General features: G+C 54.1%; 33 protein-coding genes. 12 read left to right on the plus strand and 21 right to left on the minus strand.

Features of this window, described 5'->3' with window-relative positions; genetic code table 11:
• The 11 genes from NSQ73_RS34730 to NSQ73_RS34780 all read right to left on the minus strand — a co-directional run.
• Positions 1-190, minus strand: a 190-nt coding sequence (locus NSQ73_RS34730; protein ID WP_340990736.1) for a hypothetical protein, incomplete at its 3' end; no start/stop codon positions are given.
• Positions 191-323: 133 nt separating this feature from the next.
• Entirely contained in the window at positions 324-2,045 is a 1,722-nt protein-coding gene (locus tag NSQ73_RS34735) for an adenine deaminase (RefSeq protein WP_340990737.1), read from the minus strand.
• A 22-nt stretch (positions 2,046-2,067) separates the two neighbouring features.
• Positions 2,068-3,138 (minus strand): ABC transporter ATP-binding protein, encoded by a 1,071-nt coding sequence (locus NSQ73_RS34740; protein WP_340990738.1) that lies wholly within the window; start codon positions 3,136-3,138, stop codon positions 2,068-2,070.
• 30 nt (positions 3,139-3,168) lie between these two features.
• Positions 3,169-3,957, minus strand: a complete 789-nt coding sequence (locus NSQ73_RS34745) for an ABC transporter permease (protein WP_039310212.1) — start codon at positions 3,955-3,957, stop codon at positions 3,169-3,171.
• Between the two features lie 4 nt (positions 3,958-3,961).
• A complete protein-coding gene (locus NSQ73_RS34750) occupies positions 3,962-4,780 on the minus strand; it encodes an ABC transporter permease (protein WP_340990739.1) in 819 nt (272 codons plus the stop codon).
• Positions 4,773-5,753 carry a nucleoside hydrolase gene (locus NSQ73_RS34755; RefSeq protein ID WP_340990740.1) on the minus strand — a complete coding sequence of 327 codons (981 nt, stop codon included), beginning with the start codon at positions 5,751-5,753 and terminating at the stop codon, positions 4,773-4,775. The genes NSQ73_RS34750 and NSQ73_RS34755 overlap by 8 nt, the downstream gene beginning before the upstream one ends.
• 2 nt (positions 5,754-5,755) lie before the next feature.
• Positions 5,756-6,847: an ABC transporter substrate-binding protein gene (locus NSQ73_RS34760; protein ID WP_171720647.1), complete on the minus strand. Its 1,092-nt coding sequence runs from the start codon at positions 6,845-6,847 to the stop codon at positions 5,756-5,758.
• Between the two features lie 315 nt (positions 6,848-7,162).
• Positions 7,163-7,507, minus strand: coding sequence for a hypothetical protein (locus NSQ73_RS34765; protein WP_039310202.1), 345 nt, complete (start codon positions 7,505-7,507; stop codon positions 7,163-7,165).
• Positions 7,508-8,727: 1,220 nt separating this feature from the next.
• Positions 8,728-10,881 (minus strand): alpha-galactosidase, encoded by a 2,154-nt coding sequence (locus NSQ73_RS34770; RefSeq protein WP_340990741.1) that lies wholly within the window; start codon positions 10,879-10,881, stop codon positions 8,728-8,730.
• 197 nt (positions 10,882-11,078) lie between these two features.
• Positions 11,079-11,348, minus strand: coding sequence for a hypothetical protein (locus tag NSQ73_RS34775; protein WP_340990742.1), 270 nt, complete (start codon positions 11,346-11,348; stop codon positions 11,079-11,081).
• A gap of 239 nt (positions 11,349-11,587) precedes the next feature.
• A complete protein-coding gene (locus NSQ73_RS34780) occupies positions 11,588-14,125 on the minus strand; it encodes a beta-mannosidase (RefSeq protein WP_340990743.1) in 2,538 nt (845 codons plus the stop codon).
• Positions 14,126-14,417: 292 nt separating this feature from the next.
• Between NSQ73_RS34780 and NSQ73_RS34785 the strand changes: the two genes are divergently transcribed.
• The 6 genes from NSQ73_RS34785 (at position 14,418) to NSQ73_RS34810 (ending at position 21,892) form a co-directional block, all read left to right on the plus strand.
• Positions 14,418-15,770, plus strand: coding sequence for an ABC transporter substrate-binding protein (locus tag NSQ73_RS34785; protein WP_340990744.1), 1,353 nt, complete (start codon positions 14,418-14,420; stop codon positions 15,768-15,770).
• 250 nt (positions 15,771-16,020) lie between these two features.
• Positions 16,021-16,914: a carbohydrate ABC transporter permease gene (locus tag NSQ73_RS34790; protein ID WP_042133723.1), complete on the plus strand. Its 894-nt coding sequence runs from the start codon at positions 16,021-16,023 to the stop codon at positions 16,912-16,914.
• Positions 16,915-16,916: 2 nt separating this feature from the next.
• Positions 16,917-17,750 (plus strand): carbohydrate ABC transporter permease, encoded by an 834-nt coding sequence (locus NSQ73_RS34795; RefSeq protein ID WP_042133722.1) that lies wholly within the window; start codon positions 16,917-16,919, stop codon positions 17,748-17,750.
• 25 nt (positions 17,751-17,775) lie between these two features.
• On the plus strand, positions 17,776-19,587 hold the full coding sequence (locus tag NSQ73_RS34800) for a sensor histidine kinase (protein ID WP_340990745.1): 1,812 nt from the start codon (positions 17,776-17,778) through the stop codon (positions 19,585-19,587).
• Positions 19,588-19,638: 51 nt separating this feature from the next.
• Positions 19,639-21,135, plus strand: coding sequence for a response regulator (locus NSQ73_RS34805; protein WP_340990746.1), 1,497 nt, complete (start codon positions 19,639-19,641; stop codon positions 21,133-21,135).
• Entirely contained in the window at positions 21,107-21,892 is a 786-nt protein-coding gene (locus NSQ73_RS34810; RefSeq protein WP_144026178.1) for a spermidine synthase, read from the plus strand. Before NSQ73_RS34805 ends, NSQ73_RS34810 begins: the two co-directional genes overlap by 29 nt.
• Before the next feature lie 366 nt (positions 21,893-22,258).
• Here the strand turns inward: NSQ73_RS34810 and NSQ73_RS34815 are convergent, their stop codons facing one another.
• The 6 genes from NSQ73_RS34815 to NSQ73_RS34840 all read right to left on the minus strand — a co-directional run bounded on the left by NSQ73_RS34815 (position 22,259) and on the right by NSQ73_RS34840 (position 33,315).
• The gene (locus NSQ73_RS34815; protein ID WP_340990747.1) at positions 22,259-22,456 is read right to left on the minus strand and encodes a DUF4177 domain-containing protein; all 198 of its coding nucleotides are present in this window, start codon (positions 22,454-22,456) and stop codon (positions 22,259-22,261) included.
• A 37-nt stretch (positions 22,457-22,493) separates the two neighbouring features.
• Positions 22,494-22,853, minus strand: coding sequence for a nuclear transport factor 2 family protein (locus tag NSQ73_RS34820; protein ID WP_076247264.1), 360 nt, complete (start codon positions 22,851-22,853; stop codon positions 22,494-22,496).
• 130 nt (positions 22,854-22,983) lie between these two features.
• Positions 22,984-25,374 carry an AraC family transcriptional regulator gene (locus tag NSQ73_RS34825; RefSeq protein ID WP_340990748.1) on the minus strand — a complete coding sequence of 797 codons (2,391 nt, stop codon included), beginning with the start codon at positions 25,372-25,374 and terminating at the stop codon, positions 22,984-22,986.
• 122 nt (positions 25,375-25,496) lie between these two features.
• Positions 25,497-27,788: a hypothetical protein gene (locus NSQ73_RS34830; RefSeq protein ID WP_340990749.1), complete on the minus strand. Its 2,292-nt coding sequence runs from the start codon at positions 27,786-27,788 to the stop codon at positions 25,497-25,499.
• Entirely contained in the window at positions 27,772-29,946 is a 2,175-nt protein-coding gene (locus NSQ73_RS34835; RefSeq protein ID WP_340990750.1) for a right-handed parallel beta-helix repeat-containing protein, read from the minus strand. The genes NSQ73_RS34830 and NSQ73_RS34835 overlap by 17 nt, the downstream gene beginning before the upstream one ends.
• Before the next feature lie 252 nt (positions 29,947-30,198).
• The gene (locus NSQ73_RS34840; RefSeq protein WP_340990751.1) at positions 30,199-33,315 is read right to left on the minus strand and encodes a fibronectin type III domain-containing protein; all 3,117 of its coding nucleotides are present in this window, start codon (positions 33,313-33,315) and stop codon (positions 30,199-30,201) included.
• Positions 33,316-33,629: 314 nt separating this feature from the next.
• Between NSQ73_RS34840 and NSQ73_RS34845 the strand changes: the two genes are divergently transcribed.
• The 4 genes from NSQ73_RS34845 (at position 33,630) to NSQ73_RS34860 (ending at position 39,593) form a co-directional block, all read left to right on the plus strand.
• Positions 33,630-35,954: a helix-turn-helix domain-containing protein gene (locus NSQ73_RS34845; RefSeq protein ID WP_340990752.1), complete on the plus strand. Its 2,325-nt coding sequence runs from the start codon at positions 33,630-33,632 to the stop codon at positions 35,952-35,954.
• A gap of 138 nt (positions 35,955-36,092) precedes the next feature.
• On the plus strand, positions 36,093-37,082 hold the full coding sequence (locus tag NSQ73_RS34850; protein WP_340990753.1) for an ABC transporter permease subunit: 990 nt from the start codon (positions 36,093-36,095) through the stop codon (positions 37,080-37,082).
• A 17-nt stretch (positions 37,083-37,099) separates the two neighbouring features.
• Entirely contained in the window at positions 37,100-37,993 is an 894-nt protein-coding gene (locus NSQ73_RS34855) for a carbohydrate ABC transporter permease (protein WP_246354609.1), read from the plus strand.
• Positions 37,994-38,024: 31 nt separating this feature from the next.
• Positions 38,025-39,593, plus strand: a complete 1,569-nt coding sequence (locus tag NSQ73_RS34860; RefSeq protein ID WP_340990754.1) for an ABC transporter substrate-binding protein — start codon at positions 38,025-38,027, stop codon at positions 39,591-39,593.
• A 546-nt stretch (positions 39,594-40,139) separates the two neighbouring features.
• On the opposite strand, the gene NSQ73_RS34865 is transcribed toward NSQ73_RS34860, so the two are convergent.
• The 3 genes from NSQ73_RS34865 to NSQ73_RS34875 all read right to left on the minus strand — a co-directional run bounded on the left by NSQ73_RS34865 (position 40,140) and on the right by NSQ73_RS34875 (position 46,378).
• The gene (locus NSQ73_RS34865) at positions 40,140-45,122 is read right to left on the minus strand and encodes a DUF4132 domain-containing protein (protein ID WP_340990755.1); all 4,983 of its coding nucleotides are present in this window, start codon (positions 45,120-45,122) and stop codon (positions 40,140-40,142) included.
• A 28-nt stretch (positions 45,123-45,150) separates the two neighbouring features.
• The gene (locus tag NSQ73_RS34870) at positions 45,151-45,570 is read right to left on the minus strand and encodes a hypothetical protein (protein WP_340990756.1); all 420 of its coding nucleotides are present in this window, start codon (positions 45,568-45,570) and stop codon (positions 45,151-45,153) included.
• 157 nt (positions 45,571-45,727) lie between these two features.
• Positions 45,728-46,378, minus strand: a complete 651-nt coding sequence (locus NSQ73_RS34875) for a hypothetical protein (protein ID WP_340990757.1) — start codon at positions 46,376-46,378, stop codon at positions 45,728-45,730.
• A gap of 189 nt (positions 46,379-46,567) precedes the next feature.
• Between NSQ73_RS34875 and NSQ73_RS34880 the strand changes: the two genes are divergently transcribed.
• Together NSQ73_RS34880 and NSQ73_RS34885 are read left to right on the plus strand one after the other, a co-directional pair.
• Positions 46,568-47,320: a 3'-5' exonuclease gene (locus tag NSQ73_RS34880; RefSeq protein WP_340990758.1), complete on the plus strand. Its 753-nt coding sequence runs from the start codon at positions 46,568-46,570 to the stop codon at positions 47,318-47,320.
• A 323-nt stretch (positions 47,321-47,643) separates the two neighbouring features.
• Positions 47,644-48,408, plus strand: coding sequence for a MerR family transcriptional regulator (locus tag NSQ73_RS34885; protein WP_340990759.1), 765 nt, complete (start codon positions 47,644-47,646; stop codon positions 48,406-48,408).
• A 160-nt stretch (positions 48,409-48,568) separates the two neighbouring features.
• Here the strand turns inward: NSQ73_RS34885 and NSQ73_RS34890 are convergent, their stop codons facing one another.
• Positions 48,569-50,020 (minus strand): IS1182 family transposase, encoded by a 1,452-nt coding sequence (locus tag NSQ73_RS34890; protein WP_206101644.1) that lies wholly within the window; start codon positions 50,018-50,020, stop codon positions 48,569-48,571.
• Positions 50,021-50,136: the final 116 nt, after the last annotated feature.

The raw sequence follows: 50,136 nt of genomic DNA on the forward strand, positions 1-50,136 counted from the left end.
ATTTAGTGGGATTTATCCCTTTCATTCCTCCATACAGCCCACTTCTAGCGGATTTAGTGGGATTTATCCCTTTCATTCCTCCATACAGCCCGCTTCTAACGGATCCAGAGGGATTTATCCCTTTCATTCCTCCATCCAGCCTACTTCCGGCGGTGAATTCAGAGGTACTGCTAATAACAAAAAAGGGCATCCCACCGGGACCCCCTTCTCTGCCAGCCTTCTACTAACTCTTCTACCAGCTTTACTTCCAGCTCTTTTACTAGCTCTCTGCTAGCTCCTCTGCCAACTCTTCCGCCTAATCCCGCTGCAATCCCCAGCTCCCCTTACTCGTCCCCAAGCGGGAACAGCAGCGGTACTACCTTACCGGCACCGACATCAATCAGGCCGTGGTCCGTTATCTTCAGCGCCGGGCTGACCGGCAGCGAGTGGGTGCTGATGGACATAATCGGGTTGTAGTGATTGTAGCCCAGCGATTCCATCGCCGTGCGCAGCGCCAGCACCTGCTCCGCAGTCTCGGCCAGCGGCGCTTCGGTCAGGATGCCGCCGACCGGCAGCGCCAGCAGCGCGAGCACCTCGCCGCCGCAGGCGACGCAGAAGCCGCCCTGCTCCGCAATCACTGTATTGGCGGCCAGTACCATGTCCGCCGCATTATGTCCGACAACCAGCAGATTGTGGTTGTCGTGCGAATACGTAGTCGCGATCGCGCCGCGCTTAATCGTGTCTCCGCCGATCAGGCCATAGGCACGGTTGCCGTTCTTGCCGTACCGCTCAAAGGTCGCGATGAGACCGCAGCCGGTCTCCTCCCACTGCAGCAGGCCGTCCTTCACTCCGGCCTCCACATGCTTCTCCTCGGTAAACGTGGACACGTTGTTGACCATCATCACGCGGGCGCCGTAGCGGCCGTCCGGTAGCGCAGCAGGCACCGTGAAGTCAGCCTCCGCCAGCGGCTCCAGCTGCACACTCTTATAGAAGTGAGCCGGGAACTGCGGCTCACTCACGACCTGTGCCTGCGGGCGCATGCGGTCATAGACCTGCAAGCCCCGCTTGTACACCGCCTCAATGGCGAAGCTGTCGAGGTCGGACAGCAGCAGGTAATCGGCGGTTTTGTTCGGTGCAACCACGCCGCGGTCATCCAGCTTCATCCGCCGCGCCGGGGTGAACGTAGCCGCATAGACTGCGTCCTCCGGCGTCATGCCCATGGCGATGGCTTTGCGGACCAGGTGATCCAGATGGCCGGTCTGCACCAGCGAATCGGTCATGACATCATCCGTCACGAAGCAGAAATGCTCACTGACCGGATGACCGATCAGATACTCCACGACTTCAGGTGTCATCGATTTCTCCTGGATCTCGATGAACATTCCGGCTGCGATCCGTGCGGTCAGCCCCTCAATACTCTGGTGGGTATGATCGGAATCAATCCCCGCATAGATCAGGCGGTGCAGATCGAGGTCCAGCAGCTTCGGCGTATGCCCTTCAATGACCAGGCCCGGATAGCGGCTGCGGACATGCTGGAGGATGCGGTTGCTTTTCCCCTCAGGATCACGGATCACATCCACAAAGTTCATGACCTCGCCCAGGCAGATCATCCGCTGCGTCTCCATCAGCTCGTCGATATCAGAGATCTCAATGGAGCCTCCCGTAGTCTCCAGCGGAGTTGCCGGCACCGAGCTCGGAATCGCATAGAACATGTCCACCTGGCAATCCCGGCTGGCCCGGATCATCTCATGGACGCCCTCTACCCCGAACACATTGGCCATCTCATGCGGCTCGGGAACAATCGTGGTTACCCCGTGCTGCAGAATACCGTAGGAGAACGTCTCCGGTGTGATCATCGTGCTCTCAATATGCAGATGGATATCGATGAGGCCGGGCACCAGATACTGCCCCTTAGCATCAATGATCTCAGCGGCCACAAACGTCTCAGCACCAAGAGGACCTACGTAGAGAAAGCGTCCTTCCTTAACGGCCACATTCGCCGTCTCGAATCTTTTATAGTAACTGTTGTAGACCTTAGCGTTCAGTATAAGTTGATCTGTATTCATCGTGTATGCTCCTTATGACGCGCTACTGCACCAGCACCAGCTTCTCTTTTGGAAAATAAACCGTGACCTGCTGTCCCTGAATGAACGGCTGCTCCATCTCCTGATTGACCGTGAATACCCCAAGCTCCGTCTCTACCTGATACTGGTAGCTGCGGCCGAGATACGTGCTGACCTGCACTTTACCGGTCAAAGCATTCCCCTCCATGCCTGTGCCCGTATCCGCCACGCCGCCAAGCAGCTGCAGATCGTCGGGACGAATCGCTCCGAGCAGTCCGGTATTCCCCTCGCCGCCCGGCCGCTTAGCCGCCTGGAATTTCAGCTCACCACGGCTCAGCTCAATATCCGAACCTTCATCATTCCGTCCGTCAAAAGCAATAAAGTTCCCGAACCCGATAAACCGGGCCACAAATTCACTGGCCGGATATTTGAAGATGTTCGCCGGATGATCCAGCTGCTCGATCTTGCCGTTATTCATAACGGCAACCTGATCGGAGATTGAGAAGCATTCCTCCTGGTCATGGGAGACGTAGACGGTGGTGATGCCCAGCTCCTGCTGGATGCGGCGGATCTCTACCCGCATGTTGACCCGCAGGTTGGCATCGAGATTGCTCAGCGGCTCATCGAACAGCAGCAGATCCGGCTCGATGACGAGCGCACGGGCAATCGCTACCCGCTGGCGCTGTCCGCCGGACAGGGCACCCGGCAGTCTGGATTCAAAACCGCCGAGACTGACCGTCTCCAGCATCCGGTTTACCCGCTTCTTAACCTCCGCTTCCTTCAGCTTGCGCAGCCGCAGGCCGAACGCCACATTGTCAAACACCGACAGATGCGGGAACAGCGCATAGCTCTGGAACACGAAGCCGAAATTCCTTTTCTCCACAGGAACCTTGGTATAATCCTTGCCGGAGAACATGAAATTCCCTGCCTGGGCATTCAGGAAGCCGGCGATCAGCCGCAGGGTGGTTGTTTTGCCGCAGCCGCTGGGTCCGAGCAGGGAGAGCAGCTGGCCTTTTTGCAGCGACAGGTTGAAATCCTCTAAGATCAAACGGTTGTCATAAGCAACCGATACATGTTCAAGACTGAGTAGTGACATTGCTCTAGGCCCCCATTATCTTTGAATAGGTTATCGTTTGGTGAAATAGGCGAAGCCCATCAGCCGCTCGATGATGAACATCAGCGCTGCCGTGAGCACCATCAGAATGACCGAAATCGCGGCAATCGTGGGATCGAAGTAATTTTGCACATAGGTCAGCATTTGAATCGGCAGGGTACTGATCCCTGGCCCCGTCATGAACACGGAGATATCCACATTGTTGAACGACTCCAGGAAAGCGATCAGAATGGCCGCCAATATTCCTGAGCGGATGTTGGGCAGCACGACTTTGAAGAAAGTGTATACTCGGGTCGCCCCCAGGCTCTGCGCCGCCTCTTCCACCGCGAAATCGAAATTCTCCAGACTCGAAGCAATCACCCGGATAATAAAAGGCAGCATAATCACCGTATGTCCGATCAGCAGCCCCGCCACAATCGGCAGATTGTACACCACAATCAGATAACGCAGCAGTGTGAAGCCCAGCACAATCCCGGGAATCAGCACCGGCGACAGGAATACCGCATTCAGCGTGTCCCGCCCGCGGAACCGGTAACGGCTCAGCGCGTAAGCCGCAGGCACACCCAGCAGGAGCGCCAGCAGATTGCCGAGCAGCGAGATGACAATGGAAGTCCTGAAGGTCTCCATGAAGGCGCTGACCTCAAAGATGTTCTTATACCACTTCAGCGAAAAGCCCTCCGGGGGGAATTTCAGGACCGTGCCCGGCTCAAAGGAAGTAATGGAGATGATCACGAGCGGACCCAGCAGAAAAATAAAGACCAGCAGCGTGTACAGGGACAGCATGCGGTTACCTTCCTTCATATTCTCACCCCTTCGGATTCAAGCGGTTGGCCCAGGCATTCATCAGCCCAACCACCACAAATGTAATAACGATCATAATTACCGCGATCACCGAAGCCGCCTGCCAGTCATTCAGCGTCATGGCATTCTGATACAGGAAGGTGGAGACCACCCGTTCCTTACCGCCGAGCAGCGCCGGCGTGGTATACGCCGTGAGACTGCCGACGAAGACCAGAATTCCGCCAATAATCAGCCCCGGCACGGTCAGCGGGAAGGTGATTTTGCGGAACGCCGCAAACGGGGAAGCGCCCAGACTGCGCGCCGCCCGGACCAGCTCATGGTCCAGATTCTCCATCACTCCGAGCAGTGTAATAATGATCAGCGGCAGGAACAGATGCACCAGCCCGATCATCATCGCAGTCGGCGTATACAGAATGTCGAGCGGCTTCGCAATCAATCCGGTGTTCACCAGGAACGAGTTGATCAGCCCTTTTTTGCCTAGAATAATCATCCAGCTGAATGAACGCACAACGGGACTGGTCAGCAGCGGAAAAATCGACAGCGCAAGCAGAAGGCTCTTCTTACGCGCGCTGGCCCGCGAGATATAATAAGCCGCCGGATACCCGAGCACCATGCAGACCAGCGTAGTCACCACACTTACCCGGAGCGTAGTCAGCAGGATGCGGTTAAAGTACCCGTCGCGGAAAAAATACAAATACCCTTCCAGCGTCAGCTTTCCGTCCTGCACAAACGTGGAGGCAATGGTCAGCGTGATCGGGACCAGCATGAAGGCCGCCAGGAAAAAGAGGCCCGGCAGCAGGAGAAGCAGCACTCTTTTATTCATTCTCATGACTCCCGTCCTTCTTCGGTTCTTGATTCAAGCTATTCAGGCTATTAATGAAGCACTCCAGAAAAGCCGGCGCGTCCACCTCCAGACAGACACCGGCATTGGCCGGCTTGTTCAGCCTGTTCTGGAAATCGCAGACGGTCTGCCCGTCGCATAGCTCGCTGCGGGTTTCCACGTCCACATAATACTTCTGCACGCTAACAAATTCCCGGTTCAGCGCCACACCTACCGCCAGCGGATCATGCAGCGCACAGGCCTGCACACCGTTACGTTCAAAATAGCGCGTACGGTAGTCCGCCGTACTCTGCTCCACATATTCGCGAACCGCCGGAATACGCAGCTTCGCGATATCCTCCGCGCTAAGCAGCGCCCGGCGGGTTACATCCAGCCCGACCAGCGTCAGCTGCGGGAAGCCCGCAGCCAGCACCAGCTTGGCCGCCTCCGGATCGACATACATGTTGTATTCCGCGGTCGGCGTAATGTTGCCGAAGCCCTGCACCACACCACCCATCACAATCACTTCGGCGGCATGCTGCGTAAGCTCCGGACATTTGTGCAGCGCGCGCGCCAGATTGGTCAGCGGCGCGGTCATAATCAGCGTGACCTCGCCGGAATGCGCCAGCACCTGGCGGATGATGAAGTCCTCCGCCCGCTCTGCTTCCGCCCGCTTGGTTACCGTCATGTCGCGCAGTGCACCGCCGATGCCGTCCGAGCCGTGAACACGGTGCTCGAACACGGTATCGCGGACAAGCGGTTTGTCCGCTCCACGATAGACCGGAATCTGCCCGGATACGCCGAGCAGCTCCAGAATTTTGCAGGTATTCAGGGTCGCCTGATCCAGCGAGACGTTGCCGCTGACTGTGGTGATCCCCAGAATATCGAGCTGTCCGCTCGTGACGGCCAGCATAATTGCCAGCGCGTCATCCACCCCTGTATCTACATCGAGAATGACTTTTTTACGCCCTGTCATCCTTAGCCGCCAATCTCACGGTTGAAGCGGTCTGTCCACACGGAGATATGCTCGTTCACGAAGGACATGTCCAGCTTGCGCAGCTTGCTGATTACCTCTGCACCGTATGTTACGCCTACTGCTTCTTCATCCGTCAGCACAACTTCTGTATTCACCGGGGAATCGACTTTGGCTTTGGCCGATTTCTCCTGCACTTCCTGGCTCAGCTGCCAGTTGATGAACTCTTCGGCAAGCTCTTTATTGTCACTGCCTTTGACCACGTTGACCGTATTCATTACAGCATAAGCACCTTCAGACGGTGCTACGAACTTGGCATCCGGCACGGCTGCCTGGAGATCCTTGAAGTACATTTCCATAATCGGACCGCCGGCAATTTCCTCCTGGCCGAACATATTTACATACTCCGAAGTCTGGGAGTAATATTTGACCACATTGCTGTCCAGCTCCTTCAGCTTCGTGAAGGCTCCGTCTTCATTGAACTCTGTACCGCCCGATACGAGCGATGCCGCATCCACAATCATTGGACCCGCTGTGGCAGTAATCGCCGGCAGCGCCAGGTTCTTGTCGAACTTACTCCACATATCTGCCCATGAACCCACTTCTCCATCAACAAGTGCCGGGTTATAGGCAATTCCCAGACGGCCAACGGTGTACGCCGGACCATATTCTTCGCCAAGCGGTGCTTTGGCAATATCATAGATTTTGTCGATGTTCGGAATATTGCTGCGGTCGATCGTTTCGAACAGTCCTTCATTGATAGCCTGCTGCGCATAATAGTCAGACAGATAGACTACATCTACATCGGAGCTGCCCTGGCGGATTTTGTTCAGGCGCTCGGCGTTGTTGCCGATCTCGACGACGATTTTGACATTATGCTCTTTCTCAAAAGGAGCGTAGACAGCTTCCTTGAAGAAATCCTCCGAGAATCCCCAGGTTGAGACCACTAATTCCGTTGGCGCACCCGCAGATGTTGCTTCCGGTGTAGCTGCATTGTCCGTACCGGCGCCGTTTGTCGCAGCGGTATTGTTGTTGCCGCAAGCGGCAAGCAGAGAAGTCAAAGCAAGAGCAAGGCCTGTAGTCATTAATTTATTCATTAGTAAATAACCTCCCAAATGTAATTAAATATGCGGTACAATTCCAGCGGTCATCCTATACATACGGCATGTTCTGTCAGTCTTCCATTAAGCAATCGGCAGCAGACAACGGAACAGCAGCACCCCCTGTTGGTAATAAAAACTTGGTTTGCCTTATTTTTTCACAAAAAAAAGAAAAGCATTCTTGTAGGAACAAGAACACTTTTCTTTGTATAAACAAAGGAAAGAGCTACCCCGTTATAGAAGGACGGTCTTCGCTTAAGATAGATCAAAAGCAAAAATCCGTGATATTCAAAATTCATTGACTGAAATGCTTCATTCCCCGGCCAATATCATATTGGTAAAAGCCCATCCGGTTGGTGCATCATAATCCCTCAGCAGAACCTCAATCGTTAAGCCCATCTCTGCTTCAAGCCGTTCTTTGAATCTCTTCTTAAACAGCAGCGACATCCGGAAGTCCACTTCCTGCTTAAGCTCCGGCGCCTCCCCTTCAAGGGCAGTCGACCGTGGAGACCTGCGGTGCTTGGCGTGAAAGGTAATGACCCGCTGATCGACAGTAACGCGGAGCAGGGTCGTCCCGAAACCAAACAATTCCTTGGATATCTCATTGTAGATCTGGCACATCTTCTTCTTCTGCTCGCTGTTTTCCAGTTCTGCCATGAAACCACCTTCGAAAACAGAATATCGTACATTCACATCGATAATAATTGCTATTATACATAATTCTAGCTTTTCCGGCAAGAAAAAAGCTGAATATAACATGAAAGTAACGCCAAACCCGAACGATGCCTGGTTAACAGTTATGTGGAATGAACTGAATTCCTCCGGATCGACACCGCATTACCACCGGACTCACACCGGACTCACACTAAATGCTTTACTGGAATTGGATTGCAGCAGTTCGCTGCTAGACCAGCGTTCCAGCTCGACTCCAGCTCTGTTCTAACTGTATTTCGTACAACTAAAACGATCATTTATCGCGCTGCGGGCGTTTTAATTACAGTTTGTACAGTTAAAAACCCCCATATTCCGCAAAAGAAGTGCTGCCGCTATTTTTAAGTGTACAGAATACAGTTAACCCGGGAATCCGGTCCAATTTCCGCTCTTTAGTTGCAGAAAATACAATTAACCGCTTACGCTGCATATGGGTTACTCTCCAAATGGACTGACAAGTGCTGGCTTCCACAGATAGGTACATGTTCAAGTTCAATTCCAATCTATCGGAGGATGATTAGCCCGACTCAGCCGCGGTTCTCGGGAAATAAAGTTAAGCCTATTTACAGTTAACCTGCTTAATTCTGGATATGAACCGAAGCTTACAAAAACAATCAACGGCAAAGGGAGTATTGCTGCTACTGCTGCTAATAGTACTTCGTCTGGCTACGACTGCAATGCTGCTACATCCGGCTACGTCTGCTATTGCTGCTTCATCTGCTTCATCTGCTTCATCTGCTTCATCTGCTTCATCTGGCTACTGCTGTTACGTCTGCTTCATCTACTACTGCTGCTATATTTGCTGCTACTGCTACGTCTGCTTCATCTGCTAATGCTGCTACGTCTGCTACTACGTCTTCTTCATCTGCTGCTACTGCTGCTACTGCTGCTTCTACATTTGCTACTTCTGGCTACGACTGCTAATGCTGCTACGTCTGCTACGTCTGCTACGTCTGCTACGACTGCTACATTTGCTACTTCTGGCTACGACTGCTAATGCTGCTACTACTGCTATTTCTGCTAATTTCTGCTACGTCTTCTACATCTGCTACTGCTGCTCCCCCTTTGCCGCATCCCTAATTATTCACATGCTACAGCTTTCTATACAGAATAGGGGAAGCCAAGGTTTCCCCGGCTTCCCCTATTCCCTATGATCTGCCTGTTGTTTATCCTTCAGCCTTCAGGTGGTAGCAGCCGCTCACGAAGTCCCGCTGGACCTCCGGCAGCAGCAGACCGGCCTGCATCAGACAGTCACCGCCGTAGACTTCGCCGCTGCCTTCAATACGGTAGTCGAGGTCCGGGTTCAGGCCCCCGAGCAGGAGCATCCGGCGCGGCGGGTGCGGCATGGCCAGTACCCGGAAGTAATAGACCAGCGCCTCGCGCTGATCATCCGAGACGAACATCCAGGCTGTATCATTGCCCTCGAACGGGCTCTCCAGCCGGTACAGATTGCCCTGCTGCACCAGGCTGCGGATTTCCTTATAATTCGCCACCTGAGCCTTTGCCAGCTCCTTCTCCTCCGAAGTGAACTTCGTCAGATCGAGCTCATAACCGAAGTTGCCGGACATGGCGACATCCCCCCGGAAGGACAACGGCGTGAACCGGCCCACCTGATGATTCGGCACCGCAGAGACATGTGCTCCCATGGAGCTGGCCGGATAGACTAGGCTGGTGCCATACTGAATCTTCAGGCGTTCTACCGCATCGGTGTCATCGCTGGTCCAGGTCTGCGGCATATAGTAGAGCATGCCGGGATCGAAACGGCCGCCCCCGCTGCAGCAGCTCTCGAACAGTATATGCGGAAATGCCGACGTCAGCCGTTCAAGCAATTCGTACAGCCCGAGTACATAACGGTGCGCAGTTTCTTCCTGCCGGTCTGCCGGAAGCTGCGCCGAGCCGATCTCGGTCAGACAGCGGTTCATATCCCATTTAATGTAGGTTACCGGAACTGAAGAGAAGATACGGCTAAGCGACTCGAAAATATACTGCCGTACCTCAGCCCTGGTATAATCCAGTACCAGCTGCCAGCGGGCTTCACTGCGGCGGCGGCCCGGCACATGCAGACACCAGTCCGGGTGGCTGCGGTACAGATCGCTATCAGGCGAGATCATCTCCGGCTCAACCCACAGGCCGAATTTGAGTCCATGGCCGTTCACCCGCTGCGCCAGGTCAGCCAACCCACCCGGCAGCTTGCGCAGATCCTCTACCCAGTCACCCAGCGAGGAATTATCCGCATCCCGTTTGCCGAACCAGCCGTCGTCCAGCACGAATAGCTCAATGCCGAGCTTCGCCCCTTCGGCGGCAATCGCCTCCAGCTTGTCGGTGTTGAAGTCGAAATAAGTGGCTTCCCAGTTATTGACCAAAATCGGACGCTCTTTGTCCCTATACTGCCCTCTGCAGAGACGGGTCCGGTATAGACGGTGATACGTTCTAGACATCTCTCCGATCCCCTGTCCCGAGTAGACCATAACCGCTTCCGGAGTCTGGAAATATCCGCCCGGCTCCAGCTTCCAGGAGAAATCGAAGGAATTCAGACCGATGGTAAACCGGGTGGTTCCGAAGGGATCTACCTCTGTCTCAGCTTCAAAATTGCCGCTGTATACCAGGGAGAAGCCGAACACCTCGCCTTGGTTCTCATCAGCTCCGGCCTTGGCCAATGCAGCAAACGGATTATGCTGATGGCTGCTCATTCCCCGGCGGCTCTGGATCGCAGAGTTGCCCTGCTCCAGGCGTCTGCGGGTAATCTGGGCCTCCCGCGACCAGGCACCGGACAGGTAGATCATATCCATGTCAGCCGCCGGGAAATCCACAGAGGCACTAAGGGCGCGCTGCAGCTGCAGCGTATCCGGGCCGTCATTGGAGAACTCCACGGAACGCGCTATGACATTCCGTTCCTTATATACCGTATATCGCAGCTTCACGGTCAGCTTGGCGTAATCATCCTTCAGAATAAGCTCAAGCGTATCTGCTTCCTCCGGCGATTCTACATACACGGAAGGCAATCCGGCAAGCTCCGGTTTACCTTCCGTCACGCGGTACCCGCTGTAGCGCAGCTCAGTGACCCGTGTTCCATCCTCAAGTTTGGCCTGATAGGCAGGAACGCGGAAATCCCCGGTTCCATATTGCGGATATTCCTGCGGCAGCCGGTCCAGCGAGCCATGGGCCACCGGCAGGAGCAAACCGTCCAGATTGCTGCCCTCACGCAGCCGCCCTCCCCAATAGAGATGCGCCGGATAACCATTCACCAGCCCGATCACATAACTCATCCCTGTGCTCTGCAGGTGGAAAATCCCCTTGTCTTCCTGAACCCAAATCGCCATGGCCCTGATTCCTTCTCTCCTAAGGATTAATTATCTGCAACCTGCAATTTACAGCTACAACCTGCAGCTTAATATCTAATATCTAATATCTAATATCTAATATCTAATATCTAATATCTTCCACTTACTATTTGCTTCGGCCTACAACACGCGCGAACCTCCGCCTCTCACCTAACGATAAGCCGAACTCCGCCCAGTCACCCAACGGTAACCCGAAGTTCCTGTGGTCTTGTCGGTCTTCGGCGGTCATCTACTTCTACTACCGCTCCTACTTCTACTGCTGCCACTCTTACTTCTGCTACTTCTGCTACTTCTGCTATTTCTGCTACTTCTGCTACTTCTGCTACTTCCACTTCCACGTTCTTCCACATACTTTGTTCTTCACAAGCCCCGCCTGCTTCTACGAGACAAGTCCATGCGGACTGGAGAGCGGTTATTTCGCTGAAAATGCCACTTTTTCCTTCCAAGCGGACTCAGAAGCCCCTATTGCACCGCTTCAGCGTCCAAACGGCCTTCTGAGCGGGAATTAAGGTCTTCTGAGTCCGCAAGACTGGAAATAATGCTATATTTCAAACAATAAGGTCTTGTCAGTCCGCAAGCCTGCCTGCTTCCCTCAAGTAGAAACGGCCATCCCGTCCATCAAGGGACGGAATCCGTTTCAGCGGTTAATAGAAGAATGCAGTATAGCGTAGCACCCGCTTTATATTTAGATATAATCCGCCATCGAGCGGACCACCAGCCCCGTCGGAGCCGCCGGCGTGAAGTCCGCCTCACCGCTTCCGCTGAGCGCAAACTCTATCGTCTTCGGCTCGCCCGGAAGCAGATCGAAGAAGTTGTCGGAGAAGATGCCCTCTTCTTCTACGGTCAGATGCACACCTCTAGCCAGCACATCGCTGCTGAGCGTGAAGCTCTTCCCGGCGCTGCCCGGCACTTCCGTCACTGTAATTACCGGCTTGCTCAGCGGAATAGCCTTGGCCGCCGCGAAGTAATGCTCCTTGTGCTCCAGCACCTGTCCGCCTTCCACCAGGGAAGCCACCAGCAGCACTTGAGCCGGCTCGCGGCCTTCCAGCAGCTCAGCAACCGGCAGCGTGAATACCACCTCTGCCGAATCCGCAGCCACAGTTACCGGCTGCGACCATTCCCGCAGCAGGGCGCCGCTGAAGTCATGGAGCCGAATCACCAGCTCACCGTCCAGCGCCTGACGGCGGTCGGAGACAGCGTGAACCTTGAGCGTATCCCCGTCTGTACCGTCAATGGACAGCAGCACATCCTTGAAGGACTTGCGCACGGTATATTGCAGCGCCTTCCAGCGCCCGTAATAATCCATACCCGCCCATGAAGCTACCGGCCAGCAGTCATTCATCTGCCAGTACAGCGTGCCCATGCAGTAAGGCTTGTTCCGGCGGTGGCTCTCAATCGCGATGCGGATCGCTTCTGCCTGCAGCACCTGGCTCATGTACAGGAAACCTCTGAAGTCCTTAGGCTGCGGCAGGTACATATCCATGTACTCTTTGATCAGCTGATTACCCCGTCCGTTCTTCTGATGGGCCAGCATTACCTTGGACTCCAGCTCCATATCCGCTTCTTCTGCATAGCTGAGCACCGACTTCAGCTCCGGGAAGGATTGGAAGCCATATTCACTCATGAAGCGGCCAACCTTAAGGTTATAGTTCTCAAATGGCTCGATTCCGTGCCATACTCCCCAGTAGTGAATATCGCCTTCGCCCATAATCCGCGTAGCATGCTGATCCTGACCGCGGGTAAGCTCACGCAGCGGTGAGGAAGGCCAATAATCCACACCCGGATGATTCGCGGCAACAGCCTCAGGCAGAATCTTGTGGAAGATTTCTTCATACGCGGCCCATAAGGTCTCACGGATATCAGCACTCAGCTTCTCCTTCCAGCCCCAGCCCATATTCTCCTCGAATTGCGACCAGGCCGAATCAATCTCATTGTTCCCGCACCATACAGCAATAGACGGATGATTCCGCAATCTGCGGACATTATATACCGCTTCCTCACGGATATTGTTCAGGAACGACTCGTCCCCCGGGTACATGCTGCATGCGAACATGAAGTCCTGCCAGACCAGCAGGCCGTACTCATCACACAGCCGGTAGAAAGCTTCCTCTTCATAGAATCCTCCGCCCCACACACGCAGCATATTCATATTGGATTCCACCGCCGTAGCAATCTCATGGCGGTAACGATCCTCCGTAACCTCAGTTATGAAGCTATCATTGGGAATATGATTCGATCCTTTAGCGAAGACCGGCACACCATTCAGCTCAAAATGGAACGAAGCCCCGCGCTCATCGGGCTTACGGACCAGCTTAATTTCCCGCAGTCCGGTCGTAACCTCCGACACGGCCACAGCTTCTTCTCCTTCCAGCAGCTCTGCACGGAAATTGTACAGCTCAGGTAGACCCAGCCCGTTACACCACCACAGGCGCGGCGTATCGATGACCAGCTCCAGCTCCACCACCTGATTGCCCGGAACCAGCGAAGCTGCCTTCATCCATTCCTGCCCTTCAGCAGTCACCCGCAGCATGCCGCTCCAAGCTTCCGGAGCATCCACTTCAACTACAGCCGTCAGCCGCGCTTCCTTCGGACTCACCGCATTCTGGCGGATGTACAGATCCTTAATGACCGCAATGTCCCGGCCCTCCAGCACGGCTTCACGCCAGATGCCGCTGGTCAGGAATCTCGGGCCCCAGTCCCATCCATAGTGGTACGGCGCTTTGCGGGCAAACACACTGATCCGCTGCTCCTGAAGCCCGCCGAGCTCGGACTGGTCATTTGGTGCAGGCAGATCATAGCCCAGCTGGGCCAGCTTCGGCAGATCCTCGGTCACCACCGAGCGGAATACGATGCGGATCTCATTCTCCCCAGCCTGCAGAAGGCCCTTCACATTCACGGTCCAGGAGCGGAACATATTATCTGCGGACAGAGCATGCACATTGTTCACATATACATCTGCATACGTGTCCAGTCCGGCGAATACCAGCTCCGTAACCGCCAGTGTCTGCCATTTCTCTTCTAATGTAAGTACGGTTCTATATTCCCAGTTCTTCTTGTCGATCCATTGCAGGTCATGTTCATTGGTTCCATAAAAGGGCTGATCTATAACTCCATTCCGGAGCAGATCCGTATGTACCGTTCCCGGTACGGCCGCCGGAAGCCAGGCTTCATCTCCACAGGCTCTAAATTCCCAGTTCGTCAGGTTGATGTGCAGTTGTTTCATAAGTCCTCCTAAAAGTTTTGTGAGCGTACACTTCCCTGAGATTGCTTCGTACAGAACCCGCATCGGAAGTATACGCTTTAAGTTTTAATAGCATAAGCTTTAAGTTGAATAGCCTACGTTTTAATTACCCTCATTGTATTTTGTTATTTTATTGTTAGCAATAACTTAATTATAATCTTATAAACAGAACAAATAAAGACAATAAATAATAAATGAATACATTTCTCATTGGATACTTTAGCGCTATAATAATCATGTAAACGCTAACAATAAACGAAAAGGGGACTACACAATGAGAAATAAGTTATTTTCGTTATGTTTTGTTATCATCATGATCTTCTCTTTATCCCTGACAGGCTGCGGTTCTAACAACAATAACAACGCAGCGACGGCTACAGATGAGCCGGCAGCAACCACCGCTCCTGAGACTGCCGCCGGAGAGGCAACAGCTGCACCTGCTACTGAACCTGCAGCGGCAGGCGGCGCTGACATCAGCGGCAAAATCATTTTCCTGACCAACAGAACCGACATGATCGGCAAAGAGTATGACGAATATGTTAAGCGCTTTAATGAGAAATATCCGAACATCAAGGTAGAATTCGAAGCTTCCCAAACCGACTACAACCAGCAGGCAAAAGTTAGAATGGCCAGCGGCGAGCTGCCTGACGTGATGTTCGTCCCTAACATTCCGAACTCCGATCTGCCTAAATATTTCGCCTCACTCGATGATCTCGGGCTGAACGACCAGCTCACCTTCAAAGATTTCAAATCCTTTGACGGCCAGCTGTACGGGATCACTACCGGTAACTCCACTTCGGGGATTGTTTATAACAAAAAAGCCTTCGCCGATGCCGGAATCACCGAAGTTCCGAAGACCTGGGATGAATTCCTCGCGGCCTGCGAGAAGCTCAAAGCTAAAGGTGTCGTTCCGCTCGCTTCCAACTTCAAAGACAAATGGCCGCTTAATGACTGGGTATATGCTGTTCCCCGCGTGATTGCCGGCAACCCTGACTTCCCGAATGAGAAGCTGACACAGGATGCTCCGTTCACCATGGACAACGGATACGGCAAAGCGCTTGGTCTGCTCAGAGAGCTGAATGAAAAAGGCTACCTGGAAAAAGACATCAACTCCACCAACTGGGAGCAATCCAAGAAAGACATCGCATCGGGTAAATTCGCCATGTACTTCCTGGGCAACTGGGTCATCAATCAGGTGATTGGTGCGGGTACCACTTCCGATAACGTAGGCTTCTTCCCGCTTCCTTATGACAACTCGGGCACTTTGAAGGCTCCGCTCAGCCCGGACTTCTTCTATGCCGTGGCTAAGAACAGCAAGAATGTCGATGCTGCCAAGGCCTTCGTGAAATGGATGATCGAAGAATCCGGATACGAGGACTTCGCCGGCTTCATCTCCCCGCTCAAAGGCAAAGAATCCAAGCTGACTCAGCTTAAGGAATTCCAGTCGACGGGTGTAGTCCTGCAGGAAGGTACCGTAGATGACGCCAAGGTTACCGAAATCACCAACAAAGCACAGCTCGACCTGCCTGCTATGGTCCAAGAGTTCGTGCTTGCCAAAGATCCGCAAACCGTCTTCGACAAATGGAACAAAGCCTGGGCCAAAGCCAAGAAAGACCTCGGCTATTAAAAACAGCCCCACAAAGTTGAGCTTGGCTTCGGGTGATGACTCAGGTACTTTGCGGGGACCCCGAAACATATAAATTCTTTTAAAACAGCCCCACGAAGTGGAGCTTTAGCTTCAAGGTATAAAATGATTTACCCTGCTGCAATAAGCAGCCAGATGCACTAAACTTCCGGCGCAAAAGGGATTATCGCCTTCATGGATAATCCCTTTTGTCGTCAATCCCACTTAAGCTTTCACGAAAGAAGGGTATGCGATGTTCGGAACACTGTCTTATAACAAGCAGAAAACTATTATCATAGTCTCCTTTCTGCTGATCCCGCTGATCCTCCTCGCCACGTTCACTTATTATCCGGCACTGAAGCTGGTCTATTACAGCTTCACCAACTGGGACGGCTACAGCCCCGAGAAGCCTTGGGTCGGCCTCGATAATTACCGCGAGGTGTTTAACACTCCCGATATTTTCAAAGTATTCACCCATAACTTCGCCTACTTCGTCATGGGCCTCGTTCAGAATATAGTGGCGATCTACTTCGCCGTTGTGCTGAACAGCAAGCTGCGGGGCCGGAATGCTTTTCGCATCATGCTCTTCCTGCCTTACATTATGAATGGTGTCGCCGTTGCCTTCATGTTCGGTTATGTCTTCGACACTACCAACGGTTCACTGAATCTGTTCCTGAACAGCATCGGCCTGACCGGCCTTGGACAGACCAGCTGGCTCGGCACCGAAGGACTGGTGAACTACGCGCTCGCTTCCACCGGCTTCTGGCGGTTCATGGGCTACAATATGGTGATTTATATTGCTTCCCTGCAGGCCATTCCGCGTGATATTTATGAAGCTGCGAAGATTGACGGTGCAAACTCGATGCAGACCCTCTGGAGAATTACGCTGCCGAATATGAAGGCCGTCATTCAGCTCAATCTGTTCCTGACCGTGACCGGCGCACTCGAAGTCTTCGACCTTCCGTTCGTACTCACCAAAGGCGGCCCAGCGGGCGCCAGCCAGACGTATGTCCAGCGCGTGGTGGATACGGCATTTGCCTTCAACAATTACGGCCTGGCCTCGGCCATGAGCGTTATCCTGCTCTTCTTTGTAGTCATTGTACTGCTGATTCAACAGCTGGTTCTTAGCCGGGGAGGAGATAAGTAGCCATGGAACATTCCAAATTGCGCTTCAAAGACCTGTTCAAATATTTCACGCTGCTCATCGGCGTATTCGTAGTGCTGTTCCCGCCGTATGTCGTGATCGTCAATGCGTTCAAATCCACAGATGAGTTCAACAGCAGCAGCTCTATGGCTCTGCCGCACAGCTTCCTTAACTTCGACAACTTCATCGCTGTCTTCCAGCGCGGCGGGCTGCTCAGCGGCTTCGGCAATGTACTCGTCATTATTATAATTACATTGACCCTGAACATTCTGTTTGGCACAATGGTGGCATATGTACTGGGCCGCTTCTCTTTTAAGCTGAAGCCGGTTGTGTTCGGTGCATATCTCGTGGCCACCATCATTCCGAGCATCACCACCCAGGTGGCAACCTTCGGCATCATCAAAAATATGGGGCTCTACAACACGCTTGGCGCTCCCATTGTGCTCTATATCGGGGCCGATGTGATCCAGATCATTCTCTATTTACAGTTCATCCGCAATATTCCGTTTGATCTCGACGAGAATGCCATGGTTGAAGGCGCTTCCCTGTTCAAAATCTACCGCTCGATCATCTTCCCGCTGCTTACACCGGCGACGGCCACCCTGGTCATCCTGAAGACGATCAGCATTTACAATGACATGTACATCCCTTACCTCTATATGCCCAAGCAGAGCCTGGGTGTTGTAACGACGATCCTCATGCGTTTCCAGGGGGTCAATTCAGGCGAGTGGAACCTGATCTGTGCGGCGATCCTGCTGATCCTGCTGCCGACAGTCATCCTCTACTTCTTCCTGCAGCGTTATATCTTTGAAGGCGTAACGAACGGCGCGGTGAAATAGGGGATGTACGGAAAGGAACAACACAGTGGTATCCTATATCCGGAGATTTCCGCGTACCCTTTGGCTGTTCCTGGCCAATCTGCCTATGGAGCGCAAGCTGATTGTCGTGTTTATTTTTCTGATATCTATGCCGATCACTTATGTCAGTTATCTATCGTCCCGTTCCACCTTCAATTCCGTCCTGGTTAATGCAACAGCAAGCGCCGGACAGATGGCAGACAGCGCCTCGGATACCATCGACCGTTATGTAGCCGACCTGAAGAGGTACACTGCGCTCCCGCTCTACAATACCGATGTCCAGTTCTATCTGGAGCAGGAGCAGACCGATTGGGAAAAAAATACGGGCATGTCCATGTTCCTAAGCTATTTGAACCATACGAAAGAAGAGATTGTTGCTGTATACCTGGTGGATAAATACGGCTCCGTCTATTATGACAAAAGCTCGGGCATCAGCGAGCTGTTCCCGGAAGAACGTCTGGCGCAGTGGCAGAGTCTCACCGAGTCCGGCGTAGCTTCCATAGTTCAGGGCAGGCATATGATCCGTGTAAATGCGGGGGATCACCGGGAGGTATTCAGCATTCTGCGTACCGTCAGTTCGGTCAGCTCGCTGCAGAAGATCGGCATTATTGTGTTCGATATCAATATCAGCCTGTTCAAGGGCATCGTGGACCCGGTCAATGCAGTCACCCAGGGGAGTACCCTGATTGTTGATGACAAGGGGGAAATGATGTACGCCAGCCCGGATGATTCAGGCGGTGGGTCCGGCATGCTGGAGAAGTATACGGACAAGTTCCTGCAGCAGGTGAACGGACCCGATGGCCATTTCCAGATCACTCTGGACGGCAAGGAATATCTCGCGGTATATACTGTATCGGCCAAGACCGGCTGGACTACAATGGTCTCTATCCCGCTGGAGCGGATACTGTCACCAGTGGAGAAAACCCGTAACGCGCAGGTGCTGACCACGCTGGCGATAATCGCCTTCGCCCTGATTGTAGCCACCTTCATCTCCCATGCCCTGACGAAGCCGCTGAAATCCATGGTCCGCCTGATGAAGCAGGTGCAGCATGGCAATCTGGAGGTATGGCTGCATCCCCGGTACAATGATGAGATCGGAATGCTGGGCAGCCACTTCAACCGGATGATCATCCGCGTGAAGGACCTGCTGCAGGAAGTGAAGCTGACGGAGAAACGCAAGCAAAAAGCCGATATGCGGGCCTTGCAGAACCAGATCAATCCGCATTTCATCTACAACACGCTTGAATCCATCCGCATGCTGGCTGAAGGCAGTGATGATCCCCGGGTCGCGAAGCTGACGTACCTGCTGGGGATGCAGATGCGTTACGGGATTGTCCGCAGCGAGGAGATGGTGACCATCGGGCAGGAGCTTGATCACACCCGTAATTATCTGGATATGCTGCAAATCCGTTTCCCGGACAAGTTCAGCTTGAAGATTGACGTGCCGGATGCTCTGCTGAGCTTCCCGGTCATTAAGCTGGTCTTCCAGCCGATCGTCGAGAACGCCGTCTTTCATGGCCTGGAGCCCAAGGAAGGCCCGGGCACCATCAGCATCACCGGCTGGGCAGAGGGGAGCAAAGCTGTATTTTGCGTGGAGGATGATGGTGTCGGCATGGATGAAGATACGCTGCGCGCGCTGAACCATACCCTGACGGGGGGAGCTGACGGCGAGAAATTCGGTATCGGCCTGCGCAATGTGAACGAACGGCTCCGCCTGGACTACGGCAGCCCGTATGGACTGCGTGTAGAGAGCGAATCCGGCCAAGGCACCCGTGTCATTCTAAGAATCGAGAATCTCTCCCACCGTATTGAAGATTAACCGGAAACAGGGCAACCTGCACATTATGTCTTTTGAAAGGGGATATCCGGATTGCTGCGTATTGTGATCGTAGATGATGAAGTCCTGATCCGCGAAGGTCTGGCCCGGATGATCAGCAAGGAGAGCAGCGATTTCGCCGTCATCCGCACTTATCCTGACGGCAAACAGCTGCTGGATGAGCTGCCTGCCCTCCAGTTCGATGTCCTGATTACCGATATCCGTATGCCGCAGATTGGCGGCCTTGAGCTGATCCGTCTGCTCAAAGCCAGTCATCCCCATATCCGTTCCCTGCTGATGAGCGGATTCGTTGAATTTGATTATGCCCGGGAAGCCATCCGCAGCTCGGCGGTGGATTATCTGCTGAAGCCGATCAATAAAGAGCAGCTGTTCGACGTGCTCTACAGCCTGGATAAGGAACGCACGCTGCTGCGTGAGAAGGAAGAACGGCACCGCTCCGGGATGCTGCTCTCCATGCTGCATATTGAAGAGCCCTCCGCTGTGCTGATCGGCGGCCTTATTTTGCCCCAGCCTTATTTCTCGGTGTTTGTCCTCAAAGGAGACTCGCCTGAAACCGTCTGCTCCTGTACAGACAGTCTGCGGCAAGAGAAGGATAACGGATTCGATGTGCTGGAACTCCGCCAGGGACTGCAGGTCTGGATCTGGTATTCTGCGCAGCCGCTTGAATCTGCTGAATTAAGCGAGATCCGCAGATATCTGCAGGCTGCCAGTGCAGGGCATACTCTGCATGTGGGCATAAGCCGCTCCTACGCGGATGCAGCCAAGCTCAGAACGGCTTATCTGGAAGCCAAACATGCCTGTGACTGCGGAATATACCAATCCCGGCCGCTGCATTATGTTACTATTGAAGAGCTCATCCTGCCGGATAAGGCAGGGTCTGAGCTTTTTGCGCCTTATCGTGAACCGCTGGTCCATGATTTACAGATCCTCAATGTCGAGGGTGTACTTGCAGGAATTCATAAGCTATTCTCGGAGCTTGCATCGCAGTGTGCTTATCCTGAGCAGATTCTCCGCATGTGCCGGGAGATGGAAGAGCTTGCCCGTAAGGAAGTGCAGGAATTCGAAGCGGTCTACCGTAACGGATTAACTATGACGCTGGAGGAACAGCTGGAGAGCTGTTTGGCTTTTGCAGATATGGAAAAGCTGTTCGCTTCCTCCTTGTCGTCTGCCCTAAGCAGTATCCGTGCCCACCGGCTGGAGTTGTCCGGTACCGCCGTCGAGACCATCAAGCGCTGGATCTCAGCCAACTATAACCAGCACGCAGATCTGAACACCCTTGCGGGGATGGTGTATCTTACGCCAAGTTATTTGAGCAAGCTGTTCAAGCAGGAGACCGGTCTTACGCTGACTGATTATATAATTGAAATCCGCATCCGCAAGGCCAAGCAGCTGCTGAAGAATGCCCCGGACCTCAAAATCCATGAAATCGGCACCGAAGTCGGCTATCCCGACCCCGCCTATTTCAATAAACTGTTCAAAAAGGTTGTCGGTGTCACGCCGAATGAATATAAACGAATCTCATCTGTGTAAGGAGTCTGATCACTTGCATCCGCTGTCCCGAACTACACATGACTCTCAGGAAATTGAGGTATATGATACAACCGAGCTGTATGGCGAGACCGGACGGTTCCGTGTGCTGCAGTTCTCGGGTGAAGCGATTCAAGGCGCGCTGGATCTGGAGCATCCCCGCCGGGTCGTCTTTGAATATCCGCGGGCGATGATCCATCTGATGGAGGCGGGCGATCCTTATTTCGAGGATGTGTTCCTGATCGGGCACGGGATTGGAACGATTGCCGGGTATTTTGCGGAGAAGCGCTTTAAGGTCGCTGAGGTCAATGAGCAGGTTGTGGAATACAGCCGAACCCGCTTTGGTTACAATCAGGACAATGTCCTGATCGGTGACGGCCGCAGCCTGCTGGAGAATGAAGCAGACCGGAGCTATGATTACATTCTGCTGGATGCCTTCACCGCTGCCGGAACGCCGGCGCATTTCACCTCGCTGGAGTTCTTCGGGCTTACCCGGGATAAGCTGCACGGACACGGCGCGATTATCATGAACCTGATGGGCCGCAGCGATAATGACCGGCTGATTAGTGCGATCCACACAACGCTTAGCGAGGTGTATCCCCACACTAAGACCTTCGCCCTCCCGGCAGAAGGCAACGCCGATCTCCGCAACATTATTATGGTTGGCAGCAGCCGGCCAGTCACCTATCAGTCCCGCCACATGGCCGGATTCAGCGAAATTACGCCGGAGCTTGGACATGTGATCCGGGACCGCCGGTAGTTGGCCTATGACCGGAGTTGCGCCGCCCTAGCTTTAACTGTATTTTGTACAACTAAAACGAGCGATTATTGCGCTGCGAAGGTTTTAGTTGTATTTTCTACAATTAAAAACCCTCATATTCCGCAAAAGAGGGCTTCCCCCTCTTTTTAATTGTACAGAATACAGTTAACCCGGCAAATCCGGGTTTTCGCCGTCTTTTAACTGCAGGAAATACAACTAAATGCTAGGCACTCCGCATTAGGTACTCGCAGGCAGGCGCTGACGGGGGAGAAATGTCCGCCCATTTAACAGATACGCTTGTGGCCAAACTCCACCTTGGGTCCGTTCGGCTCCGCTGCGCACCACTCGACCAGCCGCTGAATAGACCTACTCCGCTTTCTTTTCAAAAATCAGCTCATAATATTCCGGAAACCCCACAGCCTGGGCGCTGGGCATGATAACGAACTGAACGAACCGCCAGCCCTCTGCTGCATGCGTATGTATAATCTCCTGATAATTCTCCGTTGGCAATTGGAGAAATCCAGTATTCTTCTTTTTCATTTGTACAAATTTGTATTCAAACATTGATCTTCCTCCTGTTGTAATTTTCTACTTAAGCATGTTAATCCTTCACAGGCGTCCCCTGATGAAAAAACATCTGCCAGCGTCCCTCAAGCAACCTCCAGACCGAGCTGCGCAGGCAGTGAATGCCGGAATCTTCATTGAAGGTCCGGTAGGTCGCAAGGACAGCCTCCTCAGACAACGTATGGAGTTCGAAGTTACTCAAGGTCATCCGTACCTCACCTGCTCCCCCTTCGCCAACCTGATCGTGCTTCCGCCATACCCTGCCTGAACTTCCGAATTCAGTGTAATCATCTGCGATCAGCAGCGCCACCGCTTCAGGATTCGTACGCACTTCATTGCTCAGCAGCTGCTCCTCGAGATCGCAGATATGGTCTGCCAGCAATTCTTTAGCTGTCACATCAATCCCCTCCTTTTTACATTTACTATTCTGGATGGGCACCGGAATATCCTCTCCAGACAGCAAAAAGCCCGGTCCGTTCTGCAGGAGGCACAGCGCTAACCGGGATTCCGCAAGGGAAATATGAAGCCTATTCCAGCGACCGCTTCAGGCGGTATTCCTTGGGGGTAACGCCGAAGGCTTTTTTGAACAATTTGAAAAATGTGCTCTCATTGACGTATCCGACGAGCTCCATAATCTGCTTGATGCTGATATTCTTCGTCTCCAGGTAAGTCTGGGCATGCTGAAGGCGGATATCGTTAAGATACTCGCTCACCGATACCTCTTCGCTCTGCTTGAACATTCTGCCGACATAGGCCGGTGTCATATGCAGCATAGCGGCGATTCCCTGCAGGCTGAGGTTCGGCTCTTTATAATTCATCTCAATGATTTCCTTAATCGCGTCCATCAGAGCCGCATTCTTGCCGCTGCCCGTCCGGTCCAGCTGATCATGGATATCCCGGCATACCCTGCCGAATAATTCAGCGGTCTCCTGCAGCGTCTCCTGCTCCAGCACCTGGCGGCTGAGCGTGCTCAGCTCCACATTCAGCGGAACAACACGGTTATGGTTAATCTCCTTAACGGAGGTTTTGATAATGCCCGTGATATGCAGGAGGCTGTGAACAATGGCATCATAATGGCAATGCCCCAGCGGAGCCAGCATATGCCCGATGGCCTGCTCCATGGCAGGCAGATGACCGGTGCGGATACTCTCACCCAGCCTCTTCTCCAGCTCTGCCGGGAAGCTATACTCCTGCTGCCGGAGATTGCCGTCCACTCGCCCCTTCGTAATGATGCTTTGCCGGCCGTATACCAGCTTATACATCGAATATTGAACAGCCGCCGCATAACGGTCCGGAATCTGTTCATGGCTGCCGCAGGGTTCACTGGCCGTCAGGGTCAGTGACAGCTGGTAATAGCTGCTGACCACCTGCTGGATGTTACGGAACAGCTCATGCAGCGCTTCCTCATCTTCGGTTTCACTATTGCTGCCTTCCGCCCGGCTGATCAGCAGGGCCAGATGACTGCTGCGCATATCTGCCAGCTCACAGAGATATCGTCCGGGACGCAGGATCTCTTCTGCAATATTGCGGATAGCAAAATAATACAGGCTGCGTTCATTATGGCTGGTCCTGCTGATGAACCCGGAATATCCGTCCACCTGAATCAGGACTACCCGGTAAGGGCCGCTGCGGCTGATTTGCAGGCCGTTCTGCCTGATATTATCCTCGAATTCCTTCGCGGACAACGCCTTGCCACCGGAGAGAAGGGTTCGGAGGTAATAGCTTGTAATAATATGCCGCTGTTTGCCCTGCTCGTCTGAGACGCTTCGCAGCTGCTGGGCCATCGTGCTGAAGAGGCTGGCCACGGCCGATAATTCATCCTTATCTTTATCTTTCTCCTTACCCTTCTCCATATTCTGCCCCGTGGCCTTACCAGCCGCCGCTTTCCCTCCCGGCTGCATCCCCAGCTGGCCTATCAGACGTCCAATAGGCTTATAGAGCTTGTGTGCTACAAGGGTAGCCAGAACCACAGCCAGCAGCAGAACGGCAATAATGACGGACAGAAAGGTGCCGCGCAGCTCCCGTATAGGCTGAAGGATAATTTCATACGGCTGCACACTGACGACCTTCCAGTTCGTCCCCTGCATATTCAGATAGTTGACCAGCAGTCTGGTGCTGCCGCCGAACCTGCCGGACAAGGTGCCGAATGCTTCGGCATCCCCCGGCGTATGCCCGCCCAGCGCCCGGATAAGCTCCCCCTGACTAGGCAGCAGTTCAGGGTTACCTGAGAGCAGCAGCTTGCCTGTCTCATCCAGCAGATAGACACCCGATTGCTCGGGAATAGCGAAGTCATTGAACGAGCGCAGATTCTCATAGAGCCATTCGGGCTTGATATTGACGACAAGTGCACTCTCCTGACTGGTGCCGGTGTCCGTGAAATTCTGATACATCACCAGCGAAAAGAAATCAACGGGCTGGTCTGCACCGCTGAAATTCATCGGAATCAGCTTCATCCGCGGAAGCTTCTGCTTATTCTTCACCAGCAGGGAAATCTCCCCGCTCATCGGGGCATCCGGTTTGTTCAGACTGAGCTCCCCTACGGTATAGGTCCGGTCGTCATACCCGTTATAGACAAGGATCGAATGCAGGAACGAAGAGGAGAGGTAGGCCTGCTTCAGCGAATTCATCGAACGGATTACCAGCATTTCATCAGGATCGCGCAAATTCAGCAGCGGTACAATATTAGGGTCCATGTACAGGGAGACAGCCAGATTATTCATTACCCCTGACATATAGGACAGGTTGATTTGAATCTGCTTCATAGCCTTGCGGCTGACCTCCTGCTGCATCCGGATTGCGCTGCGTTCCGCATTATACTGCAGGAGCAGCGAAGAACCGGCGAGAACAGCCACCATCAGCAGTGTTACAGAGCCTATAATGCGCAGCAGGTACTTCTTGGACCTGTAAGCTTGCCACATCGGCAGTCCCCCCCTCTACTAAGATGCATTATGCCGCCTGTAACCAGCATGACATATAGCGGATGGGGCAATCTACTGTACAATGTGCGAATTGCTCTCCGATCTCAGACTGCGATTTGGTTTCAGTGAAAAGCCAGCGGAACCCTGCGCACAGCGCCGGGCTCTACGCTGATGCGCGGCCAATCGGCTGAAGCGCATTGCCCGAGCGGAACTCCCGCTGCGGTCGACAGCTCGGCGAATATGGACACCTCAGCCGGATAATTAGTGGTGTTGGCAACAATGAGAACCAGCCTCCCCTCCTCCTGCTCCAGTGAACATTCCACATGATCGAATACCCACAGCAGCCCTGTGTCGGGCTGTACATAAATTCCCGGAACCTCGGCATAGGTCAGCATATTCGAGACCTCACACCAGCAGGAGAGCGGCAGCACTTCCCCGATCAGCTCCGTGCCCTCCCAGTCGCTCATATTCACCCTTTCGCTCATATAACCAGGCAGCAGCTCCTTGCCGTCCCAGCCCATGACAGGTCTGTCCTGGCGGGAGAGATATTGCGGAAGCTGATGGGCAGTATCCCTGAGCTGTTCCATATAAAGTGGATTACCGGTGGCCCGGAACAGCTTCAGCAGCGAATCGCCAGACAGGGTGCAGATGCCCGGAGCGCTGTGCTTATTCTGCACATTGGCAATGACCGAGCCTGCCGTTTCAATCCCCAGCCGCCCGAAGGTCGATTCTTGCGGAAAAACAAAATTATACGACACACACCACGAGATTGCCTGCCGGGCCGCTTCCTCTGCCCGCTGCAGCCACTTCTCCTCCCCTGTCGTTTCGTGGAGGACGATGAACGCTTCCAGCAGGGCGAAGGCCGACTCGCTGTCCGGACACTGCAGAATCTCTCCGGGCCCGCCCGTGGTTACACCCTCCCGGGTATACTGGCGGTAATAATAATCCCCGGCTGCCCGCGCCGCCGCCAGATACACCTCTTCATTCAGGTGTTGGCCGAACAGCGCCAGTCCGGCAACCGCCATCGCACCTCCGGCAGAGCCGCCGACCAGCAGCTCTCCGGTCTCCGCCAGCACCCATTGGCCGAACTGGCCATAGCGGCCCCATAAGCGGAGGAAGCCATCGGCAAGCCGCCGCGTGCCCTCAAGCCAGCGCTCCGGCTGAAGCTCATTCGGGTGCAGCGTGTTCATCGCCATGAGATGCTTCACCAGAAAGTACAGCGCATCTGCGCTCTTGCGCACAATATGCCATTGCTCCGGATGATCGCGCTGCGGATCTTCATTGAACTCATCGCCGTAGTAGCGGCCGTTATAGAATACGCCAGGGAAGAATCCCGCCTCCGTCTGTCCGCTGAAGATGAAATCAAGGGTCCGGCGGGCTCTGTGAACCGATGCCTCTCCGCCCGCAAGCAGCAGCGCATAGCTGGACATCCCGCCGCCGACCCAGCCCAGCTGCCAGTCCTGATGCTTCATATCCACGGTGCCTACGGCATAATAGCCGTACGGCTCCTTCCAATTCAGTTCGTTATATTTCTGCTCCTGAATGGCCCATGCCGCCGAGAACGGCAGGCTGGAGGACAGCTCCGGAGTTCCCGCCAGCGACTTGCGCACCCCGGCGAATCTGGCGAACAATCCGTCTACACTGCCGCAAGGGAAGCTGTATACCTCAAAGCTCAGGCTGAGCTTATCGCCTTCCCCGAAGTCCGCCCCTCTATCAGGGGAAGGGGCTCCGGTGGTACACATGTCGTATTTGATCCGCGGCCGTACGCCCGGAGCACGGAAGGATATAACAGCAGAGCCTCTGTCCTCCGCTTCCTGCACATGAATCGAGGTCTCCCCGCAGCCGGTCTGTTGGCAGGTTAGAATCAGGATTCCCTGTCTGCGGACCGGATCATATACTCCCACCGCCGGTGTAGCCGCGTCCCCGGCCAGCAGGTGGAAGGCCGAAGGGCCGGGCCCTACGGACAGCCGCGGCACGTCTGTAATCAGCGCCGGAGTATCCGGGCCGCGCTCCGGCAGCTTGCTCCAGCAGGGAGGATAGCTGAAGCTGCGCACATCGAAGCGGTTGCCGTTATATACAGCGCCGGGAACAAGCACATAATTGGAGCGGTCCCAGGCAGCAAATTCAAAGCGGACCTCCGCTGCGGTTTGCAGCGACTGTCCCCGGTGGAGCCAGTTCACTTCGAGCCTGGCTCCATCACTGCTGCCGCCTATCCCGGCGCAGGTTAGCATAATCTCCCAAGCCGCTGCTTCTCCGGCAGGCAGAAGGGTCTGCCCAGCTTCTCCTGCATCTCCTGCGTCTGCCGCCCAGCCAGTGTGATATTCCATAAGCGGCTCGGCCTCCTCGAAGGTGTGCGAAGCGAAAGCCAGCTTCGCTCCGGCTTCTTCAAGCAGCAGCTCAAGCTTCTTCTGCATCTGCCGCCCCCCTCTCTTCTCTCTCCGCCAACCCTGCTTCTGAAGCTCTGTCACGCGGGCCAAACTGCGAGAAATCGATATCCTCCCAGCCTAAGGCATACGCCGGTGAAGAAGGCTGCAGCCGGTAGTCCCCTGCCGGACCATCAACGAAAGCGGGATCGGCCAAGACAGTAGCGGCATCATATTTACCGTCCAGTACAGCGCGCCAGGCTTCCCATGTGTATTCTTCGCCCCATACACTATTGGGGCCTACAGACTCCGCCGGAAGCTCGCCGGTGATCCGGGGGACGGCTCCACCGCGCCAGAACAGGTTGCGGTCAGCAGCCCGGAACCGCTCCGGACTCCAGTTGACGAAGCAGTACAGATGACCTGAATTAGAGATGATATTTCCTCCGACCGTAATATCCCGGTTTGCTTCCCCTACCATCTCCTGCGAGCCTATAGCGTTGACCGCCTGGGGATTATCCGCCATCAGATTGTTGCGGATGACATTCCCGACCCCTTTAGAGAAAATCGTCATCCACAGCTTCCCCTCCCCGGTGCTGTAGAGATGATCAAGCACATTATGCGACACAGTCACATCATCGGAGGCATCATCCAGATAAATGCCGAAGCCGAAGGAGAAATGGATACCGCTGTGATGCAGCCGGTTTCCATGGATGACGTTCCGGCGGCCGATTCCCCAGGATTCGATCAGCCCCCCGTCCTGGCTGCCGGTCATCACCTCCGAGATATCGTTATAGCTGATCCGGTTGGCCCGGGTAAAGAGGAAATCCCAATGGTTCTCCCGCGTCACGGCTACACCCCATAGAGATTCCGGCAACTGCTGATGACGTTGTCCTTTGAGGGATATCCCGTAGCGGGGCATATGTGAGATGCGGTTATGCGCGACCTCGCAGTCCCCGCACTGATACAGGACAACTCCGCTTCCATGGCCGACAAGCTCTCCGCCATGACTAATCCGGTTGTTCGTGATCCGGTGTCCTTTATTCTGATTGGCATCCTCCACTTCACGGAAGCTGCCTTCCCCCGGGGCATAACCTGAGGCGTAAATGGCCGTGTGTCCAACGGTCTGTATAATGTTTCCGTCCAGCACAATCCGCTCGGCGCTGCGGTCTAGGAAGATGCCGCAGGAGCCGGATTCACGGATATGGCAATCCGAGATTTCAATCTCCTCCGCATTGCGGATATAGACCACTCCGTTACGTTGTTCATCCGGTTCAACATTATCCATGCCCGGCTCACTGCGCATCATCTTATAGTCTTTATAGAAATCAGTGCAGGCCAGGGTCAGACCCTGGAAGGCCAGACCGGATACCCGCCGGGAATCATCTTCCCCTTGAATTTCAAGCAGGCGCAGGACAGAAGGGGCGATAACCTGCTCCTCCAGCGGAGTGCCGCGCTTGGGCCGGTAATACAGCATAGCCTCTGCCTCATCCAGATGAAATTGGCCGGGTTCACGCAGGAACGACAGCGAGCCCTGCAGGAAAAAGCGTGAGCCTGCACCTATTCCCCAGATGGTGGGCCGCGCAAGCTCAATCCAGCCGGAAGAGTGATCGATCCGCCGCACCGGAATCGTCTCCGAGGCCCAGTTCCACTCCCCTTCCCCCGGCCACACAAACATCTGCAGTCCCGCCGTATCCAGCTGCTTCGGCACATCCCCTTTCCGGGCAATGATCCCGTCATGCTCTCTTCCCTCAACCGAGGCGGCGGATTCGTAATACCCCGCCGCCGGGAGACGGGCTTTCACTACCCGTTCCCCGCCTGCATATAGCGTCTGGAACCGGGTTCCCTGCGGCAGCGTTGTACGCCAGATGCCGTCTTGCCACAGTTCCCAGCCGGAGAGCACGGCGCCTCCCGCGAGGACCGGCTTCTCTCCTTCAGCATTACGGTAGAGTACACGGCAGCGGGTACCCGCTGCATCCCCGCACCCGAAGCGCAGCGGCTCGCCGAGCTCGTAGATACCGCCCCCGAGGAAGACTGTTATCTGCCCCGTGTGCCCTCCGGCTAGGGCATCGCGCACCGCACTCTGCGCGGCAGGAATTGTGCGGTACGGTTCTTTCCGGCTTCCGCTGCCGGAATCATTCCCGCTGTGCGGGTCTACATATAGCTGCAATTCACTGTCTGTCTGCTGTTCTGCTGAGATCATTTCCTTCATCGCTCATCTTCCCTTCTTCACCCATATTCACACGGATATATTGCTTCTCCGAAAGCCTGATATACCGCCTCAGCTCCTGTCTCCAGCATGCAATCTAATCCACCTCCAGCGCTACTGTTCAATATTGCAATTGCCCGCATTCATACTGTACTTTATGAGATTTACTGTTCATTTCCGCAGCAAAGAGGCTTTCGCGGGGCCGCCTTTAGCCCTGCGAAAGCCTCCGTAACTCATAACTGTATCCTGCTTACCTTACTGAATTGGTGCCAGATGCGCCCCGTCAATGACCGTGAATGTCGTACCGCCACCCGGAACGGTCCAGGCTACAGACAGGGAGTCATCGCCCTGATCTTCCTTGTGCAGCGCCTCTACGTAATAGCGCTGTCCTGCGGTCAATGTAATCTGGCCGGACTTCTGCGAAGGCTGGTAGGTCCAATTTCCCGCTGGCGTCCAGCCGGCTACGTTGGCGATCAGGACCTTATTGGCCGTACTGTTAGTCGTGCTGAGCCAGAGCTCACAGTCATTATCTCCGGCAATGGCAAACTGATAAACACCTGTAACCGTCGGCACAATATATCCTCTTACGCGTTCCCCGTAGCTGTTGGCCCAGTTCGACGGACTTGTAAAACTCGTCAAGGCCGTAACCCCGGTTGGTGTCGTCCCTACCGGGATGGCTGAAACTGAGCCTCCCGTAACATTGGTCCAGTATTCACGGGTAATCGTCCCGACCTGAGTCAAACCACCAGGCGTCGGTGTTGGTGTTACTGTTGGCGTCGCCGTTGGTGTTGGTGTCGGTGCTACCGTCGCCGTTGGTGTCGGTGCTACCGTTGGCGTTGACGTCGCTGTCGGCGTTGGCGTTGCCGTCGGTGTCGGCGTTGGTGTTGGTGTTGGTGTTGGTGTTGGTGTTGGTGTTGGTGTTGGTGTCGGAGTTGGTGTCGGGTTGCTGCCTCCACCCTGGTTCACATCACAGGTCTTGTAGAAACCCACGGCCGGATCGGTGCCGAAGGCATTCGTCGAGCACATGACCGTATTGGTGTAGGTGCCGTAGGCGTAGCTGTTGTTCGCCCCGAAGCGCACCTGCTTGGTGCCTGTGAAGTTACAAGGATTGTTCTCACCGGCACAAGGAACCCAGTTAGCCGAGGATACCAGCGTCGTTACGCTCAGTGTATTGCTCGCGGCCGACAGGTTGCCTGCTGCATCCTTCGCCTTGACAGTGAAGCTGTAGGCGGTGCTTGCCGCAAGACCCGTCACCTCAAAGCTGAGTGCTCCCGTGGTCGACCCGGTCAGTACGCCCCCCTTATAGACATTGTAGCCCGTGACTCCGATATTGTCGGTGGAGCCGCTCCAGGTAAGACTGACACTGATGTCCGTCTTGGCCGGTGAAGCGAGATTCGCCGGAGCACTCGGCGCCACCGTATCCGGACCATTCGTCGTTACACTCAGCGCATTGCTTGCCGCCGACAGATTGCCCGCCGCATCACTGGCCTTCACCGTGAAGCTGTAGGCTGTATTCGCTGTAAGCCCGGTTACAGTATAAGAGGTTGCACCTCCACCTACTGTAGTTCCAGTGCTTACACCATTTTTATAGATCGTATAGCCGTATACCCCCACATTGTCGGTGGATGCCGACCAGGTCAGATTGACTGTGGTATCTGTTTTGGAAGGCGAGCTTAAGCTGCCGGGTGCGGTAGGCGCTGTAGTATCCGGCGGACCAGCGTATACGGTCACCGTCTGCTCCTTCACACTGGCCCGGCCGCCATTATCCCAGACACCAAGTATGACCTTATAGGTGCCTGCCTTCTGGTACGTATAGGTTGGACTCACCGTGGTAACCGGAATGCCTTCACCCAGATCCCACAGATTCTCCACAATACTGCCGTTGTCTGTGGACGTATTGGTGAAGGTGATGGGCTGGCCTAGCTGAACGGTCAGCGGTGCGGTGAAATTGGCCACCGGCTTCGGATCACTGAAGCCCCGGCTGGTAAGCTGCGTATTCGTACCGTTGCCGCTGACGGTATTGCCGCTCCACTCCAGATCAGCAGCCGCTGACGGATACTGGTCAATGGATGGTCCACTGTTTCCAGTAATGGTGTTATTAACGAAGCTGATCCGGTCCACCCCGGAAGCTGTCGTAATCTCAATAGCTTTCCGGCCGTTATTCAGAATCTGGTTGCTGTCAAAAGTAATATTCCGCGTATCCCCGTGAATCCGCACGGCATTGCCGTCATACCCCGGATAAGCGGCGGCAGGGTTGCCGGCCGGTCCATTTTTCCAGATATTCTTGTAGAAGTACTGGTACTGCTCGGTTTGTCCGGTACCGGCACCCTGAAGCTGCATACCCCACATCACGATGTTCTGCACCGTGTTGTAGTTCCACAGCTGATAGCCCGTACCCGGCGACTGCTGCATGCCCACCTGCTGTCCCCCGTCTACGAGATTGCCCGAGGTGACACCATGGTCAACCATAACCTCCAGTCCCATGTGGCCGACAGAGCCGTCCGTTGCCTTGACTACATTGTTGCGCACCGCAATATACTTCGAGCGGACGGCGCTGATCCAGTGATCGACGTTGTTGTTCTCAATCAGCGAATAGTCGACGTTGGTGTGCAGCTCGATGCCGAGGCCCTCCATTTTTTTACCGGTGCCGGTGATGGTGTTGCCGCGGACGATAGCGTAAGGACTGTCATCATTCACAAAAATCCCACCCCGGCCCGTATCCGCAATCGTATTATTCTCAATCAGCGCATAGCTGGAGCCCCAGCCGGCCCGCACTCCGCCTCCCCAGTCGGAATTCACACCGGTGTTGGTGATTGTATTGCCCGAAATCTCAATATGGGTCGATCTTACAGCATATAGCGCAAAAGGGCCGAAGCCGCTCGATGCGACGAAATCCTTGACCCGCAAATTACGCATCTTGTTGCCGTCGCTGTCTTCGGAAGTAACGGCAGACTGGGCTGCGGTGTTGTTGCCTCCGTCGAGGGTCATGTCCGATACTTCAGCATTCAGCGCATTATGCAGGTAGAAGAAGGTTGCGGCCGTGGCGCCGGGAGTGAACTTGATAATTACCGAATCCCGGCTGGCCCCGGCAATTTTGACGCCGGATTTGCTGTTGACGGTTCCTGACAGATAGTAGGTTCCCGCCGGAATGAGCACAGTATCTCCGCTGACCGCTGCATCTACAGCACTTTGGAACGCCGCCTTGTCGTCTGCGGTATCCCCGCCGTTCGCACCGTAAGCGGTTACATTTAATGTTGCGGCAAACGCCGGAGTTGCCGGCACGGCTGGCAGGAGAAGCGATACAGCACCAAGAATACAGAATATCCGCACTTTCAGTTTTGAGGCGTGTTTCGGCTTGCTTGTCATCTTCATAAATCCCTCCCCTTCAATTCTGAATCGGCTGCAAGACTGGCTTCCGGCTTCCCGCATGATCCGATGCTTCCGGCAGGGCAGACTGAACGTGAGCCGGGACATCTCCTCCTTATCTTGCCATATCTTCTACAGAGGGAGAAACTGTTCATTTTATCAAAAAGCATGTTTTACACAATGTATAAAACGCCAAAAGCTTTCTTTTTACAGAATATCATCCAGGCGTCTGACAAAAGCCTTGCACCTCTAGGCAAATTTGTTTAAAACTATATCATACCTACTCTCACAACTATGTCTGCGCCGAAGGGGCTGGATTCGTGAAACCGTTCTCATTTTATAAATCGAAAAAATACTTCCAATCCGTCATGTTCTCCATCATGCTTGCCATGGCCCTGATTCTGACCGGCTTAGCCGTTGTAAATACCTACGTGCTGGAACGTTCGATCAAGAATGTGCAGGAGAATTCCAACCTTAAGGTGCTGACGCAGACCCAATATAATCTCTCCTCCATGAATGAAATTATTACCCACCTCTCCACCTTCGCTTATAACGATAATCTGCTGATCCCGCTGCTGTTCTCGAAACCCCTGCCACAAATGGATTATATCCGCGGCTACCGTGAAATGGCCAATCTGATGAAAAGCTCATCGTTCCTGCACTCCATTGCCGTCTACAACGCTTCAAGCAACGAGCTGTACGGCTCGACCAGCAACTTCCTGGTCGATGGCGGTGTCACCAAAGAACGGATGACAGAGTGGCTGCTGCATCCGGCACAGCCGCATCCGACCTCACGGCTGATCCCGGTGAGCCTGGAGCGGACGGACGGCGGAATCGATGCCTTCGCCTTCATCGTAACCGATGCCTACATCCCCTTTACCGGCGACCGGTCTGCACTTATCCTCTATATTAAATCCGGCTGGGTCTTCGACAGCCTCGCCAAATTGAATGATGCGGGCACAAGAGCCCAAGGCCAAATCTATATCCAGACTTCCGGCGGACAGCTGCTGTCCGGCGAGAACCTCGCGCAGAGTAATCAACCGGACCTGGACGGTATTACCGAACTGATCCGGCAGGATAAGGCCATGACCGGCGCAGGCTCCGGTTCAGTCACCGGCAATACCGGCAACAGCAAAAGCATTATCACCTATATGGAAGGCATCGGCGAATGGACGATCCTGTATGTCCAGCCGTATGCCTCCGTCATGAAGGATGTGACCGATGCCCGCACGAAATCGCTGCTGATTACCGGCGGCTTCCTGCTGCTGTCGATTGCCGTATCCGTCTGGCTCTCCTACAAGCTCTATGACCCGATTGAGAATATGCTGCGGCGGATGCGCCCGCTGTCCGCAGATCCGAAGCAGGCGGATGAACCATACGGTAACGAGCTGGATCTCATGAGCGGGCATTATCAGCGCATGCAGGAGAAGCTGCAGGAGATCAGCTCCGAGCAGATCGTGAACAAATATTACATCCGCAAGTTCCTGACGGACAGCCGGATCTTCTCCCATAATGACATGCAGCTGCTGATTGAGAAGCACGGGCTGCAGATCTCCGCCCGGGAATCCCTGCTAGTATGTGTGCTGCGCATCGAACGTTATGCCGCTTATGACCTGGCGACGCCGCCCTCTTCCAAGAAGCTGCACAGCTTCGCCCTGGTCAATATCGCCCAGGAGATTATGTCCCGTGCTTACCCCTGCGAAGCTGTAGATCTTCAGGGCGACCATATCGTGCTGATTGTATCAGCTACCGGCAGCACATCTGATTTTGCCGGCACGAAGCCGCTCATCCGGGAGATTCAGGATACGATCGGCCAGTATTACGGCCTGTCGTTGTCCGGGGGAATCAGCAGCGCAATCTCCCAGCTTCCGCAGCTCTCCGCCGCTTACTACCAGGCCTATCAATTATCTCTGTATACCTTCGCTTCGGGGTACAAATCGATCATCATGCCGGAGGATGTCCGGGAGAATCTCGGAAATAAACGTAAGACCCTGCCGCCGGATATTGAACGCAAGCTGTCGGAGGCGCTGAAGAAGGGCCAGCTCACGGCCGCAGGCAGCGAACTGGAGAAAGCCTTCTCGCTCCTCGCCACATTCCAGTATGAAGAGATGCGGCGTGTCGTTGCCGACCTGGCTTGGGTGGTGCAGAATACAGCGGCGGAAATTGCCGGCAACCGGGTAGGCTCCCTGCCCCTCGACATCGAGCAGATTCACCGGATTCCCCAGGCGCATGAGACGCTGGAGGAGATTTATGTAGCCCTTCTGTCGCTGTGTGCCACGATCTGCGAAGGCCAGCGGCCGGCCAGCCCTGAACGCAATGAGCTGATTATCGGCACCGTCAAAGAGGTCATTGAACAGAAGTTCAACGACCTTAATCTGAGCCAGCAGTCCATTGCAGCGAACGTCAAGCTGACCTCCGCCTATCTCGGCAAGCTCTTCAAGGATAGCTGCGGCGTATCCATTACCGAATATATCAACGATATCCGGCTGCGGCATGCGCAGGAGCTGCTGCTGCAGAGCGATTATACGATTTCAGAGATTATGGATAAATGCGGCTATGCCAATCAGAGTTACTTTTTCCGGCTGTTCAAGACCCGGTTCGGCACCACTCCGAAGGATTACCGGCTTAAGAAATCACTGTCCTGAACGTGCCGATTCCAAGAATACACAGGAATTCTCATATTGTATACTCCCCCTGCACAGCTTTTCGAACATGACATTGTATCCTCCCTCCTCCGCTCCATGGCATGATGGATTCATAACAGAACGGAGGAGGAGATGAAGATGGGAAAGCCTGAGCCGGCCGAACTAAGCACACTTCCGGGGAACACAGGCCGCAGGCAGCCCGCTGTTCTACGATGGGTGATAAGCGAATTCAGGCATCTGCGCAAGAACCGCGAACTGCTGCTGCTCGCCTTGCCCGGAATACTATTCAAGCTGGTGATCGCTTACTTTCCAATGGTGGGTCTGATTCTGGCATTCAAGTTCTTCAGATATGACGAGGGGATCTTCGGAAGCAAATGGGTAGGATTGCAGAATTTCGAATTCCTCTTCAAGGCGCAGGACGCCTTCCGCATTATCCGCAATACGCTGCTGTACAATTTTTCTTATATTATCCTGGGGACACTCTCCGCACTGCTGCTCGCACTGCTGCTGAATGAGCTGTCAGGCCGACTGGTCAAGGTCTACCAGACGACGATGTTCCTGCCTTTTTTCATCTCTATGGTTATCGTCGGTTATATTGGTAACGCTTTCTTCGACTTCCAGAACGGATATCTCAATACGCTGCTCGGCTATGTGGGCATCGACCCGCATAACTGGTATCTGGAGACGACGCCCTGGATCTTCATTCTCCCGCTGGTCTCACTCTGGAAAGGCATCGGCTTCTCTACCCTGATCTATTATGCAGGCATGACCGGCATTAACCCGGACTACTATGAAGCTGCCACCCTAGACGGGGCGACCCGTGTACAGATGATGCGCAGAATTACGCTGCCCCTGATCAGGCCGCTGATCATTATTCTGTTCATCCTGGGGCTCGGTAATATTATCCGCGGCGATTTCGGTCTGCACTATTTCCTGCCGAACAACGTAGGGCCGAACTTCCCGACCACTGACATTATTGATACGTACGTCTACCGGGCACTGACCAAGCTGGGGGATATCAACTCTGCGGCAGCTGTCGGCTTCCTGCAATCGGTAGTCGGACTGATCACAGTCGTCACTGCCAACTATGTCGTCCGCAAAATCGACGATGACAGCGCACTTTTCTGAACAGGAGGAGCACACACATGAACATGAACACAGCCAAATCCGCACCGTCTAACTTCGGCATCAATGTATTTTTCATCATAGTCTGCCTGATGATCGCTCTTCCGTTCCTGCTCGTCATCTCCATCTCGCTGACATCGGAGGATGCGCTTAGCCAGTTCGGATATAACCTTCTGCCCAAGGCGTGGAGCTTCGAGGCTTACCGGATTGTGTTTGAGAAGCCCACTACCCTGCTGCGCGGTTACGGGGTAACGATACTGATTACTGTAATCGGCACCGTGCTCTCGCTTCTGCTGACGGCCATGATGGCTTATCCGCTCAGCCGCAGAGATTTCCGCTACAACCGCCAGCTGACCTTCTTCGTCTTCTTCACCATGCTGTTCAACGGCGGACTGATTCCGTTCTACATCCTGATGACCCAGTATCTGCATCTGAAGAACACACTGGCTGCGCTGATCATTCCCGGTCTGCTGAGTCCCTTCAACATTATGATTATGAAAGGCTTTCTGGACAAAATCTCCAAGGAAATCATCGAGTCGGCGAAGGTTGACGGCGCCCGGGAGTTCCGGATTTTCTTCCAGATTATCCTGCCGCTGTCCACGCCCGCCCTGGCTACGCTGGGACTGCTGATTTCCTTCGGCTACTGGAATGAATGGTTCAATGCGCTGCTCTTCATCGATAATGATAAGTTCATCCCATTGCAGCTATTGCTCGTGCGCATCCTGTCCCAGGCCGACTTCCTGGCCAACTCGCCGATGGCGGAGGTCTCGGATAAGCTGAAGTATGCTAGCTTCCCGACCTTGTCGGTACGGATGGCGATGGCTATTGTGGCCAGCGGTCCGATGCTGCTGATCTTCCCTTTTTTCCAGAAGTACTTTGTCAAAGGCATTACGGTAGGCTCCCTGAAAGAATAGCTTCTATTCTAAAATAATGGAGGGTTCATAAATGATCAAACACACGAAATCCACCGCTGTGCTGCTGTGTGTACTCCTGCTCTGTCTGTCGGTTCTCGCGGCTTGCGGCAACAGCAATAATAATGGAAACAACGGCGCAGCAGCCGCAGGCAATGCCACAACCGAACCGGCCGCCACAAACGGCACCGATCCCGCCGCCACACCTGCCGCCACTGAGCTGCCTGAGGTTAAGCTGACCTTCATTTATCCGGTAGCCGCTGACCCTGGCAAAGACCAGCAATTGGTGAACGATGAGATTAATAAATACATCAAGGACAAAATCAACGCCACCGTCGAGCTCAAACCGCTGACCTTTGACGAATATGAGCCGAAGCTGAATGCCATGCTCGCCGCCCAGGAAGACTTCGACATTGCCTTCAGCTCCAAGGGCTGGCTCGGCAATTATCAGCCTTATATTGACCGGGGCGCTTATCTGGAAATTACAGATGAGATGATCAGCAGCTATGCACCCGAAGCCCGTGCCAATATTCCCGACAAATTCTGGCCGGACATGAAAGCTGCCGACGGCAAAGTCTACGGCTTCCCGATCTATCAGATCGCAGCCAAGCAGAAGAGTCTGGTGATCCAGAAGCGTTTTGCCGACAAATACAATCTGGATATCGCGTCCATTCAATCTTATAAAGACATCGAGCCGTTCCTCAAGACACTGAAGGACAACGAAAAAGGAATCATACCGCTCGGTCTCGCCCAGAATTCCAACGGCATCTACATTGACCGCACTGAAGTCGGCGCCGACGGCTCTTCCGTATTTTATAAAAAAGACGACCCGGAGATGAAGTTCATCTCCAAGATTACACAGCTGGAGAACAAGAAAGAATATTTCCAGACGATGAACGCCTGGTACAAGGCAGGGTACATCAACCAGGATGCGCCTGTGCTGCAGAATATCAATGATCTCAAGAGCAAAGGCAATGTGGCTGTAGCCATTGAATTCACCTCGAAGCCGGGCGGAGAGATTGGTGAGAAAGCGATTAACGGCGGCAATGATGTCGTATACGCTCCGATCTCTGACAGCTATTTCACCGGGATTGCCAGCGCCATTCAGGTCATCAACAAGAACTCCAAGAATCCTGAACGTGCACTCATGCTCATTAATCTGCTCAACACCGACCAATATCTCTATAACCTGATCTGTAACGGTATCGAAGGCACACACTACACCAAGGTCGACGAGCAGAACATCGCTCCGATTGAGAATTCCGGTTATGCGCCTAACGGAGACTGGGTGTTCGGTAACCAGTTCAATGCTTATCTGAAGCCGGGCCAGGCCGCAGACACCTGGGAGAAGACCATCGAGCTGAACAATAATGCAATCGTGCCTGCCAGCAACGGCTTCCAGTACAGCGAGGATAAGATCAAGGCCGAAGCCGCCAACATCAACGCCGTCAAAAATGAGTTTGAAGCTGCCCTGGAGACCGGAGCGGTTGATCCGGACAAAGTGCTTCCTGACTATATCGCCAAGCTCAAAGCCTCAGGCATCGAGAAGGTAGAGGCTGAGATCACTGCCCAGTGGACCGAGTTTCTGAAAAACAAACAGTAAGCTGCGAATGTACAGGGAACGGCGATAGGCCTTCTCCGGGGGCTAACACCGTTCCCTATCACTTTTACATTAAAATTAGAAATTTTATAAAATAGTGGTCACAGGGAGCATCCTCCCATCATTTTTAATTGGAAAAACGTATCTTAATTCGGATGTTTTGATGGAGTCTGAGGTATTAGTTGGAGAAACGTCATTTAATTTCATGCATTTCCCCTGCTCTGATCTATTTGCAGCCTATTAAGTGCTGATTATCCAACTGTTGCCCGGCAAGGGTCCCTCCGTTCATAAGCAAGTGGACAATATCCAACTATATCCGGCTACACCCCCAGTCACAGCCACATCCGCAGTCAAACCTTTGCCAATGCTGCTCCCGGCTTCTTTAGCCGCTTCTTCGGAGTTATACACGTTTTTGGTATTGTTCAATTTACACTATAGTAAAAAGCACCGGCGCTCTGTTTCAGCGCCGGTGCTTTTTGCATACCTGCTATAGGTTCTCTGCGGCTGAAGCATAGGCTAAGCCGCACGACTCACCCCCTACTCAGCTGCTTAAGCTTTCAGCTGCGCCAGAATCTCAGGGTCTTTAATCTTCGTATCCTCAGCCAGCAGTACGACCTTGGAGAGAATCTCCGCCGTGCGCGGATCTTCGTCCAGGAACGGCAGGAACAGCCGGCCGCGGTGCTGCGAATGGACCGGGATAATATGCAGCGCCCCGCTGGCCTGCTTATAGCTCATTCCGCTGCCCAGATGCACTGCATATTCGCCCAGCGTCCCGGTAATCCGGGCATAGCTGCCGTCCACGCGGACGTTGCCGATCTTCAGCAGACGCAGGGACTCACTGACGATCACCCGGCGCATCTCTATAGTCGTCAGGCTGGCCTCCGGATCGACGCCTCCCACATGCGCTACGCTCACTACCAGATCCACATCGCGCATCACCTCGGAGAACAGGCGGGGCGGCACCGCATCCAGCATGACGTTCTTATACGTAGTCCGGTCGAAGAACTCGACCGTCTCCAGCGTTGGTGCCTCCGTATCGGCCGGGGAGAACCAGTCCGCCATGGCGTAGAGCCGTGCAATCAGATTCTCGCCATAGAATACCTTCTGCAGCCCTTCTTCATAGCTGACCGTCCACTGCCGTTCTCTCAGCAGTGCAACCGTCTTGCGCGGCTGCACCTGATGGCCGGCATAGCGGCGGGATACGCCGCCATTTGCCAGTTCATCCGCATTGGGCAGATACAGCTCCCGGAAGATCTGCTTGAACGGCTGGCTGAGCTGCCGGTCGAACAGATCCTTCTGGTACAGGCTCCACTGCCCGCTGTTATACAGATCAAGCGGATGGGCGATGAATAGCTCATCCTTATCCGTAAGAGCAGTCTGCTCTCCGGATGGAGCCGCCAGCGCAGGAAGACCGGCCGCGAAATAGCCCAGCGCGCTGCCGCTCTTCAGGACAAGACCGCGCAGCAGCGGCGCCAGAATAGGATTCCGGCTGAGCCCGGTAATCTCCTGCAGCGTGAAGCTGCTGCCTGATTCCATCGAGCGCTCCAGCTCCAGGCGCGCCCGGCGGAACTGGGCCGTCAGCTCGCTCCGCGTTTCCTTCAGCGCCTCGATAAAGGCATCCTTCTTCAGGCGGGCAGGCACCGATTTCAGCACCTTGCCTTTGCTGGTAATGACAAGCTCGCTCTGACCCTGCTCATCAATGACCAGCTGGGCGAAGGTGTCGGTATCCAGCGCGTGCGGCTCGAAGTATGGCTTCAGCTCATCCAGCTTGCGGGCTTCGATATCCCACATCAGCCGGGTGACATCGGCATATCCGGCATTGCGGGCCAGATTGCCAAGGGCAATCCGTGCCGCCAGCCCCTCGCTCGCCCGCCGCTGCGCGCCGAATTTCTTGCTCTCCGCGAGGAAGCGCTGGATCAGCTCATAGCGCTCCCGGATATCCTGCTCCCGGTCCTTACGGAGCGGAATCAGGCTGTAGCTGAGCAGATGGTCTTTGTTACGCTTTTGTTCCACAGACTGCTTCATTTCCTCCAGCTTCAGCTTGCCAAGGGTGGCATCAGCGAACAGCTGGGAGCGACGGTGGTTCGCACCCGCGGAGATATACTTCGCAGAGTCATAGAGCAGATCGAACCGCTTCTGTCCAAGCGTCTGATACGCCGACTGGAACCAGTTCATATCAAAAGCGCCGTCATTGAAGTCCTGCGGGGTAATCGGCGAGTAATGCGCCACCACCGTCTCCTTCTCCGCCGAGAAGCTCTCGTTGATATGGGCGTGGAAATACCACGCGGCACTGCGGATACCTTCCCAATCCAGATAGCCGGAGATAATCTCAATCCACTGCGGCGCATACATGGCGGCTTCCAGCAGCCGCTTCTCCGTGATACCGGAATCCTTCAGCAGCGTCCGCAGGAGCGCAGAGTCTTCACCCTCCCGGGGATGGCTAACCTTAAGCAGATGGCTGAATGATTCCTTCTTCGTGATACTGTCGCCGTAGCCATATACATAACCCCGGATGAAGGTCTCCTTGTCGAGCCCCGCCAGAATACGGATGAAATACTCCATTCCCTGGATCCGCTGCAGCCCCATCACCAGCGGGGTTGCCTCGGTCGGCAGCTCCCCGCGGGCCAGCTCGATTTCCAGCAGACGGTCAATCAATACGGTGCGGATTCGGGCAACCCGCTCACTGTCGTCAATCCACTCCACATTCCGGCCGGTTAGGGTGCGCATGTGATGGCGGTTGTCATGGCCGGCAAGCAGCTCCTTGTACAATTCACCTTCACCGATTAATCCCGTTTCGTAAGCCTTCAGATAATCGTACAGCTCCAGCCTGGTGCCGGCATCCTCCGGGTTCATCCGGTCGAAGACATACAAGGATCTGAACAGCTCCTTGAAATCCTCCGGCCCGTCCGCCCGGTCCCGCATCATCCTCAGCCATGGCTGGGCCAGCACGTTCAGCAGCGCCGGCTCACTCTCCAGCTTATCCTCCGGCATCGCGGCCATCAGCGCATTCAGCGCCCCGGCGGCCAGGCTGAAGTTATCCTGTTTATCACTGTCTGCATAGAAGGCCCCGATCAGAGTCTTCACCTGATTGCCGTACCGCAGCCCTTCAAACAGCTTTGCTACATCCCTGATGGTCTGCAGCGGATATACCTGCTCTGTGAATTCCGCTCTCCAGCCCTCCAGCAGCTTATGTTTTTTCAGCTCCCTATAATCCATAGAGCCTCTGTAGTACCGGTAATAGCTCTCCATCGTTCCATCCAGATCATCCAGCTGGTTGTAAAAGTTCAGCTCCAGCAGCATCTTTGGATTCCAGCCGCTCTGCTGGAGATAGGCGGACCAGAGCTCATGGAGCGGATACTCCTCCAGTTGAGAAGCCGATTTGTCCCTGTCCTTAGCCATAGTCCATTTCAGTGTGCGCAGCACCGCACCGACCAGCAGCGTCTCCTTCTGGCCGGAATAATATTCGCTGACATATTCCGTGTCCCGCTGTCCATGAATCTGCTCATCCAGCCCGTGCAGGAAGGTCCTGATCTCCTCCAGCGGCAGGGAGAACACCTTATCCCAGCTGAATTCGCCGGGCTGCGGCCCCCCGGTCAGCCATGCTTCCGTCTCCCCCGGGTTGAACAGCCCGAACCCGCTCGCCGCCGTATATTCATTCCTGCGGCTAAGCTTCGCGATCAGCTCCCGTTCCTTCGCCGCAGGCTCGGCAATCGCCTCCACCTGTGGACGCACCGCCTCATACAGGCTGCTGCGCTGCTCATCCTCGAAGAGCACCGTCACCATCTCCAGCGCAGCCAGGCGCTGCAGGCTGTTCTTCTCCTGCAGCAGCCGCTGGATGCTGCCTTCAAGCGCCGAATCCGGCTGGCTGAGCAGCAGCCGGGTCACGTTCTGGCGCAGCGATCCGGTCTTCAGCTTCAGCAGCGCCTCGGCCTGCACCAGTTCCTCAGCATCCAGTGTCCATTCCTTGGCCTGCTCCAGGGCCAGCTCACGGTTCTTCATGCTTTTATCGCCAAGGCTGGCGAACACGAATTCACGCTGCACCGGATTCAGCGGGTCGCTAATGAAGCTGGCCAGCAGTTCGCCGCGCAGATCCGGCGGGAACTCATCCTTGAGTGCAATCAGCTCGGCAATCCAGGCGCTGTCCATATCATACGCGGTCAGGTACAGCATTTTGCGCACCGGAAGCTCCGGGGTGTAGTTCACCTGGACGAAATCCAGCACTTTGGATTCCCCGGTTAATTCACGATGGGGAGTGCGCAGGAACATCGCTTTGAGGGCAGTGAAATCCCGCTCTCGTGCCGCCTTCTCCTCCAGCTGCGGTGAACGCTGCAGCTCCAGCTTGGGCCCGTTCTTTTCCGGTCTCCACAGCCTGCTGTAGCCGTAGCTATAGTTGCTTAGAACCCAGTATTGCAGCTCCAGGTCCTGCTCTTCCAGAGATTGCCGGGCGCTCTCCAGCCGGAGCTCGCTGTTCTGGCTGTTCGCCAGCACATACTGGGCCACAATCTTCTGATAGAGCTGCCCTCCGGCCATCAGAACCCCAATCCGTCCATAGAGATCCTCTTCCTCATGCACAGCTGTTGCCCACAGGCTCAGGTAGACATGATGGGCGTTCGCATCCTCCAGCCATGCTGCCCGCACCGCTTCATCCTGCAGAACCAGGTATGCGCCTTCAATCAGGCTCTTGGCCACCCGTTGATTCTGGGCTTCCAGCCCCATGCCCGTCCACACGCCCAGCGCGCGCACGACAGAGCTGTAGCGGATGAAATCATTGTCCAGAATCAGCTTCAGCACGTACAGATTGTTATCCAGTGTTCCTTCATCCATCCGCTCCACCAGCGATTGGCGCAGACCCTCCTGCAGCTTGGCAGCCAGCAGCAGCTCGCCCAGCATCACCACAGCTTCCTTCCGGTGACTCATGAATACGCCCTTGATCACCTCGTAGCTCAGCACCGCTGCCTGGTTATCGCCGTAGACCATTTCCTTGAGGTCGTCCAGCATCTCACTGCTGTCCTCACGGTCCAGCTCATAGGCAATGACATCGCTTAAGACCAGCCTGAAGCGGTAACTCACATTGTAATCCGTATCGTTGTCCTTTTTGCGCAGATACTCTCCAAGGACGAAACCCTGCCGCTCCATGAAGATCAGCGAGCTCAGTTTGCTCAGAATTTGTGCGCTGTGCAGCTCAAGATTACGGGTACGGTAAGGTCTGCGCACGTATCCCCTGCTGTACGGATACTCCGTACAATGCTCCACTATGTAAGTCATCACTTCTGCGGTATACGGGCTGAACAGCTTCCTGACAGCCGTCAGCAACGGTTCATAGAATCCGTTATCTGTACCGCCTCCGGCCAGCTCCCTGAGCCGTTCCATGCACGCCTTGATCTCCTCCTCCTGGCCGCCATAATAATTCAAACGGCTGAGTCCAATAACGACAGACGCAAGACCCGATGTTTCTTCATCCAGCCCTTTGGCCTTATTCTCCATCTCCGCATACCACTGTGCTTCCAGATCCTCAGTTTTACTTACCGCCATATCCTGTTCCCCCTTCTACCTAATCTTCCTACCATAGTCTTCCGGCCAGCATAGTGAACCGGATGAATACCAGCTCATCCCCGTCCTGGATCTGCAGCGGCTCTTCTAATAGGGCACATTCCCGCTCCTGCAGGAACACCTTATATAATCCGTCCTCAAAAGCAAGCAGTGCAGCAGCAACCGCTTCACCGGTATCCGGCGGTTCACCGTTATAAATGGTCGCGAAGCCGACCTTGCCGTTCTCTCCCTGCTCCTGGATCTCATTGCCTGTAAGATAAGGAATAATATCTCCCCGCCCCTGCTTGTCCACAAGTCCCTGCACCTGCCGGACTACGATCTCAGTAATCAGCTCCTGCAGTGTAGCAGGAGTCCCCTGCAGTACTAATTCCTGCCGGGCAAGCACCGGTTTGCGTTTGCCCAGGCTTTTGACAGTAACATACAGCCGCACATCTATCCCTCCTGTTTCTACAGACAAGCCTTACCGGAAAACAGGCCATCTTAGATTAATACCCAATTCCGGCCCCTCTGCCGCGCTTCGGCTAGATTTCACACGATGAAATTCGGGGCAGACTTCACCCCGGGTACCATCTAACCCGTTAATTTGCCTACTCAGCCGCATCCGCCGATTCCGCCCCGCCATCCCCCTGCAATCCGAACCAGCGCTCCAGTTCAGCGAAATTCTGCTCCAGCATCCGGCTTCCATCTGCCTCCAGCACCTTCAGCTTCCGTTCCCCTGCCTCATTCCTGATCCTCGCAGCGAACAGCGCGTCTCTCTTCATCCAATTGTTGAACGAAACCTCCGGATTCTCTGTTGCCTGCAGGATTCCCTGAATCCATTCCCGCTTACTGTACTGCTCCCGCTGGAACGGTTCCGCCGGAATCACCCAGATTGCCTTATCCATCGGCTTCAGAAGAGGCGCCACCAGCGCCGGCAGCAGCTGATTCCCCTCCACAACAATGGGGCCAGCGCCCGAACCCTCAAGATCGCTCAGCACATAATTGAAGTCCTCCCGCAGACACCCGGTATAGATATCCAGCTGTTCCGCCACATCCCTGGTGAAGAACACTTCATTCATCGACATCTGCGATACCCGGTACATTGCGGACTGCGCCTTCCCTGTAATTCTCTGCAGGTGATCCTCATAATGCTCATCGCATGCGTAGAGCGCCATATTATACTTCTCCGCGAGGCGCCCCGCGAGCGTGCTTTTCCCGGCACAGGCCGAACCGCCGATCCAATAGATTTGTCTGTTCATGTACATCCGCTCCTTTGTTCTCCGGCATTACCTGATACTGAGCTATTCGACACCGGATTGCCGCCGTTCCTGCATCAATCTGCCATTTCACCGCCGAATTCCCCACACAAGCACTTTTTTTGTTAAAATAGAAATGTCGGCGCAATTACGGGCAATCCGGCGCCAGTCACTGAAACGGAGGCATTACCTGTGGATTATATTATTCTGGACATCGAATTCAACGGCCGCAAATTTGCCAGTGAGCACCCTATGGAGGTCATTGAGATCGGAGCTGTCCGTCTAGACGCTTCATTGCAATATAAAGGCGAGTTCTCTGCCTTAATCAAACCCATATACTTCTCCACCCTCAATTCCTTCATCAAGAAAAAAACCGGCATCCCCCAAGAGGATATCGATATCGCCGACCGGTTCCCGAAGGTGATAGCCGCCTTCAGAGCCTGGCTTGACCAGAGCACGAACGGCGTGCTGCTGCTGACCTGGGGCGGCGAGGATATGAAACGGATCATCCAGGACGTGCGGATGCACAAAATCGATGACGCCTACTGGATGGAAGCAACCTACTTCGATCTGCTCAAAGGCGTACTCCGCGCCCGCGGCCTAAGCAATGACATCAGCGTTGAAGGCGCTATGGCCCTGTTCGGCCTTGAGCCTTCCGGCTCTGCACACCGCGCGCTGGATGATGCCAAGATGACGGCCGATATTTTCCGTGCGGTCTTCAACGAGCTGGATTTCGGGCGCTCCCAGCACTATATCGACACCTTCTCCAACGCCAGAGAACGCAAGACCGTCAAGATCGCCATCAAAGCCATGACTTCCCAGAAGATCGTTCCCACCTGGGAGCTTGTAGCCGAGCATTACTTCCCTGCTGAGGATGCTCTGGCCGACCCCCGGAAGCTCGCGGAACTGCAGGCGTATTTCGCCGCCCAGGTCGGCAAGAAATAGACATCCCTCATGCTCCGCTTGGCAGCGGCAGTTTCCTAGCAGCAGCTACGGAGACTGCCGCTGTTTGCTGTTTGCTGTTTGCTGTTTGCTGTTTGCTGTTTGCTGTTTGCTGTTTGCTGTTTGCTGTTTGCTGTTTGCTGTTTGAGATATTATCCGGTTATCTGGTTATCCTGCTAGCCCTCGGGTTATCCTAAAATTAGGATTTGACATTGCCGTTACGTGAAGGTGTAGAGTAATTCTTGTAAGCAGCAGCTTACACGGCGGGGACGATAGAGCACGTCCATGCTGTATACGCCAAGACAGAGTTGGAGGCTGAAATGACAATGGAGTACACTGTTCAGAAGCTGGGAGCACTCGCGGGGATCAGTACGCGGACACTGCGGTATTACGATGAATTCGGGATTCTGAAGCCGGCCAGAATCAATTCCTCGGGATACCGCATCTACGGCCAGGCCGAGGTAGACCGGCTGCAGCAGATTCTCTTTTACCGGGAGCTGGGCTTAAGCCTCGAAGGGATCAGGGACATTGTCACATCACCTTCCTTCGATGGAGCCCGCGCATTGCGTGAGCACCATGACAAGCTGCTTCAGCGGAGACAGCAGCTGGACCGGCTGATCGCGAACGTCGAGCAGACACTTGCACACACCGAAGGGAGAATTACAATGAGCAATGATGAGAAATTCGCAGGCTTTAAGCAGAAGCTGATTGACGATAACGAGCAGAAGTACGGGCAGGAGATCCGGGAGAAGTACGGCGAAGACGCCGTAGAGAAGTCGAACCGCAAGCTGAAGAACATGACCGAGGAGCAGTATGCTGCCATCCAGCAGCTTGAAGCGGACATGTTCGCTTCGCTGGAGCAGGCGATGGAGGACGGAGATTCGGCAGGTGAACTTGCGCAGAAGGCAGCTGATCTGCACCGGCAGTGGCTTAGCTTCTACTGGGATACCTACACCAAGGAAGCTCACGCTGGGGTAGCGCAGATGTATGTCGATGATGAACGCTTCACCGCCTATTACGACAAACGCCGTCCCGGACTGGCCGGGTTCCTGCGGGATGCTGTACATGTGTATACGGGAGCGAAGCAGTAATGTGATGTTCCCCTTATAAAAAAGAAGCAGCCGGATTGCAGAGGCCACTGAAAAACTCGCCTTTCTTGGTAAAAGCAAGAATGCGTATCAAAAAGACGACATCCATTCTGTTTCTTTCGAATGGATGTCGTCTTTTTCTCGCCTATTTCTTTAACTTTGGCTACTCCATGAGTTTCAATATTCGTTTTAAATTGACAGTGAATATCGCCATGGCTCCCTGAATTTCCATGCCAACCAAACCCGAGGAGAACGCAATGTCGTACCCGTGTCTGTGTTTGAGTTCACTATTCTTGGCTTCAATTTTATATCGTTCTTTAGCTTTGGCCTTAAATGCTTCACTTTCCTGAAACTCAGCTTGCTTTACATGCTCGGTGCTCTTTATGCTCACCGAGTACGTTTTGCTTTGGGCGCCTTCTTTGTAGCAGCCTTCCTTTAGCGGACATCGCTTGCATTTTTCAATATCAAAATGGTAAGTGTTCGTTTGGTTTTTGCCCTGACCTTTTTTCCCTTGCCGTGCTCTACGTATCGCCATATGCCCGGCCTTACAGACATACAGACCCGCATCTTTGTTAAACTCAAACTCATCTTCCTTCTTGCGGTTTCCTTGGGTAATCATTGGATGTAATTTGGCCACAAGCTCAATTTCATGTTCGGTGCTGTACGCAATGTTATCTCTTTCGGAATAGGCGGTATCTCCAATTACCGTTTCCACGTTCATGCCTGCGGCCTTGCTTTTTTCAATGAGGGTCTGTAGCTCTTTCCCATCCGACTTTTCCCCTGTCGTAATCGTTGCTGCCGTAATGATTCGTTCTTCGCTCATCGCGATATGCGTTTTATACCCGAAAAAGGAGGAGTCCGCACTTTTGTGGCCCACTTTGGCGTCGGGATCGGTAGAGGTTTGCAGATGTTTTGCGTCGTCAATAATCGTTTCTTTCAACAGGTTTAACGCCTCACTGACTTTGGGCAGCCCTGTGAATCGTCCGTCTTGCTCAATCACTGCAATGAGCTGCTGGCAATATCCGATTTCATCCTCCAGCACATTTGTAACAGGTTTAGCCGGAAAGGCACTTTTCATGGATTCATCTAAGGTATAGATCGCTTGTCTTACCTTTTTAGAGCGTTCTCGCAGCACTTCTTGTGGGCTCTTTTGGGTATATCGGGCTTTGGTATGAGTGGCATCTACAATAATGGTTTTGCTGCGAATGATGCCTTTTTCAATGGCGATTTCTACCGTTTTACCAATGAGCAGATCGAGTAACTTCATATCTTTCAGTCGCAGCTTGCGAAATTTGGTCAGTAGACTGGGGTCAATGACCCCTTCCTCCGGAGCCATATGTAAGAAAAACTTGAACGACAAGTCGGTTTTAGAGCGTTCCACCAGATCGGCGTCGGATAAGTCATAAATGGATTTGAGCAGTAAATATTTAAACATTCGGACCGGGTCTACTGCAGTTCGACCGTTCTCATGGCAATACCTTTCGTTCAGTTCCTCATAAACAAAGCTAAAATCTACCAGCTCGTCCATGCGACGCAGCAAGTTATCTTTAGGAATAAGTATATTGTAAAGCTCGATATACGGGCTCAAGATAAAACTCTGCTGCTCAGGAAGCATGAAGACCACCAGCCTTTGATTTGATCCTTTAATTATACCGAAAAAAAGAGACATTCTCCTCGGAAAAATGGGGAGAATGTCTCTTAGAGATCTTATTGGACTTTTTCAGCGGCCGC

The organism is Paenibacillus sp. FSL R10-2736, assembly GCF_038000245.1.
Taxonomy (GTDB): Bacteria; Bacillota; Bacilli; order Paenibacillales; family Paenibacillaceae; genus Paenibacillus_AQ; species Paenibacillus_AQ phytohabitans.

What these genes read in the sequence shown, in the direction of transcription:
- NSQ73_RS34815 (WP_340990747.1), bottom strand. Translation starts at nt 22,456, where the DNA reads ATGTTTGAATACAAATTTGTACAAATGAAAAAGAAGAATACTGGATTT.
- NSQ73_RS34745 (WP_039310212.1), bottom strand. Translation starts at nt 3,957, where the DNA reads ATGAAGGAAGGTAACCGCATGCTGTCCCTGTACACGCTGCTGGTCTTT.
- NSQ73_RS34885 (WP_340990759.1), top strand. Translation starts at nt 47,644, where the DNA reads ATGGAGTACACTGTTCAGAAGCTGGGAGCACTCGCGGGGATCAGTACG.
- NSQ73_RS34750 (WP_340990739.1), bottom strand. Translation starts at nt 4,780, where the DNA reads ATGAATAAAAGAGTGCTGCTTCTCCTGCTGCCGGGCCTCTTTTTCCTG.
- NSQ73_RS34795 (WP_042133722.1), top strand. Translation starts at nt 16,917, where the DNA reads ATGGAACATTCCAAATTGCGCTTCAAAGACCTGTTCAAATATTTCACG.
- NSQ73_RS34785 (WP_340990744.1), top strand. Translation starts at nt 14,418, where the DNA reads ATGAGAAATAAGTTATTTTCGTTATGTTTTGTTATCATCATGATCTTC.
- NSQ73_RS34825 (WP_340990748.1), bottom strand. Translation starts at nt 25,374, where the DNA reads ATGTGGCAAGCTTACAGGTCCAAGAAGTACCTGCTGCGCATTATAGGC.
- NSQ73_RS34790 (WP_042133723.1), top strand. Translation starts at nt 16,021, where the DNA reads ATGTTCGGAACACTGTCTTATAACAAGCAGAAAACTATTATCATAGTC.
- NSQ73_RS34830 (WP_340990749.1), bottom strand. Translation starts at nt 27,788, where the DNA reads ATGCAGAAGAAGCTTGAGCTGCTGCTTGAAGAAGCCGGAGCGAAGCTG.
- NSQ73_RS34735 (WP_340990737.1), bottom strand. Translation starts at nt 2,045, where the DNA reads ATGAATACAGATCAACTTATACTGAACGCTAAGGTCTACAACAGTTAC.
- NSQ73_RS34855 (WP_246354609.1), top strand. Translation starts at nt 37,100, where the DNA reads ATGAACATGAACACAGCCAAATCCGCACCGTCTAACTTCGGCATCAAT.
- NSQ73_RS34780 (WP_340990743.1), bottom strand. Translation starts at nt 14,125, where the DNA reads ATGAAACAACTGCACATCAACCTGACGAACTGGGAATTTAGAGCCTGT.
- NSQ73_RS34850 (WP_340990753.1), top strand. Translation starts at nt 36,093, where the DNA reads ATGGGAAAGCCTGAGCCGGCCGAACTAAGCACACTTCCGGGGAACACA.
- NSQ73_RS34890 (WP_206101644.1), bottom strand. Translation starts at nt 50,020, where the DNA reads ATGCTTCCTGAGCAGCAGAGTTTTATCTTGAGCCCGTATATCGAGCTT.
- NSQ73_RS34740 (WP_340990738.1), bottom strand. Translation starts at nt 3,138, where the DNA reads ATGTCACTACTCAGTCTTGAACATGTATCGGTTGCTTATGACAACCGT.
- NSQ73_RS34835 (WP_340990750.1), bottom strand. Translation starts at nt 29,946, where the DNA reads ATGAAGGAAATGATCTCAGCAGAACAGCAGACAGACAGTGAATTGCAG.
- NSQ73_RS34765 (WP_039310202.1), bottom strand. Translation starts at nt 7,507, where the DNA reads ATGGCAGAACTGGAAAACAGCGAGCAGAAGAAGAAGATGTGCCAGATC.
- NSQ73_RS34865 (WP_340990755.1), bottom strand. Translation starts at nt 45,122, where the DNA reads ATGGCGGTAAGTAAAACTGAGGATCTGGAAGCACAGTGGTATGCGGAG.
- NSQ73_RS34860 (WP_340990754.1), top strand. Translation starts at nt 38,025, where the DNA reads ATGATCAAACACACGAAATCCACCGCTGTGCTGCTGTGTGTACTCCTG.
- NSQ73_RS34875 (WP_340990757.1), bottom strand. Translation starts at nt 46,378, where the DNA reads ATGAACAGACAAATCTATTGGATCGGCGGTTCGGCCTGTGCCGGGAAA.
- NSQ73_RS34810 (WP_144026178.1), top strand. Translation starts at nt 21,107, where the DNA reads ATGAATATAAACGAATCTCATCTGTGTAAGGAGTCTGATCACTTGCAT.
- NSQ73_RS34755 (WP_340990740.1), bottom strand. Translation starts at nt 5,753, where the DNA reads ATGACAGGGCGTAAAAAAGTCATTCTCGATGTAGATACAGGGGTGGAT.
- NSQ73_RS34760 (WP_171720647.1), bottom strand. Translation starts at nt 6,847, where the DNA reads ATGAATAAATTAATGACTACAGGCCTTGCTCTTGCTTTGACTTCTCTG.
- NSQ73_RS34840 (WP_340990751.1), bottom strand. Translation starts at nt 33,315, where the DNA reads ATGAAGATGACAAGCAAGCCGAAACACGCCTCAAAACTGAAAGTGCGG.
- NSQ73_RS34770 (WP_340990741.1), bottom strand. Translation starts at nt 10,881, where the DNA reads ATGGCGATTTGGGTTCAGGAAGACAAGGGGATTTTCCACCTGCAGAGC.